Origin of the sequence: Vibrio sp. YQ_11 (assembly GCF_043103065.1) — a bacterium.
GTDB classification, from domain to species: Bacteria; Pseudomonadota; Gammaproteobacteria; order Enterobacterales; family Vibrionaceae; genus Vibrio; species Vibrio parahaemolyticus.
In genome coordinates this window covers 1-57,671 of sequence record NZ_JBICJM010000007.1, presented here as the reverse complement: position 1 = coordinate 57,671, position 57,671 = coordinate 1, and the positions used below count along the sequence as shown (strand labels likewise).

At 42.9% G+C, this 57,671-nt stretch carries 47 protein-coding genes, 2 tRNA genes and 1 riboswitch (1 of these 50 running past the window's edge); of the genes, 15 read left to right on the top strand and 34 right to left on the bottom strand.

All coding sequences use genetic code 11. The annotated features are described in order from the left end of the window. The 25 genes from ACF8EG_RS05265 to ACF8EG_RS05145 all read right to left on the bottom strand — a co-directional run. On the bottom strand, positions 1 to 616 hold the 5' portion of the coding sequence (locus tag ACF8EG_RS05265; RefSeq protein WP_005381144.1) for a rod shape-determining protein. Its footprint begins 428 nt before the window's first position; the window shows 616 of its 1,044 coding nt (coding positions 1-616); the start codon lies at positions 614 to 616; its stop codon lies off the left edge, out of view. A 151-nt stretch (positions 617 to 767) separates the two neighbouring features. Further along, positions 768 to 5,321 (bottom strand): DUF6701 domain-containing protein, encoded by a 4,554-nt coding sequence (locus ACF8EG_RS05260; RefSeq protein ID WP_069507427.1) that lies wholly within the window; start codon positions 5,319 to 5,321, stop codon positions 768 to 770. A 4-nt stretch (positions 5,322 to 5,325) separates the two neighbouring features. Beyond that, entirely contained in the window at positions 5,326 to 5,754 is a 429-nt protein-coding gene (locus ACF8EG_RS05255; RefSeq protein WP_025552718.1) for an MSHA biogenesis protein MshP, read from the bottom strand. Next, positions 5,744 to 6,505 (bottom strand): PilW family protein, encoded by a 762-nt coding sequence (locus ACF8EG_RS05250; RefSeq protein ID WP_025574980.1) that lies wholly within the window; start codon positions 6,503 to 6,505, stop codon positions 5,744 to 5,746. Before ACF8EG_RS05250 ends, ACF8EG_RS05255 begins: the two co-directional genes overlap by 11 nt. Further along, positions 6,505 to 7,068 carry a prepilin-type N-terminal cleavage/methylation domain-containing protein gene (locus ACF8EG_RS05245; RefSeq protein ID WP_025545968.1) on the bottom strand — a complete coding sequence of 188 codons (564 nt, stop codon included), beginning with the start codon at positions 7,066 to 7,068 and terminating at the stop codon, positions 6,505 to 6,507. Before ACF8EG_RS05245 ends, ACF8EG_RS05250 begins: the two co-directional genes overlap by 1 nt. After that, positions 7,065 to 7,526, bottom strand: coding sequence for a type II secretion system protein (locus ACF8EG_RS05240; protein WP_025545966.1), 462 nt, complete (start codon positions 7,524 to 7,526; stop codon positions 7,065 to 7,067). Before ACF8EG_RS05240 ends, ACF8EG_RS05245 begins: the two co-directional genes overlap by 4 nt. Before the next feature lie 109 nt (positions 7,527 to 7,635). Continuing rightward, on the bottom strand, positions 7,636 to 7,860 hold the full coding sequence (locus ACF8EG_RS05235; protein WP_392419349.1) for a Tfp pilus assembly protein FimT/FimU: 225 nt from the start codon (positions 7,858 to 7,860) through the stop codon (positions 7,636 to 7,638). Positions 7,861 to 7,923: 63 nt separating this feature from the next. Further along, a complete protein-coding gene (locus ACF8EG_RS05230; RefSeq protein WP_025504122.1) occupies positions 7,924 to 8,427 on the bottom strand; it encodes a type II secretion system protein in 504 nt (167 codons plus the stop codon). A gap of 294 nt (positions 8,428 to 8,721) precedes the next feature. After that, positions 8,722 to 9,183, bottom strand: a complete 462-nt coding sequence (locus ACF8EG_RS05225) for a hypothetical protein (protein WP_025504124.1) — start codon at positions 9,181 to 9,183, stop codon at positions 8,722 to 8,724. Positions 9,184 to 9,186: 3 nt separating this feature from the next. Then, positions 9,187 to 10,410, bottom strand: coding sequence for a type II secretion system F family protein (locus ACF8EG_RS05220; RefSeq protein WP_025631444.1), 1,224 nt, complete (start codon positions 10,408 to 10,410; stop codon positions 9,187 to 9,189). 8 nt (positions 10,411 to 10,418) lie between these two features. Then, positions 10,419 to 12,143 (bottom strand): GspE/PulE family protein, encoded by a 1,725-nt coding sequence (locus tag ACF8EG_RS05215; protein ID WP_392419348.1) that lies wholly within the window; start codon positions 12,141 to 12,143, stop codon positions 10,419 to 10,421. Further along, the gene (locus ACF8EG_RS05210) at positions 12,140 to 13,216 is read right to left on the bottom strand and encodes a lipopolysaccharide assembly protein LapB (RefSeq protein ID WP_025541499.1); all 1,077 of its coding nucleotides are present in this window, start codon (positions 13,214 to 13,216) and stop codon (positions 12,140 to 12,142) included. Before ACF8EG_RS05210 ends, ACF8EG_RS05215 begins: the two co-directional genes overlap by 4 nt. Beyond that, positions 13,213 to 14,058 carry an ExeA family protein gene (locus ACF8EG_RS05205; protein WP_005497278.1) on the bottom strand — a complete coding sequence of 282 codons (846 nt, stop codon included), beginning with the start codon at positions 14,056 to 14,058 and terminating at the stop codon, positions 13,213 to 13,215. Before ACF8EG_RS05205 ends, ACF8EG_RS05210 begins: the two co-directional genes overlap by 4 nt. Before the next feature lie 43 nt (positions 14,059 to 14,101). Then, positions 14,102 to 15,745 (bottom strand): pilus (MSHA type) biogenesis protein MshL, encoded by a 1,644-nt coding sequence (gene mshL, locus ACF8EG_RS05200; protein WP_005456314.1) that lies wholly within the window; start codon positions 15,743 to 15,745, stop codon positions 14,102 to 14,104. 20 nt (positions 15,746 to 15,765) lie between these two features. Continuing rightward, positions 15,766 to 16,095, bottom strand: a complete 330-nt coding sequence (locus ACF8EG_RS05195) for an MSHA biogenesis protein MshK (RefSeq protein ID WP_005481006.1) — start codon at positions 16,093 to 16,095, stop codon at positions 15,766 to 15,768. Beyond that, positions 16,088 to 16,738 (bottom strand): type II secretion system protein GspM, encoded by a 651-nt coding sequence (gene gspM / locus ACF8EG_RS05190; RefSeq protein WP_042771014.1) that lies wholly within the window; start codon positions 16,736 to 16,738, stop codon positions 16,088 to 16,090. The genes ACF8EG_RS05195 and gspM overlap by 8 nt, the downstream gene beginning before the upstream one ends. Then, entirely contained in the window at positions 16,735 to 18,180 is a 1,446-nt protein-coding gene (locus ACF8EG_RS05185) for an MSHA biogenesis protein MshI (RefSeq protein ID WP_069507429.1), read from the bottom strand. Before ACF8EG_RS05185 ends, gspM begins: the two co-directional genes overlap by 4 nt. An 11-nt stretch (positions 18,181 to 18,191) precedes the next feature. Then, positions 18,192 to 20,201, bottom strand: a complete 2,010-nt coding sequence (csrD, locus tag ACF8EG_RS05180; RefSeq protein ID WP_011106082.1) for an RNase E specificity factor CsrD — start codon at positions 20,199 to 20,201, stop codon at positions 18,192 to 18,194. Positions 20,202 to 20,603: 402 nt separating this feature from the next. Further along, complete coding sequence (locus tag ACF8EG_RS05175; protein WP_140066747.1) at positions 20,604 to 22,775, bottom strand: ATP-dependent RecD-like DNA helicase; 2,172 nt, start codon at positions 22,773 to 22,775, stop codon at positions 20,604 to 20,606. Beyond that, entirely contained in the window at positions 22,772 to 23,224 is a 453-nt protein-coding gene (locus ACF8EG_RS05170; RefSeq protein ID WP_029854401.1) for a hypothetical protein, read from the bottom strand. Before ACF8EG_RS05170 ends, ACF8EG_RS05175 begins: the two co-directional genes overlap by 4 nt. Positions 23,225 to 23,287: 63 nt before the next feature. Further along, entirely contained in the window at positions 23,288 to 23,869 is a 582-nt protein-coding gene (locus ACF8EG_RS05165) for a recombinase family protein (RefSeq protein ID WP_029854399.1), read from the bottom strand. Between the two features lie 163 nt (positions 23,870 to 24,032). Continuing rightward, the gene (locus ACF8EG_RS05160) at positions 24,033 to 24,395 is read right to left on the bottom strand and encodes a transcriptional regulator (protein WP_206926095.1); all 363 of its coding nucleotides are present in this window, start codon (positions 24,393 to 24,395) and stop codon (positions 24,033 to 24,035) included. 155 nt (positions 24,396 to 24,550) lie between these two features. Beyond that, positions 24,551 to 24,754, bottom strand: a complete 204-nt coding sequence (locus tag ACF8EG_RS05155; RefSeq protein WP_206926096.1) for a hypothetical protein — start codon at positions 24,752 to 24,754, stop codon at positions 24,551 to 24,553. A 60-nt stretch (positions 24,755 to 24,814) separates the two neighbouring features. Then, complete coding sequence (locus tag ACF8EG_RS05150; protein WP_206926097.1) at positions 24,815 to 26,134, bottom strand: HipA domain-containing protein; 1,320 nt, start codon at positions 26,132 to 26,134, stop codon at positions 24,815 to 24,817. Then, positions 26,124 to 26,663 (bottom strand): hypothetical protein, encoded by a 540-nt coding sequence (locus tag ACF8EG_RS05145; RefSeq protein ID WP_206926098.1) that lies wholly within the window; start codon positions 26,661 to 26,663, stop codon positions 26,124 to 26,126. Before ACF8EG_RS05145 ends, ACF8EG_RS05150 begins: the two co-directional genes overlap by 11 nt. A 105-nt stretch (positions 26,664 to 26,768) precedes the next feature. Between ACF8EG_RS05145 and ACF8EG_RS05140 the strand changes: the two genes are divergently transcribed. The 6 genes from ACF8EG_RS05140 to ACF8EG_RS05115 all read left to right on the top strand — a co-directional run bounded on the left by ACF8EG_RS05140 (position 26,769) and on the right by ACF8EG_RS05115 (position 34,021). Then, on the top strand, positions 26,769 to 26,978 hold the full coding sequence (locus ACF8EG_RS05140) for a helix-turn-helix domain-containing protein (protein ID WP_123015251.1): 210 nt from the start codon (positions 26,769 to 26,771) through the stop codon (positions 26,976 to 26,978). 336 nt (positions 26,979 to 27,314) lie between these two features. Next, positions 27,315 to 27,659, top strand: coding sequence for a hypothetical protein (locus ACF8EG_RS05135; RefSeq protein WP_078558794.1), 345 nt, complete (start codon positions 27,315 to 27,317; stop codon positions 27,657 to 27,659). A gap of 1 nt (position 27,660) precedes the next feature. Next, the gene (locus ACF8EG_RS05130) at positions 27,661 to 30,159 is read left to right on the top strand and encodes an Hsp70 family protein (protein ID WP_078558793.1); all 2,499 of its coding nucleotides are present in this window, start codon (positions 27,661 to 27,663) and stop codon (positions 30,157 to 30,159) included. Positions 30,160 to 30,161: 2 nt separating this feature from the next. Next, the gene (locus ACF8EG_RS05125) at positions 30,162 to 31,526 is read left to right on the top strand and encodes an ATP-binding protein (protein ID WP_123017284.1); all 1,365 of its coding nucleotides are present in this window, start codon (positions 30,162 to 30,164) and stop codon (positions 31,524 to 31,526) included. Between the two features lies 1 nt (position 31,527). Continuing rightward, positions 31,528 to 33,147, top strand: coding sequence for a hypothetical protein (locus ACF8EG_RS05120; protein WP_242534314.1), 1,620 nt, complete (start codon positions 31,528 to 31,530; stop codon positions 33,145 to 33,147). 10 nt (positions 33,148 to 33,157) lie between these two features. After that, positions 33,158 to 34,021 carry a peptidoglycan-binding protein gene (locus tag ACF8EG_RS05115; RefSeq protein WP_206926099.1) on the top strand — a complete coding sequence of 288 codons (864 nt, stop codon included), beginning with the start codon at positions 33,158 to 33,160 and terminating at the stop codon, positions 34,019 to 34,021. Positions 34,022 to 34,261: 240 nt separating this feature from the next. On the opposite strand, the gene ACF8EG_RS05110 is transcribed toward ACF8EG_RS05115, so the two are convergent. From ACF8EG_RS05110 to ACF8EG_RS05090, 5 genes are all read right to left on the bottom strand, one after another. Beyond that, positions 34,262 to 34,756: a hypothetical protein gene (locus ACF8EG_RS05110; RefSeq protein ID WP_206926100.1), complete on the bottom strand. Its 495-nt coding sequence runs from the start codon at positions 34,754 to 34,756 to the stop codon at positions 34,262 to 34,264. Beyond that, the gene (locus ACF8EG_RS05105) at positions 34,756 to 36,981 is read right to left on the bottom strand and encodes a hypothetical protein (RefSeq protein WP_206926101.1); all 2,226 of its coding nucleotides are present in this window, start codon (positions 36,979 to 36,981) and stop codon (positions 34,756 to 34,758) included. The genes ACF8EG_RS05110 and ACF8EG_RS05105 overlap by 1 nt, the downstream gene beginning before the upstream one ends. After that, positions 36,974 to 38,581: a site-specific integrase gene (locus ACF8EG_RS05100; RefSeq protein ID WP_206926102.1), complete on the bottom strand. Its 1,608-nt coding sequence runs from the start codon at positions 38,579 to 38,581 to the stop codon at positions 36,974 to 36,976. Before ACF8EG_RS05100 ends, ACF8EG_RS05105 begins: the two co-directional genes overlap by 8 nt. Continuing rightward, complete coding sequence (locus ACF8EG_RS05095; RefSeq protein WP_206926103.1) at positions 38,571 to 39,920, bottom strand: site-specific integrase; 1,350 nt, start codon at positions 39,918 to 39,920, stop codon at positions 38,571 to 38,573. The genes ACF8EG_RS05100 and ACF8EG_RS05095 overlap by 11 nt, the downstream gene beginning before the upstream one ends. A gap of 150 nt (positions 39,921 to 40,070) precedes the next feature. Next, the gene (locus ACF8EG_RS05090; protein WP_005466625.1) at positions 40,071 to 40,601 is read right to left on the bottom strand and encodes a single-stranded DNA-binding protein; all 531 of its coding nucleotides are present in this window, start codon (positions 40,599 to 40,601) and stop codon (positions 40,071 to 40,073) included. Positions 40,602 to 40,879: 278 nt separating this feature from the next. On the opposite strand from ACF8EG_RS05090, the gene ACF8EG_RS05085 reads away from it, so the two are divergent. From ACF8EG_RS05085 to ACF8EG_RS05070, 4 genes are all read left to right on the top strand, one after another. Then, entirely contained in the window at positions 40,880 to 41,524 is a 645-nt protein-coding gene (locus tag ACF8EG_RS05085; RefSeq protein WP_005480993.1) for a LuxR C-terminal-related transcriptional regulator, read from the top strand. Between the two features lie 257 nt (positions 41,525 to 41,781). After that, positions 41,782 to 42,654 (top strand): UTP--glucose-1-phosphate uridylyltransferase GalU, encoded by an 873-nt coding sequence (gene galU, locus ACF8EG_RS05080; RefSeq protein ID WP_069507430.1) that lies wholly within the window; start codon positions 41,782 to 41,784, stop codon positions 42,652 to 42,654. Positions 42,655 to 42,791: 137 nt separating this feature from the next. Next, positions 42,792 to 45,614, top strand: coding sequence for an excinuclease ABC subunit UvrA (gene uvrA / locus ACF8EG_RS05075; protein WP_025547407.1), 2,823 nt, complete (start codon positions 42,792 to 42,794; stop codon positions 45,612 to 45,614). A gap of 67 nt (positions 45,615 to 45,681) precedes the next feature. Further along, a complete protein-coding gene (locus ACF8EG_RS05070; RefSeq protein ID WP_069507431.1) occupies positions 45,682 to 47,460 on the top strand; it encodes a PglL family O-oligosaccharyltransferase in 1,779 nt (592 codons plus the stop codon). Between the two features lie 117 nt (positions 47,461 to 47,577). On the opposite strand, the gene ACF8EG_RS05065 is transcribed toward ACF8EG_RS05070, so the two are convergent. Continuing rightward, positions 47,578 to 48,699, bottom strand: a complete 1,122-nt coding sequence (locus ACF8EG_RS05065) for an alanine--glyoxylate aminotransferase family protein (protein WP_029837284.1) — start codon at positions 48,697 to 48,699, stop codon at positions 47,578 to 47,580. A gap of 325 nt (positions 48,700 to 49,024) precedes the next feature. Next, a riboswitch (Lysine riboswitch) is annotated at positions 49,025 to 49,203 on the top strand. 102 nt (positions 49,204 to 49,305) lie between these two features. Here ACF8EG_RS05065 and lysC point away from each other — a divergent pair. Continuing rightward, positions 49,306 to 50,658 (top strand): lysine-sensitive aspartokinase 3, encoded by a 1,353-nt coding sequence (gene lysC, locus ACF8EG_RS05060; RefSeq protein ID WP_005480997.1) that lies wholly within the window; start codon positions 49,306 to 49,308, stop codon positions 50,656 to 50,658. A gap of 123 nt (positions 50,659 to 50,781) precedes the next feature. On the opposite strand, the gene metH is transcribed toward lysC, so the two are convergent. Continuing rightward, entirely contained in the window at positions 50,782 to 54,462 is a 3,681-nt protein-coding gene (gene metH, locus ACF8EG_RS05055) for a methionine synthase (RefSeq protein ID WP_069507432.1), read from the bottom strand. A gap of 190 nt (positions 54,463 to 54,652) precedes the next feature. On the opposite strand from metH, the gene ACF8EG_RS05050 reads away from it, so the two are divergent. From ACF8EG_RS05050 to ACF8EG_RS05035, 4 genes are all read left to right on the top strand, one after another. Further along, positions 54,653 to 55,987, top strand: coding sequence for a sodium:proton antiporter (locus ACF8EG_RS05050; RefSeq protein WP_011106084.1), 1,335 nt, complete (start codon positions 54,653 to 54,655; stop codon positions 55,985 to 55,987). A gap of 195 nt (positions 55,988 to 56,182) precedes the next feature. Further along, positions 56,183 to 56,302: a helix-turn-helix domain-containing protein gene (locus tag ACF8EG_RS05045; protein WP_079400693.1), complete on the top strand. Its 120-nt coding sequence runs from the start codon at positions 56,183 to 56,185 to the stop codon at positions 56,300 to 56,302. Positions 56,303 to 56,331: 29 nt separating this feature from the next. Next, positions 56,332 to 56,526 (top strand): winged helix-turn-helix domain-containing protein, encoded by a 195-nt coding sequence (locus ACF8EG_RS05040; RefSeq protein WP_223848341.1) that lies wholly within the window; start codon positions 56,332 to 56,334, stop codon positions 56,524 to 56,526. A 307-nt stretch (positions 56,527 to 56,833) separates the two neighbouring features. Beyond that, entirely contained in the window at positions 56,834 to 57,016 is a 183-nt protein-coding gene (locus ACF8EG_RS05035; protein ID WP_079400692.1) for a transposase, read from the top strand. A gap of 407 nt (positions 57,017 to 57,423) precedes the next feature. Here ACF8EG_RS05035 and ACF8EG_RS05030 read toward each other — a convergent pair. Further along, positions 57,424 to 57,500 (bottom strand) — tRNA-Trp (locus ACF8EG_RS05030). A 68-nt stretch (positions 57,501 to 57,568) separates the two neighbouring features. Further along, a tRNA-Asp gene (locus ACF8EG_RS05025) sits at positions 57,569 to 57,645 on the bottom strand. Positions 57,646 to 57,671 lie beyond the last annotated feature (26 nt).

The following is a 57,671-nucleotide window of genomic DNA, read 5'->3' as shown; positions in this document are numbered from 1 at the left end:
AGTTACGACGCACGTAGTTGATAACGGCTTCATCAAAGCGGTCACCACCGATACGTACAGAAGACGAGTAAACCACACCATTTAGAGAGATAACGGCAACTTCAGTAGTACCACCACCGATATCGACCACCATCGAACCTGTTGGCTCAGAAACACGCAGACCTGCACCAATCGCCGCCGCCATTGGCTCGTCAATTAGGTAAACTTCACGTGCGCCCGCACCCAATGCTGATTCACGGATCGCACGGCGCTCAACTTGAGTAGAACCACAAGGAACACAAACGAGTACGCGAGGGCTTGGCTTAAGGATGCTGTTATCGTGCACTTGCTTGATGAAGTGTTGAAGCATTTTTTCGGTTACGTAGAAGTCAGCGATTACGCCGTCTTTCATTGGACGGATAGCTGAAATGTTACCAGGTGTACGACCCAGCATTTGTTTTGCTGCATGACCGACTGCAGCAACGCTTTTTGCAGAACCTACACGATCTTGACGAATAGCAACTACAGAAGGTTCATCAAGGACAATACCTTGTCCCTTTACGTAAATTAGAGTGTTGGCAGTACCCAAATCGATAGATAGATCGTTAGAAAACATGCCACGAAGTTTCTTAAACATACTCTTCGCTCATCCTGCAAAAATTTAGAAGACAAAAATTGTCCTAAATGTACCAATGCCTCGCTGTCACAGCAAGGCATTGGTACACAAACATGAGCAGAAAGCCTCAATTTCTTGCAGTTTCCTTACTTAACGCAAGAAACCGAAGTTGTTACTGTCCGGTTAATCCCGGCTCGCCACGATAAATCACGCGATCATTGCCACGGTGAATACCAAATGTGACAACGGAAGATGGGTTTTCTTCTCCAGCGTTCTTATTATCCCAGTTGTATTTGAGCCAAGGTAAACCGTTGGTTGAATCATCAAGATCTAACCAAACGCGCGTTTGCTGACGGTATGGTTCAGCTTGAGTTGCAGTAACAGAGCGAGAAGAACCTGAGGAAACAGTCCCACCACCTCCTAACGTGACTGCTTTCGGAGCAGCACTAGCACCTGTTGGCCAAATGTGACGCAAGGAATCCTTTTTCATCACTCCCATAACTTTTGTCTGGCTGTCATCTTGATTAACAATAAAACGCCCATCATTCCAATATTCGACTCTTAGCGGGATATGTAGCGTTGTACCCTGATTTCCACCTACATCATCAAGAGCAATGCGACCAAAGCGTAAATCCGGCTGGACAAATAGCTCCTTGGTACCAATAGTCACACCAACCTTATCTACTGATGATGAGGAAAGATCAATAGAAATAGACGTATCTGAAGAATTCTCTAAGTAATTTAATGGGCCGTCAGGTTTAGTGACTACTTTATTCCACACCAGTCCACTCGCGCTATATTTCCCGACACTTTGCCCTGAAACATAGGGACCTTTACTACCGTTCAACCAGTTACCAGTGTACGTGCCCGGCGCACTGAACCTATTAACATTGGCATAGTTATCTTCGTACAAGTTAAATTTAGCTTGGTGTCGTGCATCAAAATACGCGTAATTATGTAAGGCACCGTCTCCTTTCGACAATGCTTCAACGTAGAACTGTTTTAACCCAAAAGGCTGTCCCATATAAGCAAATGCTTGGCCATTTGGGTAATCCCATATGTTGTTGTACGAAGTTGTTTGATCGCTACTGTAAACATTGAATTTACTAGGGTAGAAACGTCCAACATTGAGCGTTGCATCGGCAATCTTATACGTGCTGCTTCCCAGATAGGTAGAGAATGCTTCCCCTTCACCACCAACAGGGGCAGTAGCGGTAAACTCGAATGAGCCTACTTCATCAACAGACTGCTTGAAAGACACGGAACCACTAACCCACTTAGCATCTTCTGGTAGCTTTTCTGTTAGTAACGAGCCATTCACAACATTACCCTTGTTCACACTCGTTGTCGGGTCTGGATAAGTCACTACATGATCAATACTAATATGCGACTCTTGGTAATTTCGGGCAACTTCTCCGTCTGATTGATATGCTGTTACCTGCATTGTGAACTCTTGTCCTGCTGGAATATAGCTTTTGCAATCAGGTAAACACGCACCATTACCACTTACGTTCAGACTTAACTTCGCAGGGAAACTCACAAATGATGCAAAGCCCGCCGAATCCTTCACGTCGTTAACTTTCGCATCGATACGGATTTTACCAACCTCTTTATAATTAACTTTGAGGTAAGCTTTACCATTTGAATCAAAGTAGACATCGGACAAAGACTTAGCAACTTGAGGTTGCAATACGGTATGACCACTCCATTTAGCATTGCTGTCACCCGCTTTTTTGTACCATACCTCAACAGATTTCGTTTTATCGACGGGTGCAATCTCGTGAGTCACTTTCATAGTAACATCTCGGGTTTCGCCCCCAGCTTTTACATGTGATGAGCAGAATGAAAGATGATCTGTACCGGCAGATTGTCTAGCCGAAACCACATCCCCTATGTTTACTCCGAGTACGTTTTGAGAAAATAACACATTACAGTTCTCGACGGACAATTCATCACCGTTATTGATGCGACAACGCGCTCCTTCAAAACCAAACTGAGGTACCGAACTATTCGCGACTCCCATCGTAACCGTACCGGCTTTATACCCCTGTAATAGAAGATCAACTGAATTGTTGAAAGTAATGTCCGTGAGCTTTTCTTGCTCTCCATTTACCCAGTTAGCGACGCTATTGGTGGATGATGGCAGTAAAGTAACTCTCAATGGTTCTAACTCGCCTTCGCTTGCGGCTGCATCTTCTGGATAGGTTTGAGTACACCTTTCATTCATACATGCTTTTAGCGTGACTTTCGAAGGCTGGCACGTACTACCGGAGCCTGAATAGTCAAATTCAAAGTGATGGATACCATCCGTTAACTTCTTGTATTTATCTGCACAAACTTGGAAATCATCAATTTCGTGGATATTGGTATATGACCCCGTCGATGCAGTTACAGAAATACGGAAGTTTTCTGGAGCAATAGACTGCCCATAACCATTCATAACATTGAATGATTTGATTAACGTTTCCCAGCGACCACCATCAATTTGACGCTCAATAGAAACCCAAACTCCGCTCGCTCGGTTTTTAACGGTTTTGCGAGAGTCTACAGTCATTCTGTAACGGTGGACCTCATCTTCACCTCGACCATTGTAATAAGTTCCGAATACATCAAGTGCACCAACATCTGTATTATTTTTAATAAATTTATAGCCCCCAAACCAACCTTCTTTGGACTGACCGTTGTACTGGATTGTCTTCTTATAACCTGCTCCGCGAATAGCAATAGATTGTTGGCTACGACCTGGACGGCCATAGTCATTCTCATAATAACTGCCTTCATTCGAGAAGTTACCATACTCATCGATACCAAATGCTAACCAACCGCCGGCAAAACCTTCTAAACCGGGTTTTACACCAAAACCTAAAGGTCCACCAAATGCACCTGTCGCTGGTGGGACATTTGCGTCAGAAAAAACGATACCAACCCCATCTGCACCAGGTCGTGTGGTATTTGAATGAGCATAGTGATTAAACTCCACCTGCATAACGTTATCATCAGATGGGAAGATATAGTTGTAGGCTGATGCTGTTGCTTGATTATATTGGTTGCTTGATAACCTAAACTTGCCACCAGTAATGCTCGGTTTAGCACTATTCTTAAAGCCCATCACAGACCAGTTTGTAAGAGAGCCTGAGTCAAAATCTTCAGGTGGCAACGATTCACATTGAATAGGCTCTGGGTCAGGGCCTGGTGGCGTCATTCCACAATAGTCGTAGAAATCTTTGTATTGAGAGCTCTCACCAACTTCAACGGGACATGTACCTCGAGTTTGAGATGTATCACAGCTCGTATCATTTAGACCGCAATAACCAACCAATTTACCGTTATAAGAGTATGAAGAGTTTGCGGTTCCGCAAAGCGTTGAGTTACTGGCAATACTTACGTCTTTGTGAGTAGGGAAACCAATCGCTTTGGCGTCCGCAAGAATTTTAGCCGACGATAACGCCATTCCCTCATTTTTCACACTCGCAGTACCAAAAACAGAAGAGTTAGTCACGTGCAAGTATTTCTTGGTAGAGACGTCATCACCTACATATGAATTACTAATATTTGCACCGTCATTCCAGCTGGAAGCGGCACCACACACATAAGAACTTTCGATCACATGAAGATATTTCTTAACATCAACATCACCTTTTATTTTTGAGCTCTTGACCTGACCGCCTTCGTCAGTACTCGACACAACACCTGAAACTTGAGAGTACTGAATGTCGACATAGCCTTTCGCAGTGACGTTGCCTCCAACTTGACTGCTGACAATGGTCATACTTTGGTTACTACCCTGCGTATTATCGATGTTTCCATCTACACTAGAATGAGAAACGCTTACGTAGCCTTTAGTAAACACATCACCTGAAATCGATGAACTATTGGAAATAGCAATGGCTGGATTTCCATTACTTTGAGAAGTCACATTTCCTGTCACATCAGTTCTATTGAGCTCAATGTAGCCATCTGCGGAAACAGACTGGTTAACCTTATAGTTTATGACTTTCACTTCATTCTTAGCGTTGATGTAGCCATCAACAAATTTAGTTGAACCTGATGCTGAAAGTTCCGCACCACCGTGAGACGAAGATATGTGACCTCCAACGGAAGTGTTCGTTATTTGAACTTGGTTCTTGGCTTCGATATGTGAGCCCACATTTACGTTGTAAAGCGAGATTCCACCATTATCACTATCGACGTAACCATCAACGTTACCGTGATTAATTGTAAGCTGACTGTAAGCCAAAGCATTTTGTCGAATATCGACATTGTTTAACTGGAGACCATTATTAACACTTCTCAGTGAACCAAATATTGTTGAATCTGTTAGTTGGATATAACCACCATTATCAACATGGCCATACACATACAGGTTGCGAGCGCTAAAAGAGTTACGATTCAGGTTTAACGATAAGTTGTGGCTAGGACTACCGATCGTGTTTCCACCACCTAAAGAAGCGTTTCGACGTAACACTAATTGCGAGGTGCTTCCGCCAGTAACAATATTATCACCGTAATAGAGAGTTACATTACTAGGACACACGTAAACAGAAAGGCCATTGGAATAATAACCATTTGTTGGGCAAGGACTATAAACAGGCACCCATTGACGTTGCCAGTTCCCTTTTTCCCTGACCCAATCAACGGTAGGGGTTAGATCATACGTTACAGCAGCAAGCCCTTGAGCACATAACAAAGAGTAGGTTATAGCACCAAGTATTATTCTTTTTTCCATTGTGTTAATCCTTAATCCAAATCTCTTGTCTGCGTTCAACCAAACTCAATCCAGAACCACACTGGACTGCTGCTTCGATACGATAAAATGTTTGACTATCCAACTTTTTATCGCCCCCGTCACACACAAGTGAAACTAATCGGCAGCTTCCGTAATCAATGCTCTCTGAGCTTGGCGCTTTACCATTGACTTTATTACTGCAATTGCTTCCCACATCTGGGCTTTCATCGTTAAGTGGGTATATTTCAGTGAGCGCCCACTCTGTTGAAGATTGAGCGTAAAACCATGCTTGTGTCCCTAAAAACTCACGAGTCATTGAGTTTTGATTGGACCAGTTAGTCTTTGTGAGCGTTGCTCCTAGATACCCCATCACAATAATCACGAACAGGCATACAATGAGCACATTTCCGCTGTTTTTCTGTTTATGGGACATTTAACACCTGCACATCTTGTTGGTAGGTACTAACTTCACCATTTTGTTCAAAAGCAAATTTGAGATAGACAATCCCACCAGTCTGTAAACTCACATTCGTGTAATCAAATTGACTTTCATCTGCCACGATATTTTCAACAACAGTGCCATTGCGAGTTAAGCGGTTACTACGCACACCTGTTTTGACAATGCAGTATTCAACTTTGGTTGCTAACTGATATAGATAAATACGATGAGCGATCGAATCGCTAGGTAAAGACGCCGTTAAGCTATAGCGATAAAAGTCGGCATTACCATTGCTATCATCACCATTTAAAGCAAGATCGTTATCAATCAAGTGATTACTCACAGCGCCTGATATCAAATCGTCATAGCGTGTAGGGTTAATAACAAAGCGTATCCCGTCGGAGGCTTTTAATGTACCTCCAGGAAAGTTTTCTCCAGTGATAAAAAGCAGATCGTTGCTGGTTGGTTCTTGAAAGTAATAACCGGAATTTAAAGTTGGAACAAACGACAGGCAGGATTCGTCAACCGTGTTTGTCATTGCAAAGCTATTGGGAACGGCGTGTCTAATTTCACGCGCCATTTTTTCTAGCACAAATTGAGCTTGGGTCTGAATTCTTTGTCTTGAACTTGCATCAACATACCCTTTCATCCCAACTTGAACATAACCTGCAATCCCCAGCATGATGATGCTACCAATAACAATGGCCAGCACGAGCTCTATGAGAGTGAAACCTCTTTGACTCATTAATAATTACCTCGGTAACCAACCAATGAAATCGCTAACGCGGAACCAGCAAATATATCTAGCTTCACTTGCTTCATTTTAGGGACACTTCCTTCGAGCTCTGTCGTTTTTACCGCAACCTCTACACGAAAATTGATATAACTACTGTCTGCACTATTACCGACAACATCTGAGAGTTGGTATTTTTCGCTACCTGACGGACAACTATTCTGAGTATTTTCGGTGTACCAACAACCAATATAATCATCAACGTCATTAAAAGCAGAGGGCGAAGCCTCTCCATCTCTTCCAAGAAGTGAGCAAGCGTCTGCCCCGCTTTCGCCGCAGCGGAGCATGCCACCGTTGTCATCATAATAATGGTCAAAATTGCGGGCCAAAATTTGCGACATCATGCTATGTCCTAAAGCAATGGCTCGACTTTGATAATGGGAGGTGGAAGCATCTTTAATTTGTGGTATCAATGCTGTCGAAAACATCACCATGGCGATGCCCATCAAGACGATCGCAATAATCATCTCAATAAGCGTCATTCCTCGAAGCGTTTTTTTGCCTTTCATCGTCATGAGCAACCACCTTTACTTACGTAACCTTGCTCATTAATTGTGACCGTACAGGTTTGAGAGCTATTATTTTCGCTAATAGAGATAGTGACCGAAGGAGGGGTCGGATTTCCTAGCAGATCAAATTGAACCTCTCGGACAGGAGAAAAAGTAACACTGCTATCTTCTACCCAATCACTACGACTACTGGACTGAGATGAGCAAGAGGCTTTTGAGCCGATACAATTGGTTGCTATGGATAGAATAAAATCGTTATTTCCTACCGCACTACTGACATTAGATTGCATGCGATTCACCTGGACTTGGCGAACAACAGAAATGACTTGATCTTGAATTGCGACGGCAGAAATACCAGTGCGTATAAATCGACTGGATGCATAAAGTGATAATATAGAGAGGATGACGATGACCATGATCAGCTCAATGAGAGTAAACCCTGATATCGTTGAGCGCGACTTCATACTGAGGAACCTTCGGCTTACAACAAGCGATTAAATTATAAGCAAAAAAGCATGGTAATTTTGGACTAAAATCACACTTCTTTTACATAGCAAACAAGATTGCTCTAGATTAGTTTTTCGATCTATCGATTTCTTCTTCAATTCGATCGTAAGTTTCTTTATTGCTTAGCGTCTCAGAAACGTGCTCAGCGGTCTGCTTAGTTTGCTCCCACTTTGCTTCATACGTTTCTGGTTCAAAGCTGATAAATCTTGGTAATACCACATAACCGATCACACTCAAGATAATCAGCACAACTATAAACTCTACTGCACTAAGACCCGATGATTTACGCATATGTACTATTCCGAGATTAATCAAAATAAAGAGATAAAGGCCAGACTAGCTGGCCTTCTTCATCTATTGCTTACAGTGAGTATCAGTTTCTGTTAGCTCTGCTTTACCCGCAGTATTTTCATTTGCAGCTCCGTAGTACACAACACATGCTTTCGTGTAACCTGCAATGCCCACGGCAGCAGCAGATACTGCTGGACCACCATTTGATGGACTGTAGCTATCGATAGCTTTAATAAACTCAAAATCTTCATTTGAGCCTTTAGCACCTAGACCTTCAACCATTCTCGTTAAGTTATCTACAGTTGGTGTCGGGTAGCCGTTTGAAGTATCAACATTACCACCAGCGGCACTTACAGGGCCAGATGACGATTCAATACCTTCAATAGCAGCTTTACCATAAATAATACCAGACGCGCCATTAATCGCACCAGCAAGCCCTTCTAAAGTTGCGTTGCGAGCATCATCTTGCAGGTTAAGGAAACGTGGTGCTGCAGTTACCGCTAAAATACCTAGGATTACAATAACCACTACTAGTTCGATAAGGGTGAAACCACCTTGTCTTTTCATTGTTTACTCTCTCTATGTAAGCATGCAGTGTGACTGCAAGGTTTCGTTTAGGTCACGCGACCATTTTGGATATTGTCAAAACGGTTTGGAGCAGCAACGTTCACTAAAACTGACCGTGAAGTGGATACTGTATCTACCGCTTGAGCAGAATGACGAATCGCCATTATTCCGAAAAGGTTTGATAACAAAGGTAATCATTTTATGGTTTACCTTTTATTACAACCTTAGGCTTATGGTAATGTTTGCATTATACCGACTTTCATTCCCATTTATAGTACTTAAGTGTCAAAAAATTCACTCCGCCGACATTTCGACGTCTATTATCAGTCGATTAGCGGTAGACATAACTACAATTGTTTGGCCACTTTCATAAGTATAGTTGCAGATATAACGATTACTTTTGATTGTTCCGCTAATATCTAATAACTCACTAGCCATAATCTTACGTTGCGGGTAATGAACAGCTAACCAATATCCGCAATCGAGTACGCCTTGTTGTGTGAACGGCGACACCAATCCCCCTTCAGTCATGATGAGTTGAAAACCATCCATTTCCATATGATTGGGCTCACCTTGCACTAACCACGCTTGGTGATAACGCTGAACACTGTCTAGCATCCAAACCTTTGCGAGTTTTGCACCTGTCGCTTGTGCTTCTTCAGTGACTGGCTGCAATTTAATCGCCATTCCAACCACGATGATGACCGCAACTAAGCCAAACATAATGAGCGTTGCTCGGCTTTGATTCTCAACCACGCATTAGCCGCCTTTGATGATGTCCAGCATCCCCCACATTGGTAAGAAAATACCCAATGCAAGTACCATCACCATCCCAGCGACAATGACCAAAAGTAATGGTTCTATTCTTGCCGTCAGTGTTTTAAGGTCATAATCCACTTCTCGATCATAAAAATCTGAGACTTCGAGCAAAAGTTCATCAATACGACCCGTTTCTTCACCAACTGCAATCATTTGAATAACTAATGGCGTAAAAATATTGCTGTTGATGGCGGTAACAGAAATGGTGCTACCCGCTTCGATGGCGGCTTTCATCTCTAAAATTCGATTTTCTAAAAAGCGGTTACCCAACGCTTCACCGGCAAGCGCCAATGATTGGTTGAGCGGCACACCTGATTTCAACATCAACGAGAATGTTCGAGCAAAACGCGACAATTGAGCGCGATTTACGATATCACCGACGATTGGTAAGCGGAGGCGAAATTTATCAAACTTCTCCCGCCCATCTGCTGTCGCAACCCAAGCTTTGAACACAAAGAATGCACCGACTATAGCGGCAATGAGCAATCCCCAGTAGTGAACAAAGAAGTTGGACGTCGCAATCAAAATCCGAGTTGGAAGCGGCAACTCAACCCCAAAACGAGTAAACATCGATGCAAACTCGGGAATCACCAGAATGTTCAGAATAAACATCGCAATGGTAATAAATACGATAACGAACGTAGGGTAGCGCATCGCGGCTTTAATGCGTTTACGTGTTTCTAGCTCTTGCTCATAGTAGTTTGCTAGCTGTAACAATGCCTCATCGAGTCGACCGGTATTCTCACCCACGTTGATCATGGAAACGAATAACGGACTAAACACTTTGTTGTGCGGCTGCATCGCAGACGACAAACCACGACCATTACTCAACTCAGAAACCACATCTTCTAGCGCTTCTTTAAGCTGTTTGTTTTCACAGTTTTGCAGTAAGCCGCGCATTGAGCGCAGCAAAGGCACACCAGCTTTAGTTAAGCTGAACAACTGACGAGAAAACAGAATAATCACTTCCAGTGGAATGGCAGGAACCAACAATTTCGACAAACTAACGTGGTTCTTTACGCCTTCTTTCTCTAAGCGCAGATTGAGCGGGATGATCCCTTTATTCATCAACGCTTCCGCTGCGGCTTCTGAATTCACCGCATCGACTTTGCCACTGGTTGATGAGCCGTCTAATGTGCGGCCTTGATAACGAAAAGTTGGCATTCACTTACCTACATGAAAATGGGATCAGTTTTACCCGAAGCGTCACCCTCGCCGAGGGTCATCACTTCATCCAGGCTCACAGCACCTTGCAGTGCAAGCTCCATTGCTGAGGCAAGAAGCGGTTTGTAGTTTTCTGAACGTCGAGCCGCTTGTGCAAAGCCAACCGCATCATTCGCACGCAGCTTGTCCATCATCTCATGTTCCAGCTCAAGCATTTCAAACACACCGATTCGACCTCGATACCCCGTCAAGTTACAGTTTTGACAACCAGCCCCTTTATGGAAAGTCACCCCAACTTGATTTGGAAAACGCCCTGCTAACCATTGTTGACGCGACTCATCGAGATGATCTTGGGTTTTACAATCTGGACAAACACGGCGAACCAATCGCTGAGCCACAACGGCACGCACGGCACTGGCAACGAGATAGCCTGGCGCCCCCATGTCGATCATACGCAGTGCGCTGTCGACCGCATCGTTGGTGTGCAACGTACTCAATACTAAGTGACCTGTTAATGCTGCTCGCAAGCCAATCTCTACCGTCTCTTGGTCACGCATCTCACCAATCAAAATGATGTCTGGGTCTTGGCGTAAGAAGGTGCGTAGAACGCGTGAAAATGTCAGGTCGATCTTGCTGTTGATCTGTACTTGCGTGATACGTGGTAAACGGTATTCCACCGGATCTTCTGCGGTGATGATCTTTTTACCCGGTTCATTGAGCTCACTCAACGCGCCGTAAAGTGTCGTGGTTTTACCCGATCCCGTAGGGCCGGTTACCAAAATCATGCCATGAGGACGAGATAACTGACGACGCAAGCGCGCCAGTAGCTCAGGCGGTAAACCCGATTCTTCTAATGGACGTAAACCTGACGACTGGTTAAGCAGACGCATTACAACCGATTCACCATACTGAGTTGGTAACGTCGACATACGAATATCAATCGATTGGCCACGAACTTTGATGTTGAAGCGACCATCTTGTGGCAGACGCTTCTCAGAAATATCCAAGTGCGCCATCAATTTAAGGCGTAATACCAATGCAGAAGCGATGTTCACTTCGTTCAGAATGGTTTCATGCAGCACACCATCGACACGCTGGCGTAAACGCAGGACTTTATCGTCTGGTTCGATATGGATATCCGATGCACCAACTTGCACCGCGTCTTCAAACATCGAATTAACCAGTTTTACAACGGTGACTTCTTCACTGTCAGCTTCATCGATGCCATAGTCAAAGCTTTGTACGTCTTGGTGCTCTGCTTGTAACTGCTCAGCAAAGGACGCGATCTCTTTGGTACGGCAGTAGTAACGGTCGAAACTGCTGATCAACTGACGCTCAGAGGCTATGATGAACTCAAGGTTGTACTCACCTAGCAAGTTCATTAAAGACTCTTGGGTAAACAGATCCGCCGGATCACTCATCGCAACACGTAGAGTGTCACCATTACGAGCCACCACCATTGCACGTAAACGACGAGCATGCACTTCTGGTAGTATTTGCACCGCATCCGCATCCACTGGAGCACGTCCAAGATCGATCAACGGTAATCCTAGTTGCTGAGACAAGAACTCCAGCATTTGCTTTTCGGTAATAAACCCGAGATCAATCAAGGCATCACCTAATTTTTGTCCGGTACTGCGCTGAGCGGATAGAGCTTGCTGGATTTGATCTTCCGATACGATGCCTTCTTCAACGAGTAGGTCACCTAAGCGTTTTCTCAACTGAATTTTCATTGTGCGCTCTCCAGTTGCTTTAAGATGGTTAATCGATCGCGAATGAAAGCTTGCGACTGATTCGAGATCCCTACTTTACCTAACGCTTCGTTGTAAGAGTTAATCGCAGCAGTAAAAGTGAGCGCTCGCTCTTGCTGAATCGCCAAACCAAGCCACCAGCGGGCATTGTCTGGCTCGCGTTGAGTCAGTAGCTGGTAGCTTTCTAATGCGATGTCGTTTTGCTTTTGTTTCTGCGCAAGGGCTGCGCGCATTGCCAAGTAATCTCGACTCGGCATTGGAGGCAAGTGAACCAGTGGGCTCAGTGCCGCAGAAGGCTGATTGGCTTTAACCAATAGCTTCGACAACGCGAGTCTTAGCGGTTGGTTATCCTTATCAAGGTTGATGCCTTCTTGCAGGATTTCGTAAGACTTTCTTGTATCCCCTTTACCGAAATAAAGCGCCGCCAGCTTTTGACGCGTTTCGATATTACTTGGTTCATAACGCAATGCTTCGGTATAAGCAGAAAGCGCCGTTTCCATATCGTTCGCATCAATGGCTTTTTCTGCTCGACTGATCGCTTTCAACGATAACTGACGGTGTGAAAGTTCAACTTGCTCAATGCGCATTGAACTCTCTTCAACCAAATTGGTGGTCGTATTGCTCGGTGCATTCGCTACTTGCGCGATCAGCATCGGAGCGTCTGAACTCATATCCGCATCCGCACGTGAACCAAATACGCCCTCACTAGGTTGAGGCGTTGGTAATGCTGCAACAGCTTGCGGTTTTTCTACAGGTTTAGAATAAACCACGTTGCTGGTTTCTGGCGTCATCTTATTGGTAGGAGAAGATGCCAGACGGTCAGCATTAGTGGTGTCTAAAGGTTGCGTTGCGCTTGGTTGGAACGATGTGATCTCATCAGAAGGTGCAGGGCCTTGGGACACTGCCCAGCCACCTACGGCAAGACTTAATGAAAAACCAGCAACCAACCACAGCCAAGGCTTACTGCGTGAGACATTCGGAATCTCAGCACGAGTAAGTTCACTCGGTGATGTTTTTTCAGCAAGTTCAGATAATGCTTTATTGATGGCACTCAAGGTTGACTCCATCCCCAAAATACGGGTGTTTTAAACTTAGGTTTACGGGCATCAAACGTATCGTGCATGGCCGCATAAACGTGGTGATTTTTCAGTAAGGTACAACGGTCGTTAAACGCAGCTAACAGAGCTTTATGACTAATTTGGTTGATCAACCTTGGTATGCCCATGGCTGAACGCCAAATCGCTTTTTTCTGTTCAATGGAGAAAATGTGCGACCCATTACCCGCTTTGTCTAAGCGGTTATTGATGTACGCAACTCCTTCATCGACAGACAACGGACGCAGCCCACAACTGAACGTAATGCGTTGACGAAACTGTCGTAATTCGTGCATGGACAAGCGTTCATCCAATTCAGGCTGACCGAAAAGTACCAACTGAATTAATTTGTCTTGCTCGGTTTCTAAATTGCCGAACAAGCGCAGTGTTTCTAAAGCCTCAGGAGAAAGAGCTTGAGCTTCATCGACGATCAGAACGGTTTTCTTCCCGGTTGAATGCACACGAATCAAGTGTTCTTGAATTAAAGAAACAATGCGCAATGGATCGTCATTATCAATACCTAGCTCTCTTGCCACGGCAAACTGTAATTGCTCTCCGTTGAGCACAGGATTGGGTAGATAGACCAATTCCACTTGCGATTCGATCTGTTCAATCAGCTTGCGACAAACCATGGTTTTGCCCGTACCAACTTCACCTGTCACCTTAATCACCCCTTCACCCATCTGCACGGCAGCTAAGATGGTTTGAATCGCCTCATAGTGAGGCACTAACCCCAAAAACATTTCCGTATTTGGGGTCAGTGAGAAAGGTTGAACTCGAAATCCAAAATGCGACAAGTACATAACGAATCACAAACTCTTTGAAAAGCTAACGTTTCTTCTGCGCTTATTGCGCATCAGGGAACCACTCTTGCAGCAAATCACGCGAGCGCTCTAGCTCTTTTTGCCAAGAGTTCACGCCAACAACGGTCGGTTTAAGCAGAATAACTAGCTCGGTTTTTTGCGTCACATTCGAAGTGTTGCGGAACAAGTGCCCCAGAGCAGGCACGTCGCCAAGGAATGGGACTTTTGACACTTGCTCGACATTTTGTTGCTTCATCAAGCCACCGATAACCACAACATCGCCATCTTTCGCACGAATGACCGAATCTGATTCTCGAATCGAGCTTTTTGCCAAAGGCAATTGAATGTTTTGAAAATCACCACCAAGATTTAACTGCTTCACTTCTTCTGTGACTTCAATGACCGCTGGATGCACATGCAAGAACACGTTGCCCTTGTTGTCGATTTGTGGCGTCACATCAAGTGAAATGCCCGAGAAGAATGGCGTCAGTTCTACTTCAGGAACCGCATTAGAGTTTTCACCATTACCCGCATTACTGGAAAGCTCAGTTACGAAGTACTGATCGGTACCAACTTTGATCACGGATTTTTGGTTGTTCGCCGCCGTAATACGTGGGCTTGAGAGTACATTGAGGTCGCCTTGCGTCGACATAAAGTTTAATACAGCTTCGAAGTTACCATCAGATATCGTAACGTTGGTTTGACCGCCAAGAAGCGTACCAATCGCATCTAATGGAGGCAAAGCAGAAGCGGGGCGATTAACAATGATACTGCCTGAGTTACCAATTGACGCCGATAAGTTCGACCAGTTAATACCTTGCTGGTAACCATCGCTAAGCGTGACTTCTAAGATTTTCGCTTCAAGAATCACTTGGCGTTGCATTCGTTCTTGAGACACACCCAAAAACTCGCGCACTTCACGAATATCATCAGGGAAAGCTCGCACGGTGATCACGCCAGCTTGTGGCGTAACTACCACACTTTGGCCTTTACCCGAACCAATTAAGTTCGCCACCGCTTGTTGCAACATTGGCCAAAAATCACTTTCGGTGATGGTTTCAATGCGCGTTCCGCCTGTTGACGTCGTCGAGCTATCATTGCCGTTATTGCTGTTGTTGGAATCTGAAGAGTCTGAGCTGTCAGAGCTACCACCAGAATTGGACGTACCAGCCGAAGTAACGGAGCCCGTGACAATGCTCGTCAGTGAGCGACCTGAGCGTTTAAACTGTAGGTAGTCGACTGGAATCGTCACCGTACGCATACCTGCCGGATAAACTTGGATTACTTTGCCCGATTTCATGACATCGTAACCGTACATATTTTGTACAACGCTAAGCACTTCATCTAATGTCACGTCAGAAAGGTTGACCGTGATATTGCCTTGAACCGCTGGATGAATCGCAACGCTGTATTCTGTCCCTTTTACCAACGAAGCAAAGAAACTTCTCGCCTCTACTGCATTGGCTTGGATACGAAAACGCTTTGACGTTCCGTTATCAGAAGAAACATTGGAGTCTAAGTTAGGCATAAGATCCGCTTCTACCGAAGAAGGAATTTCCTCCAACGCGCGGCTATTCGCTTGATTGATAGATTCATTGAGAGCTTGCTTCACTTCAACCGGATCGCGGTGACCCATCGAACATCCCATTAAAGAAGCAATCGTTATTCCTACAACTAATTTGCGCATATCTGATCAGGCTCTGGTTATTATTTTTTTACGTTTAAACCAAAAAGCTCAAGGTTCCACTGACGGCTACCACGCTTTAAAGTTACAAATTCACTATTGATGCTTGCTACTCGATAACCGTTAAACAGTTCACCCTGTTCGACAAGCCGGTTATTCATGATTGCGACACATTCGGTATTTGGCTTACAGACAATGCTGTTCAGTGTCGGCAAGCGGTATTGTTTCGCTTTGGGCTTGGCAGACACCTCTGCTGGTTTTTGCCAACCAAGTGGTGCAGTTGGATCCTGATTTGCCAAGACTGAACCAGACAAGGCGATAGCCGCGATTGAGATAATGAGTTTTTTAACCACCGATAAACTCCTCTCGAGAACCTAATGTGTACACTTCAAGCACTAACTTCGCTTTTGGATATTCTTCTACTTTGTAACTGAAGCTACGCCAAAAATAGCTGGCAGGTAAGCTCTCTAACTTGTTTAAGTAGTTGGCGATAGAAAAGTAGTCACCAGTTAGCTCCATGCGTACTGGGTGTACGTAATAGCCTGAGTATTGTGATGCTTCTTTATCTTCTGTGATCGGCTCAGATGGCAGAGTCTGCAATGACACCAAGTGAATGCCACTTTGCTGCTCTAATACGCTCTCTAATACGCCCGCCATTTGTGAAGGCGTTACCAAGTGTTCAATAATTTGCGACAACTGCATAGAAAGATGCTGACTTTCCGTCAACAGGTTGGAAATTTCCAAATCAATATCTGCGTTTGGATCTTTCTTCAATTGAGCCTTAACACGTAAAATATCAATTTCTGTTTTTTGGTTTAACTGCTTTAAGTTACTCAGCTGTCTTTCATTGTTTGAGATCTGATTGAGCTTAGGTTCTAGCACCAACGTAAACAGCAACATAACAACGGTCACGAAGCCACACAGCGCCACCAGCATTTTCTCGCGCGCGCTCATGTCTCCAAAGCGCTCTTCTAATGAGCTCCAGAATTCGTTCATTTCTCTTTATCCTCGCGCGTTTTCAACTCAAACGTCACTATGTCTTTCTCATTGCGACCGATTTTCACGTCGTCAAATGTTCGCCCAACAAGACTGATCTCATTCTTGAACTGGCTTACCCAACTCGGCACTGAACTCGGAGCTTTCGCTAAGCCTTTTAAATCCAAGGTGTTGTTGTTGATGCGAATTTCGGATAAAGAGATTTCTTGGTTGCCCAATTTTGCTAATGACTGCATCACACCTGAGTAACCCGTGCGTTGCGAATCATCGTACTTGCCCACCGCTTTCAAGGAATCTCGCTTAGCTTTGACTTCACGCTCTAGACGCGCTTTGGCCGCTAACTTATTTGGATCAGGCTGGTGCTTACGCAGCTTCACTTGGTAGTAATCTAAGTCAGATTTAAGAATATCGCCCTTGCCTTTCACAATCGAAATTTCATCTTCCAAACCTTCACTTTGCCAAGACACGTAGCCGTAAGACAACAGAATCACAGCCGCAGCCGCACCCCAAGAAATCGCCACATTTTTTAGCGTAAGGAGATCTTTTTTCGGCTTTAAATGATCAGGATATAGATTGACGCGTCGATTTGTAGACGCCGCCGCCGCATCCGCAAGCACATGACCAGAGAGTTCATGTTCTTCAGGCAGTAGTGACGATACTTTGGTGCTTAAGCGGTAGTTAAGCGACTGAACCAATTCGTTCTCATCTTCTTCATCACAGCACACTTTCAATTGGTGTAACTGAACCTGACGAAGCTGAGCAGAGAGGTAATCTATCGAACGTTGCAGCTCCAGAGACAAACTGTCCATCTGTAGCTCGCTTGACGGTACGCCAGTAAGAGGAGGTGTCACGCTACGAATCGAACGATGGAATGCAATGGTGTGCTCAACAAAAGCACTGATGCGGAAATGCCCACGAGCGCTGCGTTGCAGCAACAAAAAGTTACCAAGCTCACCAGCGGTATCACCCCAAACATCATCTTCCGGAATGATCGCTTCTAACGGCAATTGAGCACGACTAGCCAGTAGCACAATTTTATCAAGCATCTTTCTTGATAAAACATAAGCTTGCACTTTACTTGAGTTTGGTAGCTCTACCGCATCAGCGATGATGTCGATGGCACGCTCAGAAATAAGCTCTTTGAGTAAAAACGGCAGCGCCGCCGACCACTCTTGGCGTGGCATGGCTGGCTTGTCGATTTGATACATCTGATAGTAGTTGTGTGACAGCACTACGGTCAGAGAATCATAAGCGCTCGCGGCAACGCTTAACGCTTGCTCAACAGCGCGTTCCCAATTTGATTCAGAAATTTCAAACTGAGACGGACGGCCACTTTTAGCTGGTGATGATAAATAAACTGCGTCTGGCTGAATAACCAAAAAACAAGAGCGACCACCACCAGATGATCGCATCAGCTTGTCGAATACTGCTTTAAATTCCATGATTATTATCTTTATTTTTTCCGCCAGCGATTTCGTCTTCCCAATTTAACTTGGGATTCTGATTGAGAATGTTGCGCTGTTTGTGGGCGAGGAAGATATTGCTGCTCTGCAGAAAAATAGCGTCCTTGTCCGCCGTACACACCTAATTCAAGAAGCGTGTTTAGCTCTTGTTGATTCTCAATTCCCACTGCTATGATTTTGGTTTTGCTGTTCGCCGCTGCACCTAGCATACTGCGGACAAAAAGCTGGTTCTCATGTCGCTGATCGATTTTTGCTACCAAGCTGCGATGAAGCTTGAGATAACGAATGTCCACTTCTTTTAGGTAGTGAGTGCTGACGATGGTTCGTCCCGCTTGCCCCACCATGAGATGGCATCCCAAACCGGCCAGCATTTTAGCGACTGGTCGCATAAAGTCTAAGTGTCTTACAAATTGTGCTTCCACAAACTCAAAATTGAGACACTTTCTCTGCTCGCGTGACAACTGTAAGAGTTCATCACGAAACCACTTGAAGTATTCGCGACTCGAAAAAGGCGTCACATTTAGATTTAGAGCATAATTTTTAGAGCTGTCAAAATTCTCTTTAAAGTCTTTTAAGAATTTATGAAGTACAGCTCTATCCATTTGAGCTTCATAGCCCACTTGTCTGATAGCAGAGATAAACCGGGACGCTTTAACAATGCCATTTTCAGGATCCCGAATTCGACATGTTAACTCTTCGTGTAAGGCTTTTTTATGCGTCGCATCACTTATTGAGTGAACCGATTGTGCGTAGAGTATCACATTTTCTGATGTAAGTGCCGTATCAAATAACGTACGCCATCTCACACTTCCGCGCGCTTCTTCATCGTGGTTCCATTTCTTAAAACGGCTCCAGTTATTGTTGTTTTGTAGCTGCGCACTTCTGAGTGCCGTTTCCGCCTCATCAATAATTTGGCTGTGTCGCTCTCCCTCTTTGTACATAGTGATACCAATATGGCACCAGTTGTCGGGGTCGAGCGGATCTGGCGGCGTAAGTTTCTCTAGTTGACGAATACATTGTGAGGCCAAGTTGGCAACATCTTTGGCGCTTTGATGAGGTAAGAACAGTGCAAAATCGGCATCGTAATAACGAGAGAACACCACGTCTGGGTAACGCTGCACTAAATTGGATAACAAGCTGCCGACTTCAACAATAAACTCGTCGGTGATTTGCTTATCTTGCTCTTCTTCCACGAGCTTCCAATCTTGAATACGAATCAGCAAGACCGCGCCACGTGCGCCACTCTCTAAAAGAGCCGATTCCAGCTTGCTATCAAAGAGCACTCGATTGGCTGTTCCAGTGAGCTTATCGAGAAAAGTTTGAGTGCGGATAAAGGTATCAAAGCGGCTGCGCTCCTGGCGCGCATCCTGTAATTCTTCAATCAACACGTCGAGTGCTTCACTCGCGGTGTAAGGCCACTCTTTTTTATCTCCCTTGGCGTATTGCTCAACTCGCCCCGCCAAGATCATTCTTCCTCGCTCTTCCAGCATTTCTGAACCAGCAAGCTGCTCTTTTAGCCACGCAACACCGCGCATCAAACAAAAGATGATCAAAATAACGGCGAGAGTGATCGACCACAACGCCTGCATGGAGTAGCTGTAACCTAAGTAAGGAGGGATGGCTTTAAAGCGGATGACATAGTCTTGATTGTGAGTCAGCTGGTACTCAGTTTCAAACAAGGCCGACGCTTCTATTTGATGCGAAGTGTCTTTGAACCGATAAACGACGGCGTTGTTTGTCGAGAGTGTCATTTCAACGATGTTGCTTGCTTGCAACATTTTGGGCATCCAACGCTGCATAGAATAAGCTGCATCAGGATCTTCCATCTCTTTATCAACAACCTCGACAATCCCTTCCAAGTAGTGGGTAAGATATTCTTGCCCAAGTCGTTTGAAAGAGAGGGTGCCGCCGACAAACAAGATAAACATTGCGCATATAACGATCATGGTGACAAAAGCCACCAGCCGCGTGCTTAGCTTAAGAGTTGGGGTATACCTCATGAATACCAAATTCCTTTTCTATTCATCATATACCTTATTGAAATATTTATACTTGATAAGTGCTCGGCAAACAATCGGATTAGTCTGATTGTGAGAGTTTGAAGCATATAGAGAATTGCTTTCATTGATAAGCTTTATCGTTAGTGCGAAGTGATTAAAAAGATCGGGCTCACATGCTGAATTCAGGCAATAAAAAAGCCGCGATATTCGCGGCCTTTTCGATTCAAACATAGCGGGGATTTAGAAGGGTTAACTAAGACAAACAAACTCAAAACAGGGTCAGTACAATTAAAATTTCCATATTAATCAAAAATATAGGGATACTGACCCCATTTGAAAAATCAACCTTTCACGAGCTAAACGTGTAAAAACATCCGCATTTTTTACTTAATTCAGCTCTATTTAAGCATTTTTCAACATTTCTGACAAAGCTGTTTTGCGTGTATCCAAAGCACTGCGCTTGTTTATCCCATACTGAAAGTCATACTCCTTACCAATGATATGTACCTTACTTTCGGCTCGTGTTATGGCTGTATAAATCCAACTTCGATCAAGCAACAAGCTTCGCTCCAGCAGCACGATTACATTCTCAGCTTGCGAGCCTTGCAACTTATGTAGCGTTAGTGCGTAAGCCAGCTCTATGTATTCGAATAGCTGCCAATCGACCTTTAAAGATCTTTTGCTTCCATCCTCGCCAATATCCTCTAGCTCAATGACACAAGCATACTCTTCGGTTGCTTCAGCGTTTGTTATCACGCCCAAAGTGCCATTTTGAACATCGTATTTATAGTTTGTCAGGGTTATAACTATTGGGTCGCCTTCTCTGAACTCATAGTTTCCTTTAGTGATCGGCATATTTGTTAGATCAAGTAACCGACCATTAGGGTTCACCTCTGCTTGTAACTTGAGGTTAGCATTTCTTACGGTGGCATTCGTCGATGCTACAATCATCGCCCTGTCGTATTTCAAATACACCGACACAGCGTCCTGAAGCAGGTCATCACTTGATTCATGGAACGTAATATCAGACGTCGTTAAAGAAGATGGCTTATTGCCATTGCGTATGTCATTCGAATACGCAGGAATAGAACTAATAGCGCCTTGTCGCTTAACCACATCTAGTTCGACATGATTGATTACCCCACTCTTAATAACATCATGCAAAATTAACCCTGCATTGATCGGAGGTAACTGATTAGGATCTCCCACGAGTACGATCCTTGACTTGTCGGAGAACAAAGTAACCAAACGCCACATAGTGTAAGCGTCTAGCATCGACGCTTCGTCAATCAGTAAAACACTGTTATCTGGAATACTGTCTTTACGTAATAATCGCGCTATCGTCATACAATTAATGCCAATAGACTGCTGAAGGCGTCTAGCTGCTTTTCCTGAAAGCGCTACTGGATAAATACTAAAACCTAATTTTTGATAGGCATCAACGATAAGCTTCGTGGTTGTCGTTTTACCTGTGCCAGCACCTCCAGTGAGAGCAAAAATATGGCTGACTAATGCTGTCCTTACAGCTCTTGCTTGAGCTTCCTCAAGTTTCCAACCTTCAGGGATAGAAGTAGTGAACGCAACCTCTAGTTCACTTCGCCAAAGGCTTCCCATCTTGCTGAGTTTGCTGAATCGTTTGGCTATTGTTTTTTCAAAAATATAGTTGCCTGAGGCGTAGTATTTGTCATCGTGTTTTACAAAACCGATGATGTCGCCAGTTAACTGTTTAGCCCTTTCAATAAGTAACTTGTCGTTATTTAAGTAGGTGCGAATCGTATGTTCTATATCACGCCAAAGTGCAACCGTATGCCCTTTGTCACTCCATAAACGCAAAGATTGTTCAATTATAGCTGCAAGCCTTATTTCATCACTTGGTTCAACTTTGAAGTGCTTTTGTGCGATCTCGTCAACCTTGCTAAATCTCATACCCAAAGAGAACAAGCGGTACGGATTCGTTTTCAAAAATCCAATTGCATCCTTACCTGACAATCTAAAAAGTTGACGTTGAATAGGTTCTTCTACCTCCCACTCGACTAACTGGCTCGCATACTTGAGATTGGCATATTTTCTAAAACCTTGATAAAGCGCATTTACCGTCCCATCACTCCTCAAAACATCCTTGATCGCTTGAAAGTTACTTATTGATTTATCATGTTTATATGGTTCATCTTTTTCGCATTCGAGCATGGTGAAAATGTCACTACGGAATTCAGCCCAGAGTAATTGTGCTTTCACCCTGCCAATACCGACAAACTCTTTCTCAGAGCTTAAAAAGTTAACGAAACCAATACCATTGTCAGGCATCACACACTTAAGTTTGGGTTGCATGAAACGCCACACGTCCACATAACCACCCACACTAACTGGCTGTTGTCGCACACTATAGTTATTCTCTTTTAATATCTCCCATTGCTGCCCTACTTGCGGCTTCATATTTAGCTGGTTTTGAGTAGTTAGCAATACGATTCGGTGTGCTCCAGCGTTTTGGTTAACAAACACAGCACCTAACTGAACATTATCAGGATGATATTGATATATCTGGGTAATCCGAACCAAGAAAGTACCGTTACTCATTTCCAAAGCCCCATTTCAATGAGAACTTCTTTAAATTCAGATAGCCTAGCGACTTCGGCGGTAAGTTTTGCATTCTCAGCTTGTAACCGAGCATTGAACCGCTTTAAGTCACGAACCTTGATGCTATCTGTTATACCCTCGTCCATATTGTCCTGGAACACTCCCCTGACTTCAGCGCTCTGTTCTTCCAGTGGCAGATTCTCTTTCCGTTTTTGATACACCCCCTCTGTTGCAAGCTCTTTCTTAAGCTCATCGAATAGTTCGAAGAGTTTTTTGTTTCTAGATGCTTTGAATGCAGACGAATCAAAACCAAGCTCATCTGCTATCTTTTTGGGACTTAAAGTATCACCATGCCAGTAATCCAGCCAATTCGGAGGGTTCTTGGCCTTCATTTCATCAACCCACGCAATGAAGAGATTTCTATTTCTTTGTCCTTTCTCTTTGCTCAACTGGTCTTCTCCTAGATTCTATTTGCACCAATTCCCAAATCCCGATATTTCAAATTAAAGACGCTATTTAAACAGACTCTCTTGTTCCAAATCTGGTGCCGCATCTAGATATCTGTTGAGCGTTGGCCTAGAAATATTGAAGTGCTTAGCCACATCAGATTTTTGTACTGAGGGATCTTGTAGCATCGATTTCGCGAGCTTAATTTGCTTATCTGTGAGTTTTTGCTTCCTGCCACCTTTTCTGCCTCGCGCTCTTGCAGCTTTAAGTCCAGCCTTGGTTCTTTCCACGATAATATCTCGCTCAAACTCAGCTATAGCTCCAATCACGTTAAACACTAGCTTCCCTGTAGATGTTGTTGTATCAATGTTTTCGGACAATGATTTAAACTGAACTCCGTTGCTCTTAAACATCTCAAGCAAAGTAATAAGATCTTTAAGACTGCGTCCAAGCCTATCGAGTTTATAAACTACAACTATGTCATCCTGGCGAAGGGAGTCTAGTAATCTAGTAAGTTCAGGGCGATCTTTGGTCTTAGCTGAAGCCTTTTCTATAAAGATTTTTTCACAGCCAGATTTGGTTAGTTCATCAATCTGATAATCACAGTTTTGATCTGTAGTGCTTACTCTCGCATATCCAATTATCATGAAACACTCCCATACGTTTATGTTACATAGTTTAGTTTACGAGTTTTGTTACAGAAAATGGAAGGATATTCATTAAAATATGATGAGAAAGGAGATGTAACACAAACCTTCGTTTTATTTACATCAAAAAACGGAAAGAACTACACGGTACTTGAAACACTTTTCAAAGGGTAAAATTGTTGCCCATGACGATCTCGAACTTCGTAAACAACGCTATTGGTCGAGATTCCATTCCCCTCACATCTAGATAAGCAAAGCCCTTAGATGAAAGAGCTTCGAAAGCATCAGTAACATCCTTGATACAGCGCCCACTCATTTCAGCAAGTTCATCAAGACTGTTTGGCTTCTCGCGAGCAATCAAATTCAACAGTTCAACATTTTCGTTAGACAACAGTTGTGAAAGCGCAGCCAGTGACTCAAACAAAAATTGAGGGTAAGGTTCTTCAGACGTCACTTTTCCTTCTGCAATACGAACCATACGCTTACGAGCAAGCTCTTCTGATAGAATACCGATTTTTGCTTTCATACCATCCACACTCCTAATAGTCGCCATCTAAATCGACTAAATAATCGCCGACGATCACATCTAATTCTTTTTTCATTTCTTGGGAAGAAGCAATCAACAGAAGTGGTTCTTACACGAAGTTTCTGTTAGACCACTGATCTTTTCTTTTTCGCGCTTCATTGCTGGCTACTCCCATTTTTTATTGACGCAATCACTTTTAATAAATCGGTCGTGATTGCTGGGCATTTGTCGTTCATAAAAACTGTTACTTCATCACCAAATTTCATCGTTACGATTCCATTCTTATCGACACTTAACAGAGCGAAAGACTGCCTCAAATCAAGAGTCGTGTTACTTCCATTGGTCTTGGGTTCAGTCATTTTTCCCTCACTGCTAACGAGTATGTTTACAAAATGGGCAACAATTGTTACCCCAGATGTTTACTTAATTGTTCTGTTTAACTTTTCAACGATTTCAGTGGCATGTTGAAATATTGCATCCTTTACCAACGCGAACTCCTGTCCAGGGAATCTTTTGTCTATAGAGCTAAGTGCGCAACTAAATTGAGCGAGAAAGGTAAAGACGATTTCATGGCAGTTCGCATTGCTGATACCGAACTGAGCAGCTGTCTGCTCTATATGGCGTAAGCAAATTTTGTTGATATGATATTTGTATCCTCGTGATGCTTTCAGTCCCATAGCTAGCTTTAGCTTGCGCTTATTTAACCCTGTAGCACTGACAGCGGGGTAAGCTGATAGCAAATCGTAGAACGGTGCAAGTTGATAGTGTCCGCCAGGAGCAATATGCACGGAAAAATTCTTGAGATGCCCGTCAGTGGCACCAAGAAGGCATTGTAAAATCATAAACTTAAAAAAGTCATGATTGTTCGTCTTACTTTGCGCAGAAAGACTTAAAACATCAACAATTTTGGAGACACCGAGGTTGTTCTCCGATTGATATTTTAGATGTTCAGGTACACCCAAAATCTGGCAGAAATCTTCTTGGTGTCTACGAGTCACAACTCCATCACCAAAACATCGGTCGAACCGTTTTACTGCAAGGGCTTTAGCTCCTGATTCTGCGGTTATTATCTCAATGTCGGGGACTTTAAAACCAAGTTCCTTCGCTATTTGAGTACAGATGAATTCATTCTCAATGCTGCTACTCATATCTAGCACGGAGTTACTTTGGGTAATCACATCCATCGGATACTTAACTATGTGACTACTGAACGCGGTTCCCTGTGGAACATACCACCTTCCATTTGTTTTCATCAGCGTGGTTTTTCTTTGTGTACCAGATACACATGGCCTGTAGTCACCAAAACATGGAAGAAATGACTTACGCTGAGTAACGAGTTCATTTAATTCACTTGCCGAGATCTCTCGATATTTCCACCCTATCTTTGGCGGCTCCCTACTCTCGGTAAATGAAATTCCGCCCGTGCAATCGTGACCAAATTTTGAGAGTAAGGTGAATACATCGTTGGATTGCACACCGACCGAGTGAGCAAGGCTTAATCGTTCTTCCATTAAATCAGGTAGAAGATTATTCATGAAATTCAATACATTAAATGATGAGTTTTCTCCCATTCTTAACGGTAGGCTCAACGAGATCGGAAAGGATAAATGATATGCTAACCATTGTTCAGAATATGAAAATGACAAGTTGTTCTTCGACTGTTGGACAAACTGCCCCACGAGCATGTTGTTATTTGTGGCATGTGCGTAAACTATAGGATTATGCAAATTAGCTCCCACTTTCTTCTAGTTGGGCTGTGTTTTTGTAGAAGGTAATTGCGTTTTCTACTGCCTGCATTTCGGCTTTGAGATCCAATCTACGATTGTCATACTCGGATATATATTCGTCTAAACACACCCGAAGTTCTGAGTGTTGAGTACACAACCGATTGAAATGCTTCCATGTCCTTTTATGAAGAGAATAGGACTCTGACAGCTCTGACTGTTTATCTTGCAAAATCGTCAAAAGGCTTTCTTTTTTAAGAGAAAGGCAGTTGGAGTCCTCACTGTAGTTATCGTAATCCACGACCTCCCAGTCGATATGGTTAAACATAAAACCTTTGGAAAATTCTTCATCACCATGCTTATCGAAACCACACGAAAGGACTGCGCCGATAAGCGACATTTCCTTCAATTTTTTTTCGACGTATTCATCTGATAAGTATTCTTTCTCATCACAGTCTATTGGAAACGACGTTAAGTCATTAGCAGAGAAATGTTCATTGTAATAAATGGCGAGAAATAACTCTTTTCTGATCTTTACCTTCATGTGTTCAAAAACGGCCTTTATTGATGATTTTGAGGATTATAATCCGTGGAGTTATATGCCGCAACTGTGCAATTGTTCAACAAATTAATTTCATAAATAAAAAACATGAACAAGAAGCTTGCAGCACTTGTGGGCAAACGCATTGCAAAGATGAGGAAATCCAAAGGGTTAACTCAAGATAAGCTCGCGTTGCTCGCAGAGATAGATAGAAGTTATGTGGGACGCATTGAGCGCGGTGAAGTCAATATCACGATTGAGAAGTTGTATGAGATTGCGGAGACTTTGAGCTGTGATGCTAAGGAGCTTCTACCCTAAATTACAGTGAATTTTCATTCAGTTCTGTGTGAATACCATCAATGTCACTTACAAGATTTTTCGGTAGTATTTACTGCACTGTCAGCAATCGGGACAATCTGATTTGTCTTAACTAGGCTATGCGTAATGTGTGGTTTTGTTAAAGTAATGACTGACTATAGAGTCATCAACTACCCTGTCCTTACGTGTATAACTAAAGTCTATTGAGTGATCTTTAGTTCTTCAATATCAGCGAGGATGAGAACGAGCGTCAGTTTGCCTTGATGCTAACTAGTAAGCTTTAACCCTATTTATACACTTAAATCACGTCAGACAGCACTTACAGGTGATAAATAAATGTCAGAATTAAAAGAATCATTAACTTCCATAGCCATAGAATCATGGCGCTTCAGTAAGGTCTTTGAGCGTATGCTTGAAAAGGTGGAGCCGCACGAACAAGGTCGGTATGCAAACCAATACAAGTGGTTTCAAAAGAAACTCAACGAGAGTTTGAATCAAGCAGATTTGCGATTAGTGAATCTTGAAGGGCAAGCCTATGACATTGGCATGGCTGTAACTGCAATAAATATCGAGGACTTTGATGAAGAAGACGAACTAATCGTTGAGCAAATGATCGAGCCTTTGATTATGAATGAACAAGGGATCGTAAAACCAGGCACAGTTGTTTTGAGGAAAGTGTAAAGTGAAACATTTTATAGGAATTGATTTAGGAACGACAAACAGCGCGATATCTTCTTTTGATGGAGTAAATACAAGAGTCTGGAAAAGCCCAATTCAAACAGACGTTACACCCTCGGCAATATATATTGATAGGCGAGGTAGAAAACTAGTCGGACAATCGGCTTATGAGCAGGCGGCTCGAAGTCCAGACAACGCAGCCGTGCTGTTCAAGCGACTAATGGGAACTAGTAGTACACTCCAGTTTAAAGCTGTTGGTGAGTCAAAAACTCCCGTTGAGTGCTCATCAGAAGTACTAAAAACACTATTCGGTTATTTGACTGAAGAAATCAGAGAAAACAAAGATACTGGTGTAGTAATTACTGTTCCAGCCGCATTTAATCAGATGCAAAAAGATGCAACGATGGAAGCAGCTTCCCTTGCAGGCTTTAATAACGTTGCATTAATGCAAGAACCTGTTGCCGCAGTGATGAGTGTTATGAAAAACAATGCATCCGATGGTGTTTTTCTTATCTACGACTTAGGTGGCGGTACACTAGATATCGCAATTGCGGAAAGTCATGCAGGAAAAGTTAATCTCTTATCTCATGGTGGGATCGCGATGTGTGGAGGAAGAGATTTCGATAGAGAAATTTTAGACAATATTGTTCGACCTTGGTTGCGAGAGAATTTTGAATTACCTGATGATTTCGTTACTAACCCTAATTATAAAACGCTTATCCGTATGGCAAATCATGCAGTAGAGAGAGCAAAAATCGAGCTATCTTCAAGAGAGGAGTCAATAATCTCCCTTACAGAGACAGAAGCTCGAACTCAAGATTTGTCAGGAGAAGAAATATATATTGATATTGAGCTTACAAGGGAGATGTTTAACAAGCTTATTGATAAACGAGTTAATGCATCAATCGACGCAGCAAGAGAAGCATTGAGTCAAGCTCACCTAACACCAGACTATATCAATAAAGTAGCGTTTGTCGGTGGTCCAACTAACTATAAACCACTCAGGGATAAGGTTTGTTTCGAGTTGGGGATAGAGGGAGACAATAGCATTAACCCAATGACAGCAGTTGCTGAGGGTGCGAGCATATTTGCAGAGTCCATAGATTGGGATTCACAAGATAGGTCAAGAAAAAGCTCGCGTGGCAAGTTGTCCCTAGAAGGTAACGTCAATCTTTCATTTAATTTTCATGCGAGAACACCGAAGAATATAGCTCGAGTGCTTGTACAACTTTCAGATGCTCACACTCAAGATGAATTAGAGTTTCAAGTTGATTGTATTAATACAGGTTGGACATCTGGTTTACTCAAGCTAAAACATGGTGCAGCACTAAATCTACCATTAAATCAGATGGGTGAGAATTCATTCAAAGTTTTTGTCTTTAACAATCAAGGTCAATCTGTCGATATAGGACAAGATGTTATTACAATAACTAAAACGGCCGCGAGTGTTGAAGCAATCCCTGCATCACATACGATTTCTATTGAGGCGCTTAATCAGCTCGGTGGTAGTTCTGGCTTGGTTCCCTTGGTTAAAGCTGGTGACACTTTACCTGTCAAGGGTAGAGCTAATTTTAAAGCAGCAGAATCTCTAAGGGCAGGAGCAATATCAAGTATTAACATTAAACTTTGGGAAGGAGACATCAAAGAACCAATTAGCGACAACCGACCGATTGGTGTCTTAAAGATTTCGGGAACAGACTTTGAGCAAGGAGTTATTCCAGCGGGTGCGGATATTGAATGTGAATATGAAATATTGGACTCTGGCGCTATAAAATTGGAAGTATCAGTGCCGAGCATTGGAAGTGTATTTGATTCGGGGAAAAACTTCTATTCTCGTCAAGAAGGTCAAGTGGATTATAGTTCTTCACTTGAACTTGTTAAAAGCGAGGGTGAATCATTACTTGCAAGGATTGAAGCTCTTGAAGGGGTTATTGATAGTGAAATGCTACAAAATGCAAAAAATAAAGCTGTAGTAGCAGCAAATCTTGATGCTAACACTCAGCAAGCTGAAGACACACAAGAAGCGATGGAACAGATTTACGAAGCTAAAAAACTATTGTCCAAGACTCGTGACGCGAATCTAGCTCAGATACGTCAAATTGAGGTCGATGACCTAGAAAGCTTTTATACTGACTATTTATATGAACTTGCTTCAGAGTCAGACCGCTCCCTGATAAACCGTTTGTTTAGTTCCGCAAGAAATGCCCTATCAAGTCGTAATGGTGACTTTGAGAATATCGTTGAAGAGATTCGAGGTAAAAACTTCCAGATTCTTTGGAATCAGGACTGGTTTGTTGTCGAGAAGTTCAAGTCTATGGCTACTTCAGCACATCTTTTCTCTGACAGAAGTATGTTTGACCGTTTAGTAAACGAAGGAGTCAATAGGTTAGAAAATGATGATATCGATGGAGTGAAAGAAATCATATTACATCTAAGTCAAATCCAGATTGGTATGATATCGGACAACGAAATTTTGGCAAATGCAAATATTGTGATGGGATGATAATGAACGATCTCTTTTTGCCGAATGGCTATCATTTACCTAGCGGTCATAAAGTTACAAAAAAAATTCAATCAGGGATTGGGTGGCAAATTTTTGTGACTAGCAATGACTCTAGAGTGCTAGTCATAACTGAGGAGTTAGTGAACAATAACTTTGACAATGGTATTTTGCCTCGGAAAGTATTCACAACCTGCTATATAGGCGGAGAGATCTTTTATCTTCATGAATCAGAACCTAGATATGAGCTAAGTCATATAAAATATAGTAACGTTCCCAAGGATTTCTCTGAAGCTAAAGCATTCGCTCATGCTTTTAGAGCCACCAGAAATTTAGCTTCTGATCTTGACCTATCTGATGCTATCTACATAGAGAAATTCTCTCGCCTACTAGTTGTTGGAACTGATACTACAGCACCTAAATCCGATGAATTGGTCTTGGGAAAGTGGTTAACAGGCGGCGTCGGTTTAAGTGCTACCAATACAGATAGAATAAAAAGCTTAAGTGGTATCAATGATCTTAGGCTTCTACACGAAATATTACTTGATTCTGGTGTTATAAAAGAGACTATTTCTGTTGTTGAGATTGAGAAGCCACCTCTCAAGGAGTTCCGTCTTGTAGGTAGGAATCAACTTGAACATTTTCTCATTGAACATGTGGTAGATATTATTGAAAATCCAAGTTTTTACGCTAGTTTAGGTATTAATTTTCCTACTCCTTTTATACTTCATGGCCCTCCTGGTTGTGGAAAAACTTATGCAGTTGAGCAACTAATTGATTATTTAAAGTTACCTTCCTATCATATCGAATCAAGTACTGTAGGCAGCCCTTACATTCATGAAACGAGTAGAAAAATTTCTGAGATATTTGAAGGTGCAATAAATAATTCTCCAGCAGTTATCGTTATTGATGAGATGGAGAGCTTTGTAAGTAGTAGAAGTCATGGTGATATTGGATTACATCGTGTTGAAGAAGTAAATGAATTCCTACGACTTATACCTAAAGCTATTGCCAATAATGTCTTAATTATTGGCATGACCAATCAATTAGACATGCTTGATTCAGCGGTGACCAGAAGAGGACGTTTTGATTTTTGCATAGAAGTTAAAACACCTACTAGAAGTGAGATCGAAGAGCTATTTGATCACTTAGTGATGAACTTTCCCTGTGACTTAGAGCAATGTACAGAGAATATATATAACGGACTTTATGGTCGTCAGCCATCAGATGTTGTGTTTGTTGTTAAGGAAGCGGGACGCATTGCAGCAAGGCGAAGAAACAATTTATTAACAGCCGAGTGTTTTTTGATGGCGATAGAGAAATTACCAAGATTAGATAACAAAAAGAAAAATAAAATAGGCTTTATTTAAAATGAATATAATCGATAACCCTTTTAACTTGCTAAAAGCATCAATTAGAGACAATAAATCCACTCTAGTGGATTTAGCTGAAGATTACTCTCTTATAAATAATGATGATTTGGGAAGCAAATATTTTAATGAACTTACATCTCCAAGAAGAAGGTTAAGGATAGAAGTATCTTGGTTACTAGGTGTTACTGACACAATTATTAAAGATCTAGTTAACAACATTTTTGATATTAATTTTATATTAAAGTCTACAAATCTAAACCCATTATCTAAAGCAAACTTACTAGCTTCTTCTATAGAAAAACAATCATCTATTGATAAAAAAATAGCTATTGAACTACTCCATGAGTTAAGTCAGACTTCTGAAATTATTTATGCAGATGAAACTCAAGTATTGATTAATCAAGAACGTAAACGTTCTAACTTTCTGATGGTCGAGTCTTTGGAAGATATAGAACAAGAATTGGAAGTTAGAAAAAAATATTATAAGGATTCACTAATAGGTTTACTAGACACTCTATCATCGAATGATATTGTTGAAGTGGTAACGGAAGCTACTTTGCTAGAAACAAATAATGGCAAAAAACACTGTAGTAATCTAATAAAAGAGATCGTTGGATACTATGAACTTAAAGCCCAACATTTTTTAAAAGAAGAAGAAAAGAATATAGATACTATATTATCTATCATAGATGACTCTTTAAAAAGTAGTACACCACAGGGTTCTATATCAGTTTATGTTGAAGAGCTTGTTAGAGTATTGAGAAACTGGGATCTTGTTGCACAGCCTATCCAAATATTATACATGAGCCAAGGTCTAAAACATGAAATGAGCAACAATCTTGCTTACAAAGTGCGCAACCTAAGCTTAAAATTGTTTAATGAATATGATTATGTAGAACTAACACAAAGGTTGACTCATGTCTTGCAAGAAATTTTTGAAGAAGACTTTGAGTTTAAGGAGAGATCTGAAAAAGATTTATCCGATATTGATGATATATTACATGATAGAGAGTTAGCAGAAGAGTCAAGTAAGAAATTTTCGGAAGAAATAACATACCAAGTTGATATTGGGTTTGCTTTTAAGAATAGGTTCTATATTAACCCTGAGATAATTGAATGGAAAGGTACTGTTATAAAAATCGCAGACATTCAATATATTAGGTGGGGGGCAATTTCAAGAAGCTCTAGTACTGAGTATCATATTTCATTTGGAAACAAGAGAAATATGGAAGAAATAACAATACGCAAGCAATCCACATTCTCGGATATTGTTGACCGTTTATGGAAGACAGCAGGAGTTAATCTACTATTTAGTTTCATGGCAGCTCTAAGAAACGATGAAAACATTTCTATAGGAGGTGTCGTTATTAATGATTATGGTATTCAATTAGAGAAATCAAATTTATTTTCTAAAAATGAACAAGAATTTTTAGGTTGGAATGATATTGAAATATACAGTAACAATGGCAATTTCATTATAAATAAAATTGGGGATAGAAAAATGAATTGCACTCTTTCCTATTTAAGTGTAAATAATGTTCACATTCTTGAATCGATGATTAGAATGAAGTTTAAAAAGCCTGGTGCAAGATTAAGTGATGCACTAATGTCAGATTGAGAAGACCAATATGAATAACAAGAAACCTATGGGCTTTAATGGTATATCTAGTCTTGTATCCAAACTAGATCTGACTGGGCCTGAAATAGCACAAGAACCTATAGACGAGACTGCGTTACACAATAATATTTCTAAAGAAGAAGCAAAACCAAAGTCTTCAACTAGAACAGAAAAAACTATTGAAGAAGAGTCAAATTCAAAATCTGGCTTCAGCCCTTGGGTATGGGTAGCTCTTTTAATAATCATTATTGTTGCAATCGTATCATCTCAAGAAAATCATAATAACAGCTCCTATTCTGAGAGCAAAAATAAGAACATAACACCTGAAAGAATAACAGTTCCTCGAACCGATAAAAACACAATCAATAATAATAACAAGCTCACATTCTCAATGCCTGAGCCTGGTTCAAATAGAGTTCTTAGCGTTTCAGAGTTAAGGTGGTGTTTACGAGAAGAAATAACATTAAATACCTATCAAACTGAATTAAATGTTAATCGCTCTAATGATAGGGTCATTGATAAGTATAATGAACTTGTTGAAAAGTATAATGCTCGATGTGGTAGTTATAAATACTATGAGGATCAATTAAATAGAGCCAAACGAGAAGTATTTTCACTGAAGAATGAAATTGAATATAATGCACTAAAAAATTTCAAATTATTAGATACAAGAACGAACAGCGTCAACTCAAATAAGTACGATGTGCTCGACGTGCAAAATGCCTTAAAAATACGTGGTTATGATGTGGGTACAGTAGACGGACTGATGGGTAATAGGACAAGAGATGCAATAATGCAATTTCAACGAGATCAGTTGTTAGAAGTCGATGGTAAAATATCACCGAAGCTCTTAAATCGCTTACAGATTCGCTAATTGACTATTGCGTTCATTGATGTCTTTTTTACTGTATGGCGATAAAGGACAATCGGGAGACTTGAAAGTGCTTAATTTTTAAAGATAATGTGATTAGGCTAAACATTATCAAACACTTAGCTTACGCGAAGATAGCGATTCCTTAAATTTACTACAAATATATCTTTGTATTCGGGTACATATAGATAAGATCTGTCGTTTGCCCCTCCCCTATGACGAAGATGAGGGGCAAAGGACACATTATTTGGACTTGGCAGGCAGGCCATCATCAAGTGTAGAAACTAACTTATTGAGATCAACGCCATCCATTTTCTGAAGGTTGTATTGCCATCTCGCAAATCTTTCAAGCAACATATCGTTTTGAGAATTAAGCCTTTTATTTTCTGAACTAAGCCTTTCATTCTCTTTTTCAAGTTTTTCTACTTGCTTGATTAATTCTGCAATCGCTACGTCATCATTCCCTAGATTAGAGATAAGATCACTTAATTTGTCAGTACTTTCGAACAACGACTTGGCATCTTCGATAGCTTCTGATTTTTTTTGCCTTAGCTGCTCTTTCTTCAAATCAAAAGCATGTTTAATTTCATCATACTTGGTGAGTGTGAAACGTGATGGCTGCTTTTTTAGGCCAAGTTCTAACTGTAGTTTTTCAGCTAAAAGCTCATAACTAAGTTTGCCAGTCCACCCATCGATGATAGCCAATATCGTTTCTTTGTTATCTGGAACAAAAGCCATTATGCCTCCCTCATATCAGATAGTGCTAAAGCCATAAGATCAAACCCTTGGATAGCGTTTTGTTCATTTATGTTCAGTGAGCGCTTCACAGGAGATGGTGATAGCTCATCAGGTATTCTAACGTGTGCGCCATCCGCTTTTTTTGGATCTTCAAGAAGAAAAATGAGTGTTTTGATCTTAGACAATCGAAAGCCCAGAGCTGTAACCCATCTATCCGATCCGAAAACCTGATCTTCTGCGGCGGCTTTTGCATGCCTCAATTGCTCTTCATATAGCGCTTCAAGAGTTTTTAACTCATCAAGAGAGTGAGGCATACCTTTAAGGCAAACATGTTCATTACAGACCTCACAGTCACCATTTTTAACACATGGACTTTCGGCATAGTTATGAACACAGAAGCCTAACCCCGTGAACTGAGCAACACCATCCCTATCAACCCCAAGAGCTTTCAGTGAGATGGGAAGCCCAAGGTCATGTAAAACCATTGGCGGTGGCGGCGCTTCGGCAGTGTAAGGTTCTAACAACTGGTTAGCTTGAGCAACAGTCATGACACCAGATCCAATCGTAACATGCCCAATACGCTGAGTTAGACGTGACTTTTGCTTTTCAGTTCGTCCGTCGTAAGCTTTGTTTTGCTTGATATCAGCTCGCCCTGACCATTTGGCGATAAGCCAATCAGCTTCACCTGCTAACTTTAATTTCGTGTTTAACCAGTGACGAAATTGGTGACTATTTAGCTTGAGAGGTGTCCCATCTTCATCTGTGATACCCAGCTCATCAAAAATTGATTCTAAGCCTCTGTCAGAGCCGATAGCATCACTCAGAGAACCATGCCCAAGATGAACCCATGAGAAGGGCTTAGCAGCGAATTCCTTGTGAAATTCATAATCCCTGACTAATGTGATGCAATCCCATACTTTCATATCGCCATAATTAGGGAAATCCAGCGTCTTATATTGTTCATCAATAATAGAACGGAGATCCCTGTAACTAGGAAATCGAATGACGATTCCTGCTGACTTACCTGTGCGCTTATTGACGACCTCATTGTTTGGGAGAATGGTGTATCCTTGACACAAATCCTTTTTCCAGTTGTTCACATTATTCAAGTCACTAATTAAACGATTTAACCATTTGACGTTGCTTCCATATGTAGTCCAAGTAATGTTGACTCCTCTTCCTGATTTACCTGTTTTAAATCCCATTGCTTTCGCGAACTGATTATATGTCAAAGGCTTGTCTTGGGAGCTTTCTGAGTCACTAGCCAACATGAACAGATCAGGATTGTCGTACGCAAATTTTGCAGCAGATCTGGCTGGAGCAGAAATCTCAACAAGTCTTTCAAAAGCTTGTTTAACAACGTCTTCTAGCAAAGCTGGCACCCACTTTCGCACGGGATCTCCCCCTTTGGCAGGATGCCACATCAAGTACCAACGACCTTTATCACTTCGCTGTAATGAATTGACAGTCAAACCATTCAATTCGGTATTTCGGCTGGGCTGGCACATCAACATAACGCAAAGACTACTAAAATACTTCTGGCGTGGTGTCTTCGCTTTATGAAAAGCGTCTGCTACTTGCAACATCTGATAATCTGACGGGCATTTATCTTCCATTTCCTTGCGACTTTTTTCGTCTAGTTTTATGCTCGCGTCAGATTGACGAGGAAACGGGTTAGACCAATCTTGTAGATCTAGTTTAAATCGTTTTTCTTTGATGAATTTCAATACCTTTTCGAACGAAAGGCCGATATTGCGTTTGCCGCCAGCGCCTAAATCACTGCTCCGTATCTTCTGCTCTACGCGATCAATCACATTATTGTTGATGTTCATTATATCAACTGAAGATTTATCATTGTGAGCAGCGTGCTCTTCTAATGCTTGATAGAGGAACACAAGTGATGAAGCCCAAGTAGTTGAATCTTTCTTGTTAAGCGATTGCTGGTAGCGAACATATGCTTTCGCAAAGTCAGAAAAAGGAGGCAGGAAAGGTGTATATTTTGAATGATTCTGACTTGCCCCAAAAACAATCGTCAGCTTTTTTCCTTTTTCCGTCTTCCACGACCACTTATCACATTCCCAGCCATTCTGAATAATGCCTTCAGGGGTTTTGAACTGAATGTCTTCAAACAGACTCAGGTCATTTTTTGCAAAAGCGATAAAATCATCATAATTTTTTTGAAAATCAATTTGATGCTTAGGAGTAAACAGCAAAACATTAGACATTTAACGCTCCTTCATTTTCTAACTCTTGCTTTCTTGCGTTGCACTTTTGAATGACCGCCTTAATAGCATTGATACTGCGGTTATGTCCTTGCAAAACAAACTCACTGGCTCCCATTTCACGCTTTCGATCTCGTTTCAAAACGACGCTTTTCAGCATTTTTTCATGAGGAGCATTTAACCAAGGTTGAAATTTGTTACATGTGTAGCAATGTACAGAGCCATTAGCGCAAAAGCCGAATGTTCCACAGTTTCCTAAAGGGTTGCCTTCGTCATTGTTAATTCTACTTCGAGGATCGTTAGCTCGAATTGCGTCTTTTTCACTGTCTATTAACGTGCCAGAAAAAGCTTGAGCTAATGGGGTAAGATCGGTAGCTAGCGCCTCATCAATTCTATCCGCCATCTCTTCATTAAACTCGGTATACACGGTGACATGTTGAGTATCTTCATGCCCTAACTCCTCAGCTATCGTATGCTCGCTGGCTCCAAGCATAGACATGTTCGTCGCATGAGTGTAACGAAATCGACGTGGATTAATATGCAAATCTCCATAATCGCCATCCACTTTAATTCGGGTTGTTTTTAATGGACAAAGCCGAGCTAACCTTCTTACTATTTCTGCAACTGATGGGTTTGCCCCATTAGTTCGTAAGCACAATAAATCAGGCGTTTTCTGTTGGATTTCTTCAAATTCACTAAAGTCTGCGAGATTCGATATCTGTCGCTCATTAATAAAAATGGGGATCTGCTTTTTCTGCTGACTAGTGAGGCTGACGTTGAAATGCTCTTCAACCATTTTTATTGATTGTTTTGCCTGTGCAGTCAGCACCAATATCAGGTCTTCACTCACATCTTTTTTTATTTGGTAAGACCCTCTAAACGTTTCATTACGTTTTTTGGCGTTGGGGATTCGTAAATCAAAGTGTTCAATGCCAGCCTCTGTTCTGATGAGTAGATCCCCATAATACAGATGGGTTAATTGAAGAGACCGAGCACCTGTGTACTGCAATGCCATGATGAACGCATAGTCATATAATGAAATGAGCTGCTCTGTAAATGCATCTACGTACCACGTAATGAATGCGGATTGCTCTTCCAGTGTATAAGCACCACTGTATGGGCAGCCTAGTGCAACCGCTTTCCCTTTTTTATTTCCTGAAATTTTGAGCACTGAGAGCAAGCCAACAACTTTCTTATCAACACCGTAGATTTCCTTGTCATGCCAATCAAGCAAAAAAGCACGGATGTATCCTAGCTTGTATTCAGTCTCTTTGGTCAAACTACTTTGAAAATTAATGATATGCTGTTCTGCTATTTTATCAGTTACACCCGTTTCAAATAGCAATCGAGTGAAAGAAAAAATATTGCGTGTATAGTTAGATGAAAATTCAGCAGCGTAGTCCGCCAAAGCAAGTCTGAAACACTCAGAAAACTTAGGAGTAAGACTTAATGGTTCTAAAAGAGCCAAATTCAAACGCACATTGGCATCCAACTGCCAATTATCAGAATAAACGTCAAACTCATAGTTAGCTTTACTTAGTCGCTTGTCTGACTTTGACTTTATATCTCTATAAGCACTGTTTTTTTTCGTATTAATAGCCATAAACACCTACTTCAGCCTTATGTTTTAAATTTTCATGCATCTTTCTCCGCATCTTATTGGCTTGTTCTATGACTGTTCGTTTCAAGTAAGGTCTGCCAGAGTTTAGGTCGGAATGTCCATTCTTCTCAGCTCTAATCTCTAGCTCACGCGCTTCGGTGATTTTATTTGCATCTGCATATAGTTTGGCTGCTTGGGGCTTCCCTTCGGCTTCCAATCGCTTCACTTCTTCTTCAACCGCTTTTTTTTCTTGGTCAATACTTTTGGATAGCATATGGTTGAAATAATGCCTAAAGCTGTGTGGCGTGATCCCCCAAAAACGTTCAAAATTAACCTTGCGGATACGATTAAAAATATCGTTTATCGTTTGTTTTACCAGCGGTTGACCTGATTCATAGCTTCCACTTTTAGCTTTGTGAGAGACAAATATAAATGGATGTTTTTTGGCCGCCTTTGTCTGAAAACGATGTTTTCTAACGTAGGTATTTAGTAAATCTCTCAGTTCTTTCGAGATTGGGACGGCTCTACCAAGCGTCTTCGCTGTAGGCTCATCTAAACGAGGATCTTCTTTACTATTATGTCTGCGTACAACTGATAAGGTGGGGTTGTCAGAGTCAGTACCGATGTCACCAATTCTTAGAGCTGCTAGTTCACTGCGTCTAAATCCCGTTTCATACAAGATTTGAACGATGAGGTAATTTCGAAACCGAATGACAGAGTTACTAAAGGGATTGTGTTCAGAGTTGGGTTTAGCCACGGCAACAAAATCTTCAAATACATCATCTGGTATCCCTGATTTATCTAAAGCCATTTGTTTGCTTTTTAAACGATCCTTTGGCATATCGCTTTTTAGCTGCGTCTTCATTAAATCAAGCGCATCAGATAACTGCGAAGCAGACGGTTTCTTCTTAACTCGCTCTTTACCACAAAAGTGGAGATATTCAGTAATGTGAGCCATGCGAGATATATACTGAGACTTTGTGACGGTGGGCTTATCTTTTGATTTAGAAAGATGAAATTTTCCCATATCGGTAACATTTGTTTTAATCTGATTTTTGAAGACGCTAGCTCGATAGCTACAATGCTCTTTCAGAGCATTGATATCATCAAGGGTTGGAATGGCCCCATTGTAAATTTCTTCAAGCAGATCTCTGCCATTTATACTTTCCCAAAGTTTTAAGTGTTTGATGGACTTTAGATACTGTTGAATTGAAGATGTTGTTAAATTCTTCCTGAGTTTATTAGTGACAAAGTGCGTTACCCAAAAATCAGGCATGCCGTCATCGTCTAGTAAAAAGACATAACGCTCACCGCTCATAAACTTCTTTATCTCAATCTTCATACCCAACCCAAAAAATCAACATAAAAACTTGTAAGTTAATAATATACTCACTCAACCTAAAAAATAAACACTTTTTTTCAGACAATAAAAGAAAAGGCCGCTATTAGCGGCCTTTAGTGTATTTTTCAACATTTTTTATTTTGTCTTTCGTTAAAACGGAATATCGTCATCAAAATCCATTGGTGGCTCGTTGTATTGCTGTTGTGGTTGCTGCGGAGCCTGTTGCTGCTGTTGAGGTGCATTGTATTGCTGCTGAGCCGGTTGTTGAGGTTGACCCCAACCGCCTTGCTGCTGTTGTTGACCGCCCATTGCAGGAGCGCCACCTTGAGCACGGCCACCAAGCATTTGCATTACACCATTGAAACCTTGAACCACAACTTCTGTTGAGTAGCGATCTTGGCCACTTTGGTCTTGCCATTTACGAGTTTGAAGTTGGCCTTCAACGTACACTTGTGAACCTTTACGCAGGTACTCACCAGCAACTTCTGCCAACTTACCGAACAACACAACACGGTGCCATTCTGTTTTTTCGCGCTGTTCGCCAGTCGCTTTGTCACGCCATGACTCAGAAGTAGCAATCGTGATGTTTGCTACCGCACCGCCATTAGGCATGTAACGAATTTCAGGGTCGTTACCTAGATTCCCCACCAAAATAACTTTGTTAATTCCACGGCTGGCCATGATGTGCTCCGTTTCACTCTGGATCTGTATATTAATTTTAGCGCAATAGAATACACGCTTTGATGTTTTGGTTAAAGCCCAATGCCATTGTGTTCGATCACGCCCTACGCTAGAACCAAAATCTCAGTTCAACTTTCATATGTAGCATTTTTGATTCGCGTTGCAGACTTCATTCGTGAACCTTTGAATCTCAACGCATTTATTCACCAAAGCTATAGCTCTCCCCATACTTTAATGCCAACTTACGGCCTCTACTGAACCTTGGGAGATTTGAACACGTGAGAAAGTCGGCTTACGCAAGAAAGCTATTTCTGATTAGTATGGAAGACGATGCTGCGCAGAAAGTCGCATCATTAGAAAAGTACATCGATATGAGCATTCCTGTAATCTCAACCGATGCCCTAATGGAAGCGAAACCCGAACATCGAAATAAAATTCTACTCATTGACTTCAGTGAACATAAATCACTCGTTCAATCGATTAAAAACCTGCCATTGGTTTGGAAGAACTTTGAGACGGTCGTGTTCAACGTTCCAAAACGCCTCACTACGGATGAACTGCTCGCCTTCGGTCAATTAAAAGGCTTGTTTTACAGCGAAGATTCTTTAGAACAAGTAGGCGAAGGACTGAAAGGCATTGTCAACGGGCAAAACTGGCTACCACGCAACGTAACCAGCCAACTGCTGCACTACTATCGAAATGTGATAAATACTCACACCGCGCCAGCAACCGTCGATCTCACCATTCGCGAACTGCAAGTGCTGCGTTGTCTGCAAGCTGGAGCATCGAATAGCCAGATGGCAGAAGAACTGTTTGTTAGCGAATTTACGATCAAGTCGCACCTGTATCAGATCTTTAAAAAGCTCTCAGTGAAAAACCGAGTCCAAGCCATTGCTTGGGCCGATCAAAACTTGATGTCTTAACCTTACATTCATGTATTAAGACGACTAATAGAACCAGAGATTACGAGCCCAGCGAGTCGAATAGTGAACACAACGAGAGAGTAAGTTTCCTGTTTATTGTTAGACATAGCTCCTCAACAGCGGCACGGCCTGACTGATCATGCTTTTTTCCGCACTGCGTCTCACATTTTTTCCTACTTTATTCATGATTCATGCGCGACTCTCGTGTTAAAGTGTTGCGCAGATTCTTGATAATGACGAGAAAGGATATTCCCCCAATGATTAAAAAATGTCTGTTCCCTGCTGCAGGCTACGGCACACGCTTTCTTCCGGCGACAAAATCAATGCCAAAAGAAATGATGCCAGTAGTGAACAAACCGTTGATTGAATACGGCGTTGAAGAGGCAATTCAAGCTGGTATGAACGGTATGTGTATTGTGACAGGCCGTGGCAAACACTCAATCATGGATCACTTTGATAAGAACTACGAGCTTGAGCACCAAATTAGTGGTACCAACAAAGAAGAGTTACTTGTCGATATTCGTGAGATCATTGAATCAGCGAACTTTACCTACATTCGCCAACGTGAAATGAAAGGTCTAGGTCACGCGATTCTAACGGGTCGTGAACTGATTGGTGATGAACCTTTCGCTGTAGTACTTGCCGATGACTTGTGTGTGAACGAGGAAGAAGGCGTTCTTGCTCAAATGGTTGCGCTGTTTAAGCAATTCCGCTGTTCTATCGTGGCAGTACAAGAAGTACCTGCTGATGAGACGCACAAATACGGCGTGATTTCTGGTGAAATGATCAAAGATGACATCTACCGCGTAGATGACATGGTAGAAAAACCAGAACCAGGCACAGCGCCAAGCAATCTTGCGATCATTGGTCGTTACATCCTTACCCCTGATATTTTTGAACTGATCGAAAACACAGAGCCAGGTAAAGGTGGTGAAATCCAAATTACGGATGCGCTGCTGAAACAAGCAAAAGCAGGTTGTGTTCTCGCATATAAATTCAAAGGTAAGCGCTTTGATTGCGGTAGCGTAGAAGGCTACATTGAAGCAACAAACTACTGTTTCGAAAACTTGTACCTAAAAGATGAAAAGAAGTCTGAATTAGGTAAGCACGCGACAAAGAAAGAAGTGTAAACCTTTCATCAGCCTAGACTCTAAAGCCCGGTTTTATACCGGGCTTTTTGTTTACTGTTTTTTTGTCCAGTGTTACTTTGCACATTTCTCACACTATGTAATACTTGCCCAACTTGGTTATACATAGAGCAAAAATGATGGATAAAATAGAAGTTCGCGGTGCCCGAACCCATAACCTCAAAGACATCAATCTGACTATTCCTCGCGATAAACTGACAGTAATTACTGGGTTAAGTGGCTCCGGTAAGTCCTCTCTCGCATTCGATACCTTATATGCAGAAGGCCAACGACGTTATGTCGAATCACTGTCTGCTTATGCTCGTCAGTTTTTGTCTCTTATGGAAAAACCAGATGTCGATCACATCGAAGGTTTATCACCGGCGATTTCTATTGAACAAAAATCGACATCGCATAACCCTCGCTCAACCGTCGGTACCATCACCGAAGTTTACGACTACTTACGTCTGCTTTACGCTCGTGTTGGTGAACCACGCTGTCCTACTCACCACGCCCCATTAGCCGCACAAACTGTCAGCCAGATGGTGGATAAAGTATTGGAACTGCCAGAAGGCAGTAAAATGATGCTGCTTGCTCCAATCGTAAAAGAGCGCAAAGGTGAGCATGTAAAAACACTAGAAAACCTTGCCGCACAAGGTTTTATTCGAGCGCGTATTGACGGCGAAACTTGCGATCTTTCAGATCCACCAACACTTGAGCTACACAAAAAACACACCATTGAAGTCGTGGTCGACCGATTCAAAGTTCGCCCAGATCTGCAACAACGTTTAGCAGAGTCATTTGAGACGACGCTAGAGCTTTCTGGTGGTATTGCGGTGATTGCTCCGATGGATGGCGATGGGGAAGAAATCATCTTTTCCGCGAACTTCGCTTGTCCGCAATGTGGCTACAGCATGCAAGAGCTGGAACCGAGATTGTTCTCATTTAACAACCCAGCAGGCGCGTGTGGAACTTGTGATGGCTTGGGTGTACAACAGTATTTTGATCCAAGCCGAGTGATTCAAGATGACTCACTCAGTTTGGCACAAGGTGCTATTCGTGGTTGGGATCAAAAGAATTACTATTACTTCCAAATGCTGACTTCATTGGCGGATCATTATGGATTTGATTTGCATGCTCCGTTCAACTCTCTGCCAAAGAAAACGCAAGACGTTATTCTCAAAGGCTCAGGCCGCACCGAGATCGAGTTTAAGTACATCAATGATCGCGGCGACATTCGTGTAAAGCGCCACCCATTCGAAGGGATTTTAAATACGCTTGAACGTCGTTACCGCGATACCGAGTCCAACTCGGTTCGAGAAGAGTTAGCTAAATACATCTCGACAAAATCATGCTCAAGCTGTGGCGGTACTCGTCTACGCCTTGAAGCACGTAATGTATTTATTGCCGATACTACCTTACCTGAGATCGTTGAGCTCAGTATTGCAGATGCCCTTACCTTCTTCCAAACACTCAAGCTAGAAGGTCAACGTGCACAAATCGCAGAAAAGGTCATGAAGGAGATCAATGATCGTCTACAGTTCCTTGTAAATGTGGGCTTGAACTACCTTAATTTATCCCGGAGTGCAGAGACGCTATCCGGTGGCGAAGCACAACGCATTCGCTTAGCGAGCCAAATTGGTGCAGGTCTTGTTGGTGTCATGTACGTCTTAGATGAACCGTCGATTGGCCTCCACCAGCGTGATAACGAACGACTTCTAAAAACACTGACTCATTTGCGCGATTTAGGTAATACCGTACTCGTGGTCGAACACGATGAAGATGCCATTCGCTGTGCCGATCACGTGATTGATATTGGCCCGGGAGCGGGGGTACACGGCGGTAATGTGGTTGCCGAAGGAACCATGGACGAGATCATCGCCAACCCGAACTCTCTCACAGGTCAATATCTAAGTGGCGCAAAAGAGATAGCAGTCCCTAAAGAGCGTACCCCTCGCGATCCAAAGAAAACCGTCGAGCTACTAGGTGCAACAGGTAACAACCTGAAGAACGTCGACTTGTCTATTCCTGTCGGATTGTTTAGCTGTATTACTGGCGTGTCTGGCTCCGGTAAATCAACCTTGATCAACGATACGTTCTTCAAAATTGCACACACCCAACTCAATGGCGCTACTACTGCACACCCATCGCCTTATAAGTCGATTAAAGGTCTAGAACATTTCGATAAGGTTATCGACATCGATCAAAGCCCAATTGGCCGAACACCGCGCTCGAACCCAGCGACGTACACGGGAATCTTTACCCCTATTCGCGAGCTGTTTGCTGGTACGCAAGAATCACGTTCACGTGGTTACAAACCTGGCCGCTTTAGTTTTAACGTTCGTGGTGGTCGCTGTGAAGCTTGTCAGGGGGATGGTGTTATCAAAGTCGAGATGCACTTCTTACCAGACGTGTACGTGCCTTGTGATGTGTGTAAAGGTAAGCGCTATAACCGCGAAACACTGGAAGTACGCTACAAAGGCAAAACCATCGATGAAGTACTGGAAATGACCGTCGAGGATGCTCGCACCTTCTTCGATCCTGTTCCTGCGATTGCCCGCAAGCTGCAAACTCTAATGGACGTTGGTCTGTCTTACATTCGTTTAGGTCAAGCGGCAACCACATTATCAGGCGGCGAAGCGCAGCGAGTGAAATTGGCAAGAGAGCTATCCAAGCGTGATACGGGTAAAACCTTGTACATTCTAGATGAGCCAACAACTGGTCTGCACTTCCATGATATTCAGCAGTTATTGACCGTACTTCATCGCCTGCGCGATCACGGGAATACCGTTGTGGTTATCGAGCATAACTTGGACGTCATCAAAACAGCAGACTGGATCATCGACTTAGGACCAGAAGGCGGACAAGGCGGCGGAGAGATCATTGCCCAGGGAACACCAGAAGATGTGTCTCAGATCGAAGGTTCGCACACAGCTCGATTCCTTAAGCCTATGTTGAAATAGAAAAAACGGGTAAAGTACAAAGACCAGCCAACGCTGGTCTTTTTTCATTCAAAACAACGCAATATATATGGCTACTATACATGTAAGTGGAACCAAACTTTCTCCTGAAAAAGTACAAGTTCCTCTCAATCGCAAGTTTCTCATCGCTTTGGCCGTTCTGTTTTTACTGGCCATGCACTTTTTTATGCCCAATCCAGGTGGATCAGGGTTAGCCCTATCCTTCAACGCAACAACGTGGATTGCATTTAGCTTTACGTTAGGTATCGGTTGCTATCAGCTCGCGAGTAACCGCATTTTACGCTATTCAAAGCTAACCATCGGGTTACTGATCAGCGCGATCATCATGACGTTGCCAGTATTCTACCCCAATGCGGACAGCACTCTGGCAGCGAACAAACTTATCGGCCTGTGGAGTGGTTTCCTGTTTTTTGTTGTCTTACAGCAATTTCATTTCAGTAATAAGCATCGCCAACGGTTACTTTGGTTCATCGTACTGGCTGTCGTGATTGAAGCTCTATTTGGTCTGACGCAATATCTTTTTCTAAAATCAGGGAATCCTTTCGGCTACGACACGATTGCTAACCGTCCGTACGGGATCTTTCAGCAACCAAATGTGATGGCAAGCTTTCTCGCTACTGGATTAGTCATTGCCAGTTATCTTCTAGCTCGCCAACCCTATAAGTATTCACGTAAGCTAAGCGACGTTTACCTTTTGTATGCCGTACCTGTTGTTACCTTGCCGTTGATTGTCGCGTTAGCTTCGCGCACAGGATGGCTAGCGACCATCATCGGTTTGTTGTTAGTGATTCCGTATATGTATCGCTTTGCAACCAAAGGCCGCTTTATTCGCTGGATCGCGGCTTTGGTTACGGGCTTGGTGCTCTCGTTCGTTGTAATGAGCATTGCATTCCCGGATGGAAGTGGACTGGCGGCAGAGAAAGTGAATATGGAGTCGCCTCGAGCGTACACTTTCCCTCAAACCTTGGATATGGTGATCGAGAAACCGTTCACTGGCTACGGTTACGGTAAGTTTGAATCTGAGTACATGCTGTACACCGCGCGCCAGCATGCGCTGAATGAGAACTATCCTGCAGGCTTGCCATCGATGGATCATCCTCACAATGAAATGTTGTACTGGGGCGTAGAAGGTGGGCTTCTGCCTGTATTAGGCATAATCCTCGCAATGGGATTGGTTTTACATAGGATTTATCAAGCCAAACGTGGCACACGCCTAGCGTTGCTCGCGTTATTCATTCCTATCGTACTTCACTCTCAGTTGGAATATCCGTTTTATCACTCTCTCGTGCACTGGCTGATTTTCATCATTTTGCTGTATTGGGTCGACCAGCGTGTCTCGCGCTATCGCCAAGTTGGGTTTAGCAAAGTGACCAAAAGTCTGCTACGTGTTTTTAGCTTGGTGATTCCGGCCGTGTTTACCTTCTATATGGTGAGCGCACTACACACGAACTACATTCTGACGAAGTTCGAAACTACGCGACCAACTAATCCTGATATTTTGAATCAGGTAAGTAACCCGGTCGTATGGAAAGACAGATTTGACTGGGACGTTTACAGTACCTTTTTGAATATTGGTCTGTACAAGCAAGATCCAAGTTTGATTCAACCTTATATTGATTGGTCATTGCAGATCATTAAAGATAAGCCACGCCCTGCGTTCTACAATAACTTAATCTTGGCTTATCAAGGACTGGATGACAGCAGTAAAGCAGAACAAATTCGTGCTGAGGCTCAATTCTTATTTCCGAACATCGACTTTAGCCAAGTAAATTATCAACCACCCTCACAAGCCCAATCGGCAACACCTAGCATGTCTGATGCGGAATAGACAAACAAAAAAGCGAAGGACTTCCTTCGCTTTTTTGCTTTCAGCCCAATGATTTTAGGCCCTGTTGGTTATGAGTAATAGAGTTCCAAGCTCTTGAGACGCTCTAATGCGCAACTCTTACTCAGTTAAAGACTCTTCCAGAGCCTTCAAGCACAGCGCGACATTTTCCGCGCGAGCACCGTATCCCATCAATCCAATACGCCATGCTTTGCCAGCTAACGCACCTAGCCCTGCACCAATTTCAAGGTTGTAAGTTTCAAGTAGATGCGCGCGAACTTTCGCTTCATCGATCCCTTCCGGCACATAAATCGCGTTCAATTGAGGTAAACGGTAAGATTCTTCCACTACAAATTCAAAACCCAGTTTCTGAAGACCATCTTTCAACTTCTCATGCATCAATTGATGGCGAGCCCACGCGTTCTCAAGCCCCTCGTTCTGCAACACAAGCAGCGCTTCATGCAATGCATATAGGCTATTCACTGGAGCTGTGTGATGGTAGCTACGCTTACCTTCCCCACTCCAGTACCCCAACACTAAGCTTTGATCGAGGAACCAACTTTGAACTGGCGTAGTGCGCGATTGAATTTTTTCGATAGCAGCCGGAGACAGCGTCACCGGAGACAAGCCAGGCACACACGACAAACACTTTTGACTGCCCGAGTACACAGCATCAAGCTGCCATTCATCAACTTTTAACGGTACGCCGCCTAACGATGTAACGGCGTCCACAATCGACAACACATTATATTGCTTGGCTAACTTACCTAGAGTTTGTGCATCACTGACAGCACCTGTTGATGTCTCAGCATGCACAAAAGCCAGAATTTTTGTATCAGGATGTTGCTGTAGTGCTTGTTCAACTTTATCTACTGAAACAGGCACACCCCATTCATCATCGACTAGCACCACTTCACCACCAGCACGAATCACGTTTTCACGCATGCGCTCACCAAAGACACCGTTTCGACAAACGATGACTTTGTCACCTTTCTCGATCAAGTTAACGAAACAAGTCTCCATCCCAGCACTGCCTGGAGCAGAAACCGCAATAGTGAACTCATTTTCGGTTTGAAAAGCGTATTTCAACAGCTGTTTAAGCTCATCCATCATCGCGATAAACAGAGGGTCTAGATGACCAACCGTTGGACGGCTAAGGGCTTGCAATACCTGCGGATAAACATCGGAAGGACCAGGGCCCATTAAAATTCGGTGAGGGGGAATAAAGCTTTGGATCGGCATGTCAGCTCCTTGATTGCAGTCATTTAGCCTGAAAGAAGTCATTTTTAGAATTATTTGCCATCAAAACATCGTCACTCTTATGCTTTGCAAGAAAACTCACTTGAATTATTTAACAAGTAGTTCACCAGAAAACAGGAGCAATTTTTATTTCGATTAGCAATACATTCAGGCATCAAAGGTTTCACACTAATGTATTTTGTTGCACACGGCAATTAGCCCTAAGTATAGAGGTCAAACCACTGTCACAATTTCGTTAATAAAAACCATCATTCTGGTTGAAATATTGATTGACATTGTGACGTCAAAACCGTTCAATGTTTGAGCTTTATGTAGAAGAGGAGCACTGCCCAGGCAGGTGATTTGTGGAACCGCAATTCCAATACCAATCATTCAGGGGGAGTAGTGCCGAGGTAAGTCAAAATTGCAGGGTTTGGCTTGTCGGTTGACTTGGGTTGAGTCCCATCAACTGTCATCAGCACCGTCTGATGAAGAGCTTCTGAGGGTACATTTTCAAATGACAATCTAACTACCTCTCTTTTTGCTCTGTTCCTTTCCTCACAAAACATTGGATGTGTATATTTTTTAGGAAGTCGTGGGAGAAACGCAGTGAGCGCATTTAACGTAGCTAAATTCGGTGGGACCAGTGTTGCCAATTTTGAGGCAATGAGTCGTTGTGCCACCATCATCGAAAACAATCCAAATACTCGCCTTGTTGTTAGCAGCGCTTGCTCTGGGGTAACCAACATCTTGGTAGAACTGGCCAATGGCGTTCAAGATCAGGAACACCGTGCTGAGTTACTAAAAAACCTAGCTGAGATCCATGATTCCATTTTGGCTCAATTGGAAGATGCGACAGAAGCCTCTTCAGAGGTGTACGGAATTTTAGATACCGTGACCAGCCTTGCAGAAGCTGCCTCAATTCAAGCAAACACCAAACTGACCGACCACCTTGTGGCATGTGGTGAGTTAATGTCGACACACATTTTGGCGCAGCTCATGCGAGAGCGTGGTATCAATGCAGTGCGATTTGATATTCGTGAAGTGCTAAGAACCGACGACAACTTTGGTCGCGCAGAACCGAATGTCGAAGCCATTGCTCAACTAGCGCAAGAGAAGCTTATCCCTTTATGTCTTGATTCTGTCGTCATCACACAGGGCTTCATTGGCTCTGACGAAGAAGGCAATACAACAACGTTAGGCCGCGGTGGTAGCGACTACAGTGCAGCCTTGATTGCTGAAGGTGTGAAAGCATCTGGACTTGAAATTTGGACAGATGTTCCTGGTATTTACACGACCGATCCTCGCATTGCACCAAAAGCGTCACCAATCCCAGAGATCAGTTTTAGTGAAGCCTCTGAAATGGCTAACTTTGGCGCGAAAATATTACACCCATCAACACTGGTCCCTGCTCTACGCCATGATATCCCGGTTTTTGTTGGCTCATCCAAAGAACCAGAAAAAGGCGGCACGTGGATTCGTCATCAAGTCGAAAGCTCACCACTGTTCCGCGCCCTCGCTCTGCGTTGTAATCAAACGATGGTCACTCTACGTAGTGCGAACATGTTCCATGCGTACGGCTTCTTAGCAAAAGTATTTGAGATTTTAGCCAAGCACAAAATTTCGGTAGACCTTATCACCACATCAGAAATCAGTGTGTCACTCACGCTAGATCAAACTGATACCTCAGGCGGCGCACCACAACTTCCTCAAGCAGCACGTGAAGAGTTGGAAGAGTTGTGTAAGGTCGAAGTAGAACATGACCTTTGTTTGGTAGCCTTGATTGGTAACAAGATGAGTGAACGTAAAGGCTATGCGAAGCAAGTGTTTGGTACGCTAGAAGATTTGAACTTACGCATGATCTGTTATGGAGCAAGCCCTCATAACCTGTGCTTCCTTGTGAATGAGTCGGTGGCGAAGCAAGCCATTCAGAAGCTGCATACAGAGCTCTTCGAACAATAATATTGGTTTGTTCCTCAAGTGCCCACTACCGTGGTTCAAAAAGCATAACGTGGTTTTTGAGGGAACAACGACAAATTAAAGGGCTGCACATTGGCAGCCCTTTTTATTGCTTGTTCACTTGATTTAGCCGTTAATGTTTGGCCCCAACCATTTTTCAGCTTCGATCCTATCCCAACCTTTACGATCAGCATAACTCTCTAACTGATCGTCTTGGATCTGAGCGATCGCAAAATAGCGAGAGTCTGGATGTGAGAAGTACCAACCGGACACTGATGCCCCCGGATACATTGCATAGCTCGTTGTTAGTGACATACCGATGTTCTCTTCAACATTCAGTAACTCCCAAAGCGGGCCTTTCTCTGTATGCTCAGGACAAGCTGGGTAACCCGGTGCAGGACGGATCCCTTGGTACTTTTCACGGATGAGCCCATCATTCGATAGATTTTCATCTGCTGCATAGCCCCAAATTTCTTTCCTGACACGCTCATGCAAGTATTCAGCAAAAGCTTCGGCTAAACGATCCGCCACCGCTTGAATCATGATTGCGTTGTAGTCATCGCCTTTCGCTTTGTACTCATCGGCCAACTCACGCTCACCGATACCGCCAGTTACTGCAAACGCTCCAACCCAATCCTGTTTGCCAGATTCTTTTGGCGCGATGTAATCCGACAAGCAGTAGTTAAAGCCTTTAGGCTTTTCTGTTTGCTGACGAAGATTGCGCAATACTTTAGCAACCTCGGTACGCGACTCATCGGTGTACACTTCAATATCATCACCCACACTTGCCGCTGGGAATAGGCCACATATCCCGCGAGCCTTAAGCAATCCTTCACGCTCAACTCGATCAAGCAGCTCATTGGCATCATGGAATAGACGCTGAGCCTCCTCACCCACTTCTTCATGTTTGAAGATTGTCGGGTATTTTCCTACCAGCGACCACGTCATGAAAAACGGCGTCCAGTCGATATACTTGCGTAAGGTTGCGACATCAAAATCATCGAAAATATGAAGGCCTGGTTTTGCAGGAACTGGTGGCGTGTATGCATCCCAATCTATCGCGACTTTGTTTGCACGCGCTTGTTCTAAAGTGACAGGCTTAGTACGCGGCTTCTTACGATTGTGTTGGTCACGAACACGCTCATAATCCGCATCCAGTTTTTCTATAAAGGCAGGTCGACGTTCATCGGAGAGTAATGACGAACAAACCCCTACTGCGCGCGACGCATTGTTTACGTAAACCACCGGATTTTTGTAGTTCTGCTCAATCTTCACGGCAGTGTGAGCTTTGGATGTGGTAGCTCCGCCAATCAGAAGCGGAAGATCAAAATTGAGACGTTCCATCTCTTTAGCAACATGAACCATTTCATCCAGAGATGGGGTAATCAACCCAGACAAACCGATAATATCAACGTTCTCTTCTAGCGCGACTTTTAAGATCTTTTCACACGGTACCATCACGCCAAGATCGATGATCTCGTAGTTATTACACTGCAGTACAACGCCTACAATGTTTTTGCCGATGTCGTGCACGTCACCCTTCACTGTCGCCAACAAAATTTTTCCGTTACTGCTACCAGATTGTTTTTCGGCGTTAATAAAAGGCTCTAAATGCGCGACAGCTTGCTTCATCACACGTGCAGATTTCACTACTTGAGGTAAGAACATCTTACCCTCACCAAATAGGTCACCCACCACGTTCATGCCATCCATCAAAGGGCCTTCAATCACTTCAAGTGGCTTTGCCGCATTTACACGTGCTTCTTCAGTGTCTGCGACAATGAACTCTGTGATCCCTTTAACTAACGCATGCTCTAAACGTTTTGCGACAGGCCAAGTTCGCCACTCAAGCGCAGAGGCATCTTCTTCTTTGCCAACACCTTTATCTGCGTACTCAGCTGCGATATCTAACAATCTTTCTGTAGCGTCATCTCGACGGTTAAGCACAACGTCTTCTACTGCTTCTCGTAATTTTTCCGGTACGTTGTCATAAATTTCGAGCTGCCCCGCGTTCACAATGCCCATGTCCATACCGTTTTTAAAACAGTGATAAAGGAATACGGCATGGATTGCTTCACGAACGTAGTTATTACCGCGGAAAGAGAAAGACACGTTCGACACGCCTCCGGAGATCATCGCGTGTGGCAAATCGCGCTTGATGTCCGCTACAGCTTCAATGAAATCAACAGCATAGTTGTTGTGCTCATCGATACCCGTTGCGACGGCAAAAATGTTCGGGTCAAAAATAATGTCTTCTGGCGGGAAGCCAACTTCATCTACCAAAATACGATAAGCATTTGTACAAATTTCTAGCTTGCGCGCGCGTGTTTCTGCCTGACCAACCTCATCGAATGCCATGACGATCACAGCTGCGCCATAACGACGGATCAGTTTAGCTTGCTCAACAAATTTCTCTTTGCCTTCCTTCAAAGAGATAGAGTTCACAATGCCTTTACCTTGAATGCATTTCAGACCCGCTTCGATCACTTCCCATTTGGAAGAGTCGACCATGATTGGCACTTTGGAGATTTCTGGTTCTGAGGCACATAGGTTTAGAAAACGCACCATACAAGCCTGTGCGTCTAACATCCCCTCATCCATGTTGATGTCGATGATTTGGGCACCATTTTCAACTTGCTGACGCGCGACTTCTAATGCTTCGTCATACTGTTCTTCTTTGATCAAACGTTTAAAGCGAGCAGAACCTGTGACGTTAGTTCGCTCACCGACATTGATGAATAAAGTCTCTTTCTCAATCGTTAATGGCTCTAATCCGGAGAGACGACAAGCAACAGGCAAATCTGGCAAAGCGCGAGGTGTAACACCTTCAACGGCCTGCGCCATTTGGCGAATATGCTCCGGCGTTGTACCACAACAGCCACCAATCAGATTTAAAAAACCGCTGCTAGCCCACTCTTTTACATGCTCTGCCATATCTTCTGGAGAAAGGTCATATTCTCCAAAAGCATTCGGCAAACCTGCGTTAGGGTGTGCGGAAACAAATGATTCAGAAATACGAGAAAGCTCTTCCACGTATGGGCGCAGTTCATCTGGCCCCAATGCACAGTTAAGACCGAAAGATAACGGCCTTACATGACGTAGAGAGTTGTAAAATGCTTCCGTGGTTTGCCCTGATAACGTTCGGCCCGAAGCGTCCGTAATCGTACCGGAAATCATGACAGGCAGTGCGAAGCCAAGCTCTTCAAATACAGAATCAACAGCAAAGGCACATGCTTTAGCATTCAATGTATCGAAAATAGTTTCGATCAAAATAAGATCAGCGCCACCTCTGATTAATGCTCGAGTTGACTCGGAATACGCTTCAACCAGCTCATCGAAAGAAACATTGCGGTAGCCGGGATCATTCACATCAGGGGAGATAGAGCACGTTCGGTTGGTTGGACCAAGTACACCTGCAACGTAACGAGGTTTGTCAGGCGTTTTCGCCGTCCACTCATCGGCAACTTCACGAGCCAGTTTTGCCGCGGCGAAGTTAATCTCTTCACTCAGGCTTTCCATCTCATAGTCAGCCATCGCAATGGTGGTCGCGTTAAAGGTATTGGTTTCTAGAATATCAGCGCCGGCTTCAAGGTAAGCGCTATGGATTTCCTTAATTAGTTGAGGCTGGCTTAGCACCAACAAGTCGTTGTTGCCTTTTAGATCACAGTGCCAATTGGCAAAGCGCTCTCCTCGGTAATCTTGCTCTTCAAGTTTGTACCCTTGGATCATGGTGCCCATACCACCATCAATCAATAAGATACGTTTCTTCAATTGAGCTTCAATCTGTTGTCTTACTTTGCTTCCCACAGTACAGCCTCATTCCTTTAGTTATGATTCCATCCTATCACACAAACTTCAGGAGTCTAGACGTCTAAATGGAGATTTAATGATTATTTTATCTCCTTCTAACTTGCAAAATAAACCCGAAAAAATGTTTGCTATTTAGACAGCATCAGCCGAGAATTCCATTCATAAAATGTTACAAATAGAGAGCTCTATGTCGGTCTATCATACTTTATGTTTTCTATCCGCAGCTGCAATGCTAATTGCTTTTGTAAACAGCAAGATAGGAAAGATGCAAACCACTATAGCCATTACGGCTGGTTCAATGGTTCTTTCTCTACTTATTTTGATCGCCGGTCAAAACAACTGGTTTCACCTTACGGAGATTGCAACCGAGACGGTAACAAGAATCAACTTTGAAGACTTTTTGTTGAAAGGCATCCTTGGATTTTTGCTTTTTGCTGGCGGCTTGGGCATCAAGCTACCCAACTTAAAAGATCAAAAGTGGGAAATCACGGTATTGGCTCTTGGAGCAACCCTGTTCTCAACCTTCTTCATCGGCTTTGTTCTTTATGGCCTTTGTATGCTGATCGGCATACAGTTTGATTTGGTTTACTGCTTGCTGTTTGGCGCATTAATCTCGCCTACCGACCCGATTGCCGTTCTAGCTATCGTTAAAAAGTTAGATGCACCTAAACGTATCTCGACACAGATCGAAGGGGAGTCACTATTCAATGATGGCTTCGGCTTGGTTATTTTCGTCACGCTTTTCACCATTGCATTTGGCTCAGAAGCACCAACAGTCGGTAGCGTCACTCTACTCTTCATCCAAGAAGCGATTGGCGGGATCGTCTATGGCTTTCTATTGGGCTTAGTATTCCACTACCTAATCAGTGCTACTGACGATCACTCAATGGAGCTACTACTTACCATCGGTGTTCCTACAGCAGGTTACGCATTTGCTGAGTACATTCATGTTTCAGGCCCACTTGCGATGGTGGTGTCGGGAATTATGATCGGTAACTGGACGCGCTTTATTGGCTTCTCTAAAGAGAGTGAAGACCACCTAGACCACTTCTGGGAGTTAGTAGATGAGTTCCTAAACGGCGTGCTATTCCTATTAATTGGTATGTCGATGCTGCTATTTAAGTTCCATGAAGAAGACTGGATCATGATGGCAATTGCAGTCCCTCTGGTGCTAGCCTCTCGCTATCTCAGCGTCTTTATCTCATACATAGGCTTTAAACGTTACAGAAAATACAACCCATGGTCAGTAAAAATTTTGACTTGGGGTGGCCTACGTGGCGGCCTAGCGCTAGCAATGGCACTTTCAATTCCATCAGGAATTTGGGTGGTTCAAGACAAGCTGATCGATGTAAAAGAGATCATCCTTGTAATGACCTATTCGGTTGTGGTGTTCTCTATCCTGATTCAAGGTTCAACCATTACACCAATGATTGAAAAGGCGAAAGCTGAAGAAAAAAAGATGGAAGATGAAAAGCTAGCTCAAAGCTCTTTAGCAGAACAAAGAGAACAAACTGAAGCCTAATTCCATTCTCCCCATATTTAAAAAGCAGCCTTAGGGCTGCTTTTTTATGCTCTAAAATTCGAAGACTTCACCAACAATATTATCTAGAAACCTCCCCGTTCTACTCTCCTCAGAGCGAAGCCCAAGCCTAATAACAATCTAAGTAAAAATATGATCCAATTGAGGCGATTCAGATAAAAATGAGCCTGCTGGCCCTTGCTCATCTCAAATGATGTATATTCACGCACACAAATCGTCAAGTTTCTCAAGGTAAGTCGAACTAGTATCAATAAATGGGTTCAAACCTTTCTTGAAGAAGGGCTAGAAGAACGGTAAGAAAAGCCAATAATACACAAGGCGGACGACTGACTGGTTCCGATATCCACGCTTTTATCATGAAAGAATTTGGCGAGTACTACCGCCCTGACTCTATCTATTACCTACTCGACCACATGGGATTTTCATGGATAACTTCCCGCTCAAAACACCCCAAACAACCTCAACAAGCACAAGACGATTTTAAAAAATTCAAAATCGAAACGATCAGGACAGTGTGTTGATGTCTGGTTTCAGGACGAAGCCAGGTTTGGGCAACAAAACACGACAACACGCTTATGGACTGAAAAAGCAGCTCGCCCAAGAGCCGTGAAGCAACAACAATTCGTGTATGCTTATCTGTTCGGTTCAGTCGTCGCAGCAGAGGAATTGGTGAGGCTATCATTGTCCTTGGGTTCATAAAGACATCATGATAGAGCACTTAAAACAAATATTGGCAGTCACGGAGGAGGGATGTCGCGCCGTCGTTGTTATGGATGGTGGAGGATGACGTACAGAAGAAATTGCCAATGACTTTAAAATGTCAGTGTCATCAAACTTTCACCCTATTCTCCAGAGCTAAACCCTATCGAACAAGTATGGCGTTGCTTGAGGCAACGCTATTTAGCCAACCAATCTTTTACTGATTACCACGACATCATCTCCAAGTCTGCGATGCATAGAATCGAATCGGTTTTGGATTGCTCCAAAAGAATCACCAAAATGCATTCGTAAAAATGGATAGACCTAACCAGTTAATTTTCAAGATTGGTATAATAACGGTATGGAGAAATATCTTCAGCTCAGAGCTACAGATGTAAACTACCACCTTCTAAAGAAGGTGGCTTTGTGTGAGCCCCCTAAAAGGGGGCCTAGACCAGAACCTCGATGTGGCACCGCAGTCTCTCTTCACTCTCCAACACTAAATTTATGGCATCACTTATAGAGTGCAACTAAACAAAACTATTGAGTTCGTTGAAGATGTGTACTGAAGTGCTTTGACTTACTTCTGGTGAGTACGATACAAAAGTAAGAAATTTGGGAATTAGGCAAAGCCGCAACGAATGATAACCACCTACTGAAGTAGGTGGTTTAGGGCTGAAAACAAAAAAGCCCCAGTCTTTCGACTGAGGCTTTAAATATGGCAGGGGTGGAGAGATTCGAACTCCCAACACGCGGATTTGGAATCCGCTGCTCTGCCAATTGGAGCTACACCCCTGTTGTAACTACAGTTTATCACATTGTAGATTCAAAAAAACCTCGCAAAGGCGAGGTTTTCGAAATAAGTGGCGGAGCGGACGGGACTCGAACCCGCGACCCCCGGCGTGACAGGCCGGTATTCTAACCAACTGAACTACCGCTCCGCACTGGTTAGACCTAAGTCTAAATT

Coding starts and splice junctions, on each gene's coding strand:
- csrD (WP_011106082.1), bottom strand. CDS start 20,201: ATGAGGTATACCCCAACTCTTAAGCTAAGCACGCGGCTGGTGGCTTTT.
- ACF8EG_RS05070 (WP_069507431.1), top strand. CDS start 45,682: ATGGCTACTATACATGTAAGTGGAACCAAACTTTCTCCTGAAAAAGTA.
- ACF8EG_RS05145 (WP_206926098.1), bottom strand. CDS start 26,663: ATGAAGGTAAAGATCAGAAAAGAGTTATTTCTCGCCATTTATTACAAT.
- ACF8EG_RS05165 (WP_029854399.1), bottom strand. CDS start 23,869: ATGATAATTGGATATGCGAGAGTAAGCACTACAGATCAAAACTGTGAT.
- ACF8EG_RS05245 (WP_025545968.1), bottom strand. CDS start 7,068: ATGACGATGAAAGGCAAAAAAACGCTTCGAGGAATGACGCTTATTGAG.
- ACF8EG_RS05230 (WP_025504122.1), bottom strand. CDS start 8,427: ATGAAAAGACAAGGTGGTTTCACCCTTATCGAACTAGTAGTGGTTATT.
- mshL (WP_005456314.1), bottom strand. CDS start 15,745: ATGCGCAAATTAGTTGTAGGAATAACGATTGCTTCTTTAATGGGATGT.
- ACF8EG_RS05205 (WP_005497278.1), bottom strand. CDS start 14,058: ATGTACTTGTCGCATTTTGGATTTCGAGTTCAACCTTTCTCACTGACC.
- uvrA (WP_025547407.1), top strand. CDS start 42,792: ATGGATAAAATAGAAGTTCGCGGTGCCCGAACCCATAACCTCAAAGAC.
- galU (WP_069507430.1), top strand. CDS start 41,782: ATGATTAAAAAATGTCTGTTCCCTGCTGCAGGCTACGGCACACGCTTT.
- ACF8EG_RS05235 (WP_392419349.1), bottom strand. CDS start 7,860: ATGCGTAAATCATCGGGTCTTAGTGCAGTAGAGTTTATAGTTGTGCTG.
- ACF8EG_RS05090 (WP_005466625.1), bottom strand. CDS start 40,601: ATGGCCAGCCGTGGAATTAACAAAGTTATTTTGGTGGGGAATCTAGGT.
- ACF8EG_RS05185 (WP_069507429.1), bottom strand. CDS start 18,180: ATGGAATTTAAAGCAGTATTCGACAAGCTGATGCGATCATCTGGTGGT.
- ACF8EG_RS05260 (WP_069507427.1), bottom strand. CDS start 5,321: ATGGAAAAAAGAATAATACTTGGTGCTATAACCTACTCTTTGTTATGT.
- ACF8EG_RS05250 (WP_025574980.1), bottom strand. CDS start 6,505: ATGAGTCAAAGAGGTTTCACTCTCATAGAGCTCGTGCTGGCCATTGTT.
- ACF8EG_RS05220 (WP_025631444.1), bottom strand. CDS start 10,410: ATGCCAACTTTTCGTTATCAAGGCCGCACATTAGACGGCTCATCAACC.
- ACF8EG_RS05140 (WP_123015251.1), top strand. CDS start 26,769: ATGAACAAGAAGCTTGCAGCACTTGTGGGCAAACGCATTGCAAAGATG.
- ACF8EG_RS05120 (WP_242534314.1), top strand. CDS start 31,528: ATGAATATAATCGATAACCCTTTTAACTTGCTAAAAGCATCAATTAGA.
- ACF8EG_RS05065 (WP_029837284.1), bottom strand. CDS start 48,699: ATGCCGATCCAAAGCTTTATTCCCCCTCACCGAATTTTAATGGGCCCT.
- ACF8EG_RS05095 (WP_206926103.1), bottom strand. CDS start 39,920: ATGAAGATTGAGATAAAGAAGTTTATGAGCGGTGAGCGTTATGTCTTT.
- ACF8EG_RS05175 (WP_140066747.1), bottom strand. CDS start 22,775: ATGAGTAACGGTACTTTCTTGGTTCGGATTACCCAGATATATCAATAT.
- ACF8EG_RS05100 (WP_206926102.1), bottom strand. CDS start 38,581: ATGGCTATTAATACGAAAAAAAACAGTGCTTATAGAGATATAAAGTCA.
- ACF8EG_RS05155 (WP_206926096.1), bottom strand. CDS start 24,754: ATGACTGAACCCAAGACCAATGGAAGTAACACGACTCTTGATTTGAGG.
- ACF8EG_RS05240 (WP_025545966.1), bottom strand. CDS start 7,526: ATGAAGTCGCGCTCAACGATATCAGGGTTTACTCTCATTGAGCTGATC.
- ACF8EG_RS05105 (WP_206926101.1), bottom strand. CDS start 36,981: ATGTCTAATGTTTTGCTGTTTACTCCTAAGCATCAAATTGATTTTCAA.
- ACF8EG_RS05135 (WP_078558794.1), top strand. CDS start 27,315: ATGTCAGAATTAAAAGAATCATTAACTTCCATAGCCATAGAATCATGG.
- ACF8EG_RS05050 (WP_011106084.1), top strand. CDS start 54,653: ATGTCGGTCTATCATACTTTATGTTTTCTATCCGCAGCTGCAATGCTA.
- ACF8EG_RS05215 (WP_392419348.1), bottom strand. CDS start 12,143: ATGAAAATTCAGTTGAGAAAACGCTTAGGTGACCTACTCGTTGAAGAA.
- ACF8EG_RS05110 (WP_206926100.1), bottom strand. CDS start 34,756: ATGGCTTTTGTTCCAGATAACAAAGAAACGATATTGGCTATCATCGAT.
- ACF8EG_RS05125 (WP_123017284.1), top strand. CDS start 30,162: ATGAACGATCTCTTTTTGCCGAATGGCTATCATTTACCTAGCGGTCAT.
- ACF8EG_RS05160 (WP_206926095.1), bottom strand. CDS start 24,395: ATGAAAGCAAAAATCGGTATTCTATCAGAAGAGCTTGCTCGTAAGCGT.
- ACF8EG_RS05115 (WP_206926099.1), top strand. CDS start 33,158: ATGAATAACAAGAAACCTATGGGCTTTAATGGTATATCTAGTCTTGTA.
- gspM (WP_042771014.1), bottom strand. CDS start 16,738: ATGAACGAATTCTGGAGCTCATTAGAAGAGCGCTTTGGAGACATGAGC.
- ACF8EG_RS05255 (WP_025552718.1), bottom strand. CDS start 5,754: ATGTCCCATAAACAGAAAAACAGCGGAAATGTGCTCATTGTATGCCTG.